Source organism: Serratia proteamaculans (genome assembly GCF_949794035.1).
GTDB lineage: Bacteria > Pseudomonadota > Gammaproteobacteria > Enterobacterales > Enterobacteriaceae > Serratia > Serratia proteamaculans.
Map to the genome: position 1 here is coordinate 2803143 of NZ_OX461105.1, position 57325 is coordinate 2860467.

The following is a 57325-nucleotide window of genomic DNA, read 5'->3' on the forward strand; positions in this document are numbered from 1 at the left end:
CGCCAGCGTGGCCGACAATTGCTGCGCCGCCTGCGGATCCTGACGTACCGCATCGGTGAACCAGAACCCCTGCTCGCCGGACAGCCGCTCCAGCGTGGCTGGTTCCAGATAAAGCATACGATAATTCCAGCCGCCGGCGGTTTCTGCCTCGCCGGTATGCAGCTCATCCGGGTTCATCAGCACCAGTGAACCCGGTGCCGCCCGATGTTGCGCCCCACGATAGCGAAAACGCTCAGCGCCAAAATCGACGGTACCTATGGCAAAGGCATTATGGGTGTGCGGTTCAAAGGCATAACGCTCAATATGGGCGTGATAAAGCTCTACGCCCGGCACCTGTGATAACTGCCGGAACTGCGCGCTGTCTTTTTCAAAGGGAAACTGTTGTGGAACACCCTGCACCCGTACCACCCTGCTTCAATGCCGCTCGTGGCTGTATGATAGTCAAAGCGACGGGCTTTGAGTAGTGGCGCACGCGGTGCTCTGGACGCTGATGCTCATTGCGCGTAGGGTATTTTATCCAGCGTCTGGTGCCTGCAAGTCAGCGCCGACCTGTTGATTATCCCGCCACAGAGTGGGAAACCGTCTTTAACCCCCCTGAAAGTAAGAGGCAACAATGTATCCAGATACTCAACTCTATATCGACGGACAATGGCGCAACGCAGTGGCCGGCAAAACCACGCCGGTCACCAACCCCGCTACCGATGAGGTGATTGGCAGCGTGGCACATGCCACCACGGCCGATCTCGATCTGGCGCTGGCTGCGACCGAACGCGGTTTTAAAGTCTGGCGTGAAACCTCCGCTTACCAGCGGGCAAACCTGATGCGTAAGGCCGCTGCACTGTTTCGTGAACGGGCAGAGCAAATCGCCGCGATCATGAGCCAGGAACAGGGCAAACCGGTGGCGCAGGCCAAGGTCGAAATTCTTAACTCGGCGGACGTGATTGACTGGTTTGCCGGTGAAGCCAGCCGTACCTACGGCCAGATCATCCCGTCCCGCAGCCGGGACGTTCAGCAGCAAACCCTGAAGTTGCCGGTAGGGCCAGTCGCGGCCTTTACTCCGTGGAACTTCCCGATTAACCAGATCGTGCGCAAGCTGTCCGCCGCGCTGGCCGCGGGTTGCTCAATCATCATCAAAGGGCCGGAAGAAACCCCGGCCTCACCGGCGGAGCTGATCAGAGCCTTTGCCGACGCAGGCGTTCCAGCCGGCGTGATCGCGCTGGTGTACGGTACCCCGGCGGAAATTTCAGAATACCTGATCCCGCATCCGACCATTCGCAAGATCTCGTTCACCGGCTCAACCCGCGTCGGCAAACATCTGGCGGCACTGGCCGGTCAGCATATGAAAAAAGCCACCATGGAGCTGGGCGGTCACGCGCCGGTATTGATTTTTGACGATGCCGACCTCGATGCGGCCGCCAAAGAACTGGCATTGGCCAAGTTCCGTAACGCCGGGCAGGTGTGCATTGCCCCGACCCGTTTCCTGATCCAGCAAGGCGTTTATGAAACCTTTGTCGAGAAATTCACCGCCGCGGTGCGTGAAATCAAAATGGGTAACGGTTTGCAGGAAGGCGTGACCATGGGCCCCATGGTGCTACAACGCAGCGTGGACGCCATTGAGGCCTTTGTGAAAGATGCTATCGCCGAGGGTGCCAAAGCCACTACCGGCGGCAAGCGCGTAGCTGGCCCCGGTAATTTCTTTGAGCCGACGGTGTTGCGCGACGTGCCACTGAGCGCCCGGGCAATGTCGGAAGAACCCTTTGGCCCGGTCGCCCTGTTGCGTCCGTTCGCGACCTACGAGGAAGCCATCGCCGAGGCCAATCGCCTGCCTTATGGTCTGGCGGCCTATGCCTACAGCCGCAGCATCGCTACGGTAACGGCATTGGGGCGTGATGTGGAAAGCGGCATGCTGAGCATCAACCATATCGGTTTCGGCCTACCGGAAACGCCGTTTGGCGGCGTGAAAGACTCCGGTCACGGTACCGAAGGCGGCAGCGAAGCCATCGAATCCTATCTGGAAACCCGCTTTGTTACCGTCGCCGGTCGATAATTAACACAGGCAACGACCAATGCCCCGTTCTATACGGGGCATTTTTTTCAACCAACCTTATCGAATAACACTCGCGCAGCCGGGGTTAAGCCCAGCATATGAATGCAGGCATGCACCATGCCCGGTAACCGCTCACAACGTACCTCTACCCCATCCTCCCGCAGCCGCTGCGCATAATGCTCAGCCTCATCGCGTAATGGATCGTACTCGCAGCTCAAAATGGTCGCCGGGGGTAATCGCCGCAACGTCGCGGCATGCAAGGGTTCAGCGTAGAGTTCGTGCCCCTGAACTTCTTCAGCCAGATACTGGTGCCAGCAAAATTCCATTACCTCGCGCGTCAAAAAGAAACCCTGTTCATATTGCTGATAGCTGGCCGTATCCATCGCACGGCTTAACGCCGGATACAGCAAAAGCTGATGCTCAATCGATGGGCCACCCCGGTCACGGGCCAACAGCGTAACGGCTGCCGCCAGATTACCCCCGGCGCTGTCACCCCCCACCGCAATCCGCGAGGCATCGATCCCCCACTCATCGGCCCGTTCAACCACCTCGCACAGCGCCTGATACACATCCTCCAACGGCCGTGGATAAGGGTGCTCCGGTGCCAGTCGGTAATCAACCGACAGGATCAGCCGCCCGCTAGCGTTAGCCAGCGCCTGACAAGGTCGGTCATATAACGCCAGCGAGCCCAGGCACCAACCGCCGCCGTGGGCGTATAGCATCGCAGGCATCGGTTCATCCGCTGCCGCCCCCAGGGGCATATAGGCGCGAATGGCGATCTCGTGCCCGTCATTGGCGGTCACCGTCCCATCCCTGACACCGCCGCTGGCTTCCCCCTCGCCCTGCAATGCCAACAGCCCGGCCTCTGCGGCGGCGCGCATCTCCGCCAGGGAAGCCGGTGCTGCGACCCCCGCCGTTTCCGCCAGAAAACGGGCAATCTGTGGATCAAGCGGCATCAGGCTGACTCCCCAGCAAGAAAGGCACCACCAGGGCGATAAATGCCTCATGGCACTCTTCGGTAATGAAATGGCCGCAGTCGGCGACCGTCTCACCGCGCAGATTAACGGCGTTATCCCGTAAGGTAACAAAGGGCGCATCACCGGTTGCATGTTCCGCACCAATGGTCATCACCGGCATACCGAGCGGAGTTTCAGCGCGGCGCTGGTTTTGCCGAATGGTTTCCGGAATGGCACGGTAGTAATCAAATCCGGCCCGCAGGCTGCCCGGTGCCGAATAGGCCGCGATGTAAGTTTCCGCCGCCACCCTGTCGCGCCGGTAGGACCAGCGGTTAAAGATATAGCTGAGATACTCCCTCTCACGCCCTAACGTCAACGCCTCCGGCAGGTCTGCCAGCTGGTTGAACATGAAGTGCCAAAGGAAAATATTTTGCTCCGCCGGCACAAAAATCGGTGGCGCCGGGGCCAACCCCGGGATCACCGCTTCCGTCAGTACCAGTCCCGTTACCGCCTGCGGAAAATCACTCGCCATCGCATAACCGATCCACATGCCAATATCATGGCCAACCAGTTGATAACGCGGATGACCCAGTTGCAGCATGGTCTGGTGTAGCGTGGCGGCCACGCTGCCGGTGTCATAACCGCCGTAAGGCTTGTCAGAATCGCCAATACCCGGCGGATCCACCGCTATCGCCTTAAAGCCTGCCGCCGCCAGCGCCTGCATCACATGCCGCCAGGTGTACCAGGTTTGCGGCCAGCCAGGGATCAGCAATACCGGCTGCCCCTCGCCAAGCGTCACACAGTGAATACGGTTGCCATTTACCCGCGCATAGACGTGTTCGGGTTCAGGTCCATTCAGCATGGACCCGTTATTTTGCAGTGTCATTGGTGTTCTCCGTGGTGAAAGGGCCTGGCTTAACGCAGGCCAAGCAAGGCATTAATTTGTTGTTGGTCAACCGGCGCACCGGCAAAATCATCAAACACTTTATCGGTGACGTTGATGATGTGGTCACGAATAAAGGCGGCACCTTCACGTGCGCCATCCTGCGGATGTTTCAGGCAGCATTCCCATTCCAGCGTCGCCCAACCGGCGTATCCATGCTGAGTCAGCCGCGAGAAAATGCCTTTGAAATCCACCTGACCGTCCCCCAACGAGCGGAAACGCCCGGCGCGATCGGTCCACGACTGATAACCCCCGTAAATGCCCTGTCGCCCGGTCGGATTGAACTCGGCGTCCTTGACGTGGAACATGCGGATGAAGTCCTTATAAATATCGATGTAATCCAGATAGTTCAGCTGTTGCAACACGAAGTGACTCGGGTCGAACAGGATCTGGCAGCGCGGGTGGCCCCCGACGCGCTGATGGAACATTTCGAAGGTCACGCCGTCGTGCAGATCTTCACTGGGGTGAATTTCATAACACAGATTTACCCCCTGCTCGTCGCAGGCATTGAGCACCGGCAGCCAACGTTTGGCCAGTTCATCGAACGCCGTTTCGATCAGCCCCGCCGGACGCTGCGGGAATGGGAACAAATAGGGCCAGACCAGCGAACCGGAAAAGGTGCCCATCTCACTCAGCCCCAGCCGTGCAGAGGCTTTGGCGGCCAACAGCAGCTGCTGGTGCGCCCACTCGCCACGAGCCTGCGGGTTGCCATGCAGTTCCGGTGGCGCAAAGCTGTCGCACAGTGCGTCATAGGCCGGATGAACCGCCATCAACTGACCAAAAATATGGGTCGTCAGTTCACTGACCACCAGCCCGTGCTCTGCCAGCATGCCGACCAGATCGTCGCAATAGGTTTGGCTTTCTGCGGCGGTGGCCAAATCAAACAGGCGACGATCCCACGCCGGGATTTGCAGCGCTTTAAAACCGGTTTTTTCCGCCCAGTGGGCGATAGCCGGCAGACTGTTAAAGGGGGCGGCATCGTCACTGAACTGTGCCAGATGCAGGCTTGGACCTTTCATGGTTTTCATCCTAAACTCCTATTGGTTGTCGATTGACAAACAATAGGCTTAAATGAATATATCAGCAAGCGAATTTTAAAAACTCGTTGGTATTACAGTGGATTTAAGCGATCCTGTTTCACAGAGCAACAGGTTAACAGGAGCAGAGGAATGGCAGGCAGACCGCGCGAATTCGACCGCGAACAGGCGTTACTGAAAGCACGCGACCTATTCTGGCGTCAGGGATATGAAGGCACTTCACTGTCGGATTTGGTCGCCGAACTGGGCATTGCCTCCGCACGTATCTATAAGGCGTTTGGTTCGAAAGAGTTACTGTTCCGCGAAGCGGTGGCCAGCTACGAAAGTCATGAGGGCGGCTTTGCCGATCGCGCATTCAGCGAGGAAAGCAGCATTCGCGTGGCGATAAAACGCTTGTTGAACGACGCGGTGATGCTCTACAGCCGCACGGACCTGCCGCAAGGCTGTATGGTGGTCTCTTCCGCCGCCAGCGTCAGTGACGAAAACAGCGGCATCAAAGACTGGTTGGCGGAGCACCGCCTGCTGCGCACCCAGGGGATTATTGACCAACTGCGTGCCGCCGTAGCCACCGGCGAATTACCACCACAGACCGATGCTGATGCCCTCGGTGACTATTTTGCCGCCTTCCTGCACGGTCTGTCGGTGCAGGCGCGCGATGGCGTCAGCCGCGCCCGGTTAGAGGCCGCGGTCAGGATTGCACTATTGGCGTTGGAAAGCGGCGGTTAATCATTCCGGCAAATCAAATATCACCAGGGTGCCGTGGCTACCTGCCAGCACCCGGTGAGGCACACCGGCCGCGGCCTGATACAGTTGCCCGGCGTTCACTCTAATCTCTTCGCCCTGCACTTCAATCCGTAGTTGCCCGGAGATCACCAGTAATCCTTCGTGATAGTCATGAACTTCATCGGCAATCTCACGCTGATCCATCCGCAATACTTTGATATTGGCTGGGCCGACGCGCCCAAGCACGCTGGATCGCCATGCCTGCGGTAAATCGCCGGCCAACGCAGTAAGATCGAATAATGACATTAGGCTTCATCCGTAAGCAGCACCATCGCTGCCACGGCAATTTACCTTCTCATTCGCCGACGGCTAAATAACCATTGATTTTAACCTATAGCCAAACGGCTCACACCGGCACCCGGCGGCTGATTTCCACCACCTGGTCGCTCGGCAAATAGTAGTAATCCGTCACGTGCATACCGTTACGCACCATCAGTGAAAAAATGTTGCGTTGCCAGGCCGGCAATCTGTCGTTAGCTTCACGGCGCACCACGCTTTCATGCCCCAGATAATAGGTGGCATCACCAAAGTTCAACCCGGTCTTTTGCGCCTCGGCATGCTGCAACAAGCGGGGAATATGGGGGCGCTCCATAAAGCCATAGCTCGCCACGCCACACCAAAATCCTGGAGACTGTTGTCGCATTACCAACCGTTCAGCGTTTGCCACCCGGGGCTCGTTAACAATCATGATATGCAGCGCCAGCACATTGGCATGCAGCGACCCGTTACGCTTGACGTGCCATTTCATCACCGGCGGCGTGCCGCTCAGGGTTCGGGTAAGAAAGATTGCGGTGCCCGGAACCCGGGGGATATTCTGCTGCTCGAGCTGGGCCAGAAAATCCGCCAGCGGCAGACTCTTTTCGCCCAGCGTACGGGAAGCTGCGATCACCCCGCGATGCCAGATCAACATCACGCCATACACCAGGGTGGCCAGCAGCAGCGGAACATACCCGCCCTGCATCACTTTACTGAGGTTGGCCAGCAAGAAGCTGAGATCGACGATAAAGAAACCGCCGGCCACCAGCAGGCTGGCGATCGTTCCCCAGCGCCACACCTCACGCATCGCCACAAACAGCAACCCGGTCGTCATGATCATGGTGAGCGAAACCGCAATGCCGTAAGCGGCGGCCAAGTTATCGGAGGATTTGAAGAACACGGTCAGAAATACCGTCACCGCCATCAGCAACCAGTTGATGGCACCGATGTAAATTTGCCCATAACTCTCTTCGGTGGTCTGTTTGACTCGCAGGCGTGGCAACCAACCCAGCTGGATCGCCTGGCGGGTCATGGAAAAGGCCCCGCTGATGATCGCCTGACTGGCGATGATGGTGGCCAGGGTCGCCAAAATCACCAGCGGAATTTGCAGCACCGGCGGACACAGGCGGAAAAAGATATTTTGGGTGACGTCAGCACCGGAGAGGATCAGTGCGGCCTGCCCGGCATAGTTCAGTAACAGACTGGGAAAAACAATGCCAAACCAGGCGAGCCAAATCGGTTTTTTACCGAAATGCCCCATGTCAGCGTACAGCGCTTCTGCCCCGGTCACGCAGAGGAAAACGCCGCCCAACACCAGGAAGCTGGTTAGCCCGTTAGAGAAGAGGAATCGGATGCCGTACAGCGGGTTCAACGCCATCAAGACGGCCGGATGCTGAATAATGCCCCAGATGCCCAGAGCGGCGATAGAAAAGAACCACAGTGCCATGATCGGCCCGAAAACCCTGCCGATGCGCGCGGTGCCCAACGGCTGAATGGCGAACAGGCTGATCAGGATCACCACCGCCGCCGGCAAGATATAAGGCTGCGATTCGGGCAACACGATGTTCAACCCTTCCAGTGCCGACAGTACCGAGATCGCCGGGGTGATGGCCCCATCGCCGTAGATCAGCGCCGCACCGAACAGACCGGCAAACACTACCATTGGCCGGATTTTTTTCTTGCTGACCAACAGTGACATCAGCGCCATGATGCCACCTTCGCCACGGTTATCGATACGCATGGCGAACATGGCGTATTTGAGCGAGGTGACAATCACCAGCGTCCAGAAAATCAGCGACAACAGGCCGAGGATCACCGGCGTGGACGGCGCATCACCGGAGAGAAACAGCACGGTTTTCAGGGTATACAGCGGGCTGGTGCCAATATCGCCAAACACCACCCCCAGTGCGCCGCCGGCCAGCAGCGGCAGGCTCATTTTGGGCGTCTTTTCCGGTTCGTTCCCTGTGCTCATTGAGAGCTCCTGACCAAGCCATTAGGATAAAACCAGCATAGTCAATTCAGGCAGTTAGCGTGAGTCCTTTATTGGCCCATTGCACTCAGGCCCGGCCTCTTTGAGTAACCAGCGTTGCAGGTTCAGTCCCTCCGGCGACAGTTCAGTGTCCTGCCTTACGCACAGATAATAATCTCGGCCGTCATCAATCGCCAGATCAAACAGTTTAATCAATTCGCCACTGCTGAGATAAGGCGCGATCAACGGCTCACGCATCAGGGCGCAGCCCAAACCCGCCTGTACCGCCGCCAACGTCAGCAAGCCATCTTCAAACATCGGGCCGGTACTGCGCAGCGGCCGCCGGACTCCGGCCAACTGAAACCATTGCATCCAGGTGGTGCGTTCTTCGTCATGCAGCAGCGACAGTGGCGAAAGCTGATCCGGCGTGTCCAACAACCCGTGCAACTTGATAAACCCCCGGCTGCATACCGGTACCATTTTGCCGGACATCAGTTTTTCGCTGCGATAACCGGTCCATTGCCCGGCGCCAAAACGAATCGAAATATCGGCGGCGTCACTGAGGTAATTACGGTGGTTGGCGTACACCACATTGATGTCAATATCCGGGTTCTCACGCAAAAATCCGTGCAAACGCGGAATAAACCAGCCCATGCCGAACAGCGGGATCAGGCTGATTGTGACCTGCCGGGAAGCCGATTGCTCGCGCACCTGCTCGGTCGCCTGACGCAATACGTTAAACGCCGAGCGGATCGAGCGGTAATAATCCCGTCCTTCGTTACGCAAGATCAGGTTACGGCCCTGCCGCTCGGTCAGCGGCATTTGCAGAAAGGCCTCCAGCGTTTTGAGCTGATGACTGACCGCCGACGGGGATATCGCCAGCTCTTTGGCAGCAGCGGTAATGCTGCCCAGACGGGCGATAGCCTCAAACGCCCGCACTGCACGCAGCGGTGGATCGTTAGGCAACGATGTGACGCATTGTTCTGTTTTTTTCATATGTTGACTATTTTGGCTAAATATCGGTGACGGTTTAAAATTAATATACAAATAAATCAATAAATTAAAAACACACATTTTTTGTATAAGAAATTATATTTACGTATTTTACAATTTTCTTTAACTCTCTACTCTGAGCTTCCTGAATCATTATTTTTCGGGACTCTCCCTATGGATACGCTGGTACAGCAGACCGTCAACGGACTGATGCTCGGTAGCATTTATGCGTTGATCGCCCTGGGTTACACCATGGTGTACGGCATTCTGCGTATTATCAATTTTGCCCACGGCGATGTGCTGATGGTCGGCGCGCTGAGCGCCCTGTCCACCCTCGGCGTGTTGCAACATCATTTCCCTGGCCTGTCACCCTACATCATGCTGTTGCTGGCGGCGCTGGTTGCCATGACGGTCTGCGCGCTGGTGTCGATGAGCATTGAACGGCTGGCCTACCGCCGCCTGCGGAATGCCCCGCGTCTGGCACCGCTGATCAGCGGGATTGGCGTATCGCTACTGCTGCAAACACTGGCGATGCTGATCTGGTCGCGTAACCCGTTAATGTTCCCGCAACTGCTGCCAATGTCACCTATCGCCCTGACCCAGGGTAGCGCCGAACACGCGCCCGCTGTGATCACCGGTACCGGTATCGCCACGCTGGTGGTCGCGGTGCTGGTGATGGCCGGGTTGCTGTTGCTGGTCGAGCACTCGCGCTTTGGCCGCGCCATGCGTGCCACGGCAGAAAACCCGCAGGTCGCCGGCCTGATGGGCATCGATCCCAACCGTATCATCATTCTGACCTTTGCCCTTGGTGGCGCACTGGCGGCCGTGGCGGGCATCATGATGGCCAGCAACTATGGCAATGCCGGTTTCTCCATGGGCTTCTTGCCGGGCATCAAGGCCTTTACTGCTGCTGTGCTGGGCGGTATCGGCAACCTGCGCGGTGCAATGCTCGGCGGATTATTACTGGGGCTGTTTGAGGCACTGGGCACCGGTTATCTCGGCGAACTGACCGGCGGCACCTTCGGCAGTAACTATCAGGACGTATTTGCCTTCCTGATATTGATTGCCGTGTTGGTATTGCGCCCATCCGGGCTGTTGGGCGAACGCGTCGCCACTCGCGCCTGAGGACACAAGATGACTATTCTGACCGAGACTCTGCACACCGCCTCCCCGCACCGCGCCAGACTTGGTGTGGCTCTGTTTATGCTCGGCCTGCTGCTGGCCCCCTGGGTGGCCGGGTCCGTCGGCGGTAACTATTGGGTACGGGTGATCGACTTCGCGCTCCTGTATCTGATGCTGGCACTGGGTCTGAACATTGTGGTCGGCCTCACCGGCCTGCTGGACATGGGATTTATCGCTTTTTACGCGGTCGGCGCCTATCTGACCGCACTGCTTTCATCACCGCACCTCACTCAGCAATTTCCGCTGCTGTTGCAGTGGTTCCCGGAGGGGCTGCATCTGTCGATTCTGTTGTTGATCCCACTGGCCGCGTTGCTGGCCGCGTTGTGCGGCATTCTGCTGGGAGCGCCCACGCTGCGGCTGCGTGGGGACTATCTGGCGATCGTCACGCTGGGCTTCGGTGAGATCGTGCGTATTTTGATGCGTAACCTGGACCGCCCGCTCAACATCACCAACGGCCCAAAGGGGATTTCCGCTATCGATCCGGTCACGCTGTTCGGCCTGAAGTTTTCCGGTATGCATTCGTGGTTCGGCATCCGTTTTTCATCCCTGTATCTCTATTACTACCTGTTCGCCGCCCTGCTGTTGCTGATCCTGTTTATCTGCCTGCGCCTGCAGCATTCGCGGGTTGGCCGCGCCTGGACCGCTATCCGCGAAGATGAAGACGCGGCACGGGCGATGGGCATCAACACCCGTAACTTCAAACTGCTGGCTTTCGCCATCGGTGCCACCTTTGGCGGTGTCGCCGGTGCACTGTTTGCGGCGTTTCAGGGCTTTGTCTCACCGGAATCCTTCACCCTGCAAGAGTCGATTGCCGTATTGGCGATGGTGGTGTTGGGCGGTATGGGCCACATACCCGGCGTGATCCTCGGCGCATTGCTGCTGGCTGCCCTGCCAGAACTGCTGCGCAGCACCATGGGCCCCCTGCAACAGGCGCTATTCGGTCAGGTGTGGATTGACCCCGAGATTATTCGCCAACTGTTCTATGGGCTGGCACTGATCCTGGTGATGCTGTATCGCCCGGCGGGCCTGTGGCCGGCACGTCATCAACCGGGAGCCGCCTCATGACGCCACTTCTCACACTCAGTCACGTCAGTAAAAACTTTGGTGGGCTAACCGCGGTGGATGACGTCAGCATCAGTATTCGTCAGGGCGAGATCTACGGGTTGATCGGCCCAAATGGTGCGGGCAAAACCACCTGTTTCAACCTGATCACCGGCCTGTATCGCGCCGACAGCGGCGAGTTTCGCCTGCAGGATCGTCGCTACAAGCCGCAGGCCATCGACAAGGTGGCACAGGCCGGTATCGCCCGCACCTTCCAGAACCTGCGGTTGTTTAATGAAATGAGCGTCCTGGAAAACGTGATGGTCGGTTGCCATCTGCGCACCCGCAACGGTCTGTGGGCGGCAATTTCACGCCATCGGCGCGCCCGCGAGGAAGAACACGCCACGCGGGAGAAATCTCACGCGCTGCTGGAATACGTCGGCATTAGTCAGTTCGCCCATTACCGCGCCGGCGATCTTTCCTATGGCCACCAGCGCCGGTTGGAAATCGCCCGAGCCTTGGCCACCGAACCTAAATTACTGGCGCTGGATGAACCGGCAGCCGGCATGAACGCCGCCGAGAAGGTGGCGCTACGCGAGCTACTGCAACGTATCCGCGAGAGTGGCAAAACCCTGTTGTTGATCGAACACGACGTCAAGCTGGTGATGGGACTGTGCGATCGCCTGACGGTGCTCGACTACGGCAAGGTGATCGCCGAAGGCGAACCGGCACAGGTACGGCGTGAACCGGCGGTGATCCGCGCTTATCTGGGAGGGTCGGCTCATGTCTGAACCCTTATTGACAGTCAAACAGTTAAAAGTGTCTTACGGTGGTATTCATGCGGTTAAAGGCATCGATTTCACGGTAAACAGCGGCGAACAGGTGACCTTGATCGGTGCCAACGGTGCAGGCAAAACTTCCAGCCTGCGTGCGCTAACCGGCCTGCAACCGTTCGAAGGGGAAATCCTGTTCGACGGGCGCTCTATTCGCGGTATGCCACCGCATCGCTTATTGCAACAGGGCCTGGTGATGGTCCCGGAAGGACGCGGTATTTTCGCCCGTATGACAGTGCGGGAAAACCTGCAGCTTGGTGCTTATTCACGCCGTGACAAACCGGCTGTACGCCAGGATCTGGAACAGGTTTGTACTCTTTTTCCGCGTCTGCGTGAACGGCTGCAACAGCAGGCCGGGCTGCTCTCCGGCGGTGAACAGCAGATGGTGGCCATCGGTCGGGCGTTACTCAGCCGTCCGCGCCTGTTGGTGCTGGATGAGCCTTCGATGGGGTTGGCACCGATCGTGGTTGAAGCCATTTTTGAGGTCATCAAAAACCTTTCTCGTGACGGTGTCACGCTACTATTGGTGGAACAAAATGCCCGACTGGCACTGGCATCCACTGACCGTGCCTATGTATTGGACAGCGGCAGTCTGAGCCACTGTGGCCGCTCTGCCGACATGCTGGATGATGAAAAAATCAAACAAGCCTATTTGGGCGAATAACCGTTTTTACTTTTAATCACTCCGGGAGTTTTACATGAACAAGATAACTCGCTTGAAGCCGTTGGCGCTGGCCGCCGCTATTCTGACCAACCTGGGCGCGGCATCGCCGGTTCTGGCCGATGAAACTATTCTGATCGGGCTGGCAGGCCCGCTGACCGGCCCTTCCGCCCGTATTGGCAAGGATTTGGAGAATGGCGCGCAATTGGCGATCGCCGATGCCAATGCCCAGAAACCGATGCTGAAAGGCCAGCCGGTCACCTTTAAACTGCTGTCCGAGGACGATCAGTCCGATCCGCGTACCGCCGTTGCGGTAGCCCAACGCCTGGTGGACGAAGGCGTCGCCGGCGTGGTCGGGCACTGGAATACCGGCACCAGCATTCCGGCGGCCCGCATTTACCACGACGCCGGTATTGCTCAGGTCGCACCGGTCGCCACCGGCCACGGCTATACTCAGCAAGGGTTCGATACCAGCTTCCGCGTGATGGGCCATGATGATGACGGCGGTAATTATGCCGGTGAATATGCGGTCAAGGTACTGAAAGCCAAACGCATTGCGGTGATTGACGATCGCACCGCGTTCGGCCAGGGGCTGGCAGATGAGTTTATCAAGTCACTGGCGGCTCAGGGCGTCCAACCGGTAGCGCGGGAGTATGTCGACGACAAAACCGTTGATTTCAGTGCGGTGCTGACCACCCTGCGCAGCAAGAACGCCGATTTGATCTTCTTCGGCGGTGTGGACTCGCAGGCCGCCCCGCTGGCCCGCCGCATCAAACAACTGGGGATGAACACTCAACTGATGGGCGCAGGCGGTTTTGTCAGCCAGACTTTCCTGACGCTGGCACAAAAAGAAGGTGAAGGCGTGGTGGCACTGGAGCCGGGCCTGCCGCTGGAACAGATGCCGGGCGGCAAAGCCTTTGGGCAGGCCTACCGTGACCGCTATAAAACCCATATCGAACTGCATGCGCCGTTCGCCTACGACGCCACCCGGGTATTGATTGCCGCCATCGAACAGGCGGGGTCCGCCGATCCGGCCGATTATCTGCCGAAGCTGCGCGCCATTCATTATCAGGGCGTCACCGGCAGCATTGCATTCGACGCACAGGGCAACCTGCAACAGCCGAGCTTCACCCTTTACCGGGTGGTTGACGGCAAATGGCAGCCGCAAAGCGTACTGGGCGGCGCAAAAGCACCATAACCATCCGCAAGGCAATGAGGAGCAAGGCAATGAGCGAAGCAAAAAACGAATTGGGTATTCTGGCCCGGCGCCGCATAGAGGCGGAAATCATCAAGCCAATCTACCAAATCCTGGTGCGTGAGATCGGCAAAGAGCGAGCGCAGGCGGTGATAGGCGAAGCCATCGAAAACGCGGCCATTGAGGCCGGTAAAAACTTTGCCGCGCAGGAGCCGAATGGCGCTGATTTGCAGAGTTTCGCCGCCTTGCAATACCTGTGGGAAAAAGACGATGCGCTGCAGGTGAAGGTGATCAACCAGGACCCGCAGCATTTCGACTATAACGTCACCCGCTGCCGTTATGCCGAGATGTACCACCAGATGGGACTGGGCGAAATCGGCCACCTGCTGTCCTGTGCCCGCGACAGCCAGTTTATCGTCGGCTATGCGCCGGATGTCGAGCTGCAGCGCACCCAGACCATTATGTCCGGCGCGTCCTGCTGCGATTTCCGCTACACCGCCAAATCGCAGGGAGAGAAAAAATGACGCCTCAGGTACCTCAGGTAAATGGCGAACGCCTGTGGCAAAGCCTGCTCGACATGGCACAGTTCGGCGCCATCCCGAAAGACGGCGTCACCCGCCTGGCGTTGAGCGAAGAAGACCGTCAGGCACGCGACCAATTGCGTGACTGGGCGAAGGAAGCCGGTTGCAGCGTGCGGGTTGATCGCATGGGCAATATGTTTCTGCGCCGTGAGGGGACTCGCCCGGAGTTGGCACCGGTGATCACCGGTTCTCACGTTGACTCCCAACCCAACGGCGGCCGTTTCGACGGGATTTATGGCGTGCTGGCCGGTCTGGAAGTGATCCGCACCCTTAACGATCGCCAGATCGCCACCGAGCGAGCGATGGAAGTGGTCAACTGGACCAACGAGGAAGGCGCACGTTTCGCCCCGGCGATGATTTCCTCCGGGGTGTTTGCCGGAGTGTTCGACCTGGCTTACGGCCTGTCGCGCAGCGATGCACAAGGCATCAGTCTCGGTGAGGCGTTGCAGCACATTGGCTACGCCGGTGAACACCCGGTGGGTGGCATGCCGATCCACGCCGCCTTTGAGCTGCATATTGAGCAAGGCCCGATCCTCGAGGCGGAAAACATTGAGATTGGCGTAGTGACTACCGCGCAAGGTCAACGCTGGTATGAACTGGAAATCACCGGTTTTAGCGCCCATGCCGGCACAACGCCGATGGATCGCCGTCGTGACGCTCTGCTCGGTTTCGCCACTCTGGTTATGGCAGTCAATACCATCGGCAAGAATTTCATGCCGGACGCACGAGCCACCGTGGGTATGGCTCAAATTACGCCCAATTCACGCAACGTGGTCCCAGGCAAAGTGTTCTTCAGCATTGAGTTCCGTCACCCGCAAGAGGTGGTGCTGGAACAGATGGAACAACAGCTGTTGGCGGCGGTGGCCGAGGTCGGCACCCAGGGGCTGAGCGCCAGTGCCGAGCGCATCTTCCAGTATCAACCCATACGCTTTGATCAGGGCTGTATCGACAGTGTCCGCCAGGCAGCACTGGCGCTGGGCTATTCGCACCGCGATATGGTTTCCGGTGCCGGGCACGACGCCTGCTACCTGAGTCGGGTGGCACCTACGGCGATGATTTTCATTCCCTGCGTGGAGGGTATCAGCCACAACGAACTGGAAAATATCTCGCCTGCGTGGGCGACCGCCGGGGCCAACGTGTTGCTTAACGCGTTGCTGGCGCAAACCCGCGCCTGATCCCGCATCCCCGGTGTATCGGCCGGGGCCTGGAAAAAAATATTCAACAAACTGGTTGAATATTAGCCCACCTGTTCTATATTCAACCATATGGTTAAATTATCTTCCTCACAGCTGGACGCCATTTTTCGTGCACTTTCCGACCCGACGCGGCGCGCGATACTGCGTACCCTGGCCGGTGGTGAGCACAGCATTGGTGAACTGGCTGCGCCGCTGCAAATGTCATTTGCCGGCGCTTCCAAGCATATCAAGGCACTGGAGCTTGCTGGGCTGGTGCAGCGTACCGTGCAAGGAAGAAACCATATCTGCCGGCTTGAACCCGAGCCAATGGCACAGGCCATGCAATGGCTGAAAACCTACGAGCATTTCTGGACAGAGCGGCTGGACGCGTTGGAAATAGCGCTGCTGCAGCCCGAACCGCATCCTCCCAAGGAGTGAACTATGAACGACTACGGCATGATTATTGAAACCGGCACGCTGCGCATTCAGCGGCTGCTGCCCGGCCCGATCGAACGGGTCTGGGCCTATCTGACGGAATCCGACAAACGCGCCACCTGGCTGGCCGCCGGCGACATGAAGCTGGAGAACGGTGCCCAGGTTGAGCTGGTGTTTCGCAATTCCGATCTGACCGGCGAGCATGAAGCCACACCGGCCAAATATAAAAACCTTGGCTGCAGCGTCAGCAATATCGGACATATCACCTGCCTGTTCCCGCCGCGGCTGCTGAGTTTTACCTGGGCGGAACAGGGGCAGAACCGTCCTTCCGAGGTGACCTTCGAGCTGACCGAACAGGGTAACGCCGTACTGCTGACGGTCACCCACCGTCGCCTGGCCAACCGTGACGAAATGCTCAGCGTGGCCGGTGGCTGGCACACCCATCTGGATATCCTGGTCGATCGCCTGCACGATCGTCAGCCACAGCCGTTCTGGAGCACCCACGCCAGGCTGGAGGAAGAGTACCGGTCCAGACTCTAATCAGCCCTCATCCCGGCGTCTGAAGGCCAGATAGCCGGTTACCAGCGTAAAGCCACCGACCAGCAACACCAACAGGATAAAACCGTGGTGATTGCTGGCCAGTGGAATCCCGCCCACGTTCATCCCGAAGAAACCGGCAACGATATTGATCGGCAGCGCCAGGACGGTGATCACCGTCAGGGTGTATAGCGTGCGGTTGTTCTGCTCCATCTGCTTGGCGCCGATCTCCTCCTGTAACAGGCGAATGCGCTCGGTCAAACTGGCAAGGTCGTTTAACACCACGGTGAACTCTTCAGTGAACTGGCGCAGATCCTGAACGACGTCGCGGCTTAGCCAGGTCGGCGGGCGATTCAACAGGCGAAACAGTGCCGCCGGTTCCGGTGCCAGCAGGCGTTGAAAGCGCAACAACATACGCCGCATGCGCCCCAGTTCGGTACGGTTACGCTTCACATGATTGCTCAGCAGGCGATCTTCAATGGTATCGACATACTGGTTGGCCTGCCGCACCACCTGCTCCAGGACTTCTTCCTGCTCTTCCAGCAAATGCGCCAATAACTCGGTAGACGACGCCAGTTGCAACGGCCCCAGCCGCCCCAGCAGCCGTTCTATCAAACGCAGCGGCTTGTGCCGTGCCGTGACCACCAACCCGCTGCGACAATACAGCCACAGCGTCGCGATCTCCGGGTTGTTCTCTTTGGGATGAAAAATGACGTCATTGAGTACTGCGAACAGGTCATCTCCCTGACGCTCAATGCGTGTGGTATGGGAACCGTGGCGGATTTCGTCGAAGAAAAAGTCGGAAATCGCAAAGTGGTTTTTCAGCCATTTTTCCGCGGCCGCATGGTTCAAATTGAGATGCAGCCAGATAAAGCCCTCACCCGGCAACAACCCCTGATAGGCCAGGCATGCCTGCTGCGAAGACACCCGTTGCGGCGGCTCTGCCGTGCGGAATACGTGGCCGTAAATCAGCCCGGTGACCTCATCGTCAAAATCAAGTTTGTGTAATTTTTCCGCAACCGTTTGAGCCATAAACCTTTATCCTGAATAACCACACCCATTAATTAATCGGCTTCCGCCTTTATATCAACCTTTAAATGCCAACGTTAATTATTTTCACTTTTCCCGATGATTAATATTAGCGTCATAAAAAAGTCACATTATTTCCCAATACTTTGATGGCAACAGCGTACCGCAGCGTCAGTATTCTAATGAAGTCTATCGGGAAGGTCCTTTATGAGCGATAACAGCGCCGTTCAGGCGGGTGTGCCATCCGCGTCCAGCCTGCCAAAAATCTACCAAAAGAACAGTCGTCTCACTGTTCTTTTTTTTGTTTTTTTATTAGTCCTGGGGATAGCTTTTGCCGGAGTGAATTTATTTAACGACGTCAGCGATGCCGGGGCGGTATATACCAGTTACCTGCCGTTCCTGTTATTGGGGTTAGCGTTATTGATTGCGCTGGGCTTTGAATTTGTTAATGGTTTTCACGATACCGCCAATGCGGTGGCCACCGTTATTTATACCCATTCATTGTCGCCGATGGTGGCCGTAGTCTGGTCAGGGTTCTTTAACTTTCTCGGCGTATTGCTCTCCAGCGGCGTGGTCGCATTCGGTATCATTTCGCTGCTGCCCGTCGAGTTGATCTTACAGGCCGGCACCGGCAACGGTTTCGCCATGGTCTACGCCCTGCTGTTTTCGGCGATTATCTGGAACCTCGGCACCTGGTGGCTCGGGTTGCCTGCGTCGTCGTCTCATACTCTGATTGGATCAATCATCGGCGTTGGCGTGGCCAATGCCCTGATCCACGGGCGCACCGGCACCAGCGGTGTCGACTGGGGCCAGGCGATTAAGGTGGGTTACGCACTGCTGCTTTCACCGGTGATCGGCTTTGTGTTTGCCGCCCTGCTGTTACTGGCGCTGAAAGTCTTTGTCAAAAATCGCCAGTTGTATACCGCCCCCAAGAATGACTCGCCGCCGCCGCTGTGGATCCGCGGTTTGCTGATCCTCACCTGTACCGGAGTTTCCTTTGCCCATGGCTCCAACGACGGACAAAAAGGCATGGGGCTGATCATGCTGATCCTGGTCGGCACCATGCCCATCGCCTACGCGCTCAACCGTTCAATGCCGCCAGAACAAATCCCACGTGTAGCGGCGTTGGCGGAAGTCACCAAAAACCAATTGCTAAGCCAGTTCCCGGCGGTCAGCCAGGCACAGCCCCGTGAGGTGCTGACCGGGTATGTACGCACCAATGAACTGACGCCAGAAGTGGTGCCCGCGCTGGCGCAACTGACCGGTGCCATCGGTGACCAGGTTCGTCAGTACGGTTCGGTCGATAAAATCCCCGCGCAGGCGGTTTCCAACACCCGTAACGATATGTATCTGGCATCCGAAGTCATTAAACACCTGAAGTCTGAAAAACAGCTGCAAATATCCGCTGACTCGCAGCGCAATCTGGATGCCCTGAAAAGCGATCTGGACAGCGCCACCCGCTTTATCCCGTTCTGGGTCAAGGTGGTGGTGGCGATTGCTCTCGGGCTGGGCACCATGGTCGGTTGGCGGCGCATCGTGGTCACCGTCGGTGAGAAGATCGGCAAAAGTCACCTGACCTATGCCCAGGGCGCCAGCGCCGAACTGGTGGCAATGACCACTATTGGCGCCGCGGACATCTTCGGATTACCGGTCTCCACCACTCACGTTCTGTCATCCGGTATCGCCGGCACCATGGCGGCCAACCGCTCCGGTCTGCAAATGTCTACCCTGCGTAATCTGCTGATGGCCTGGGTATTGACGCTGCCGGCCTCGGTGCTGCTTTCCGCCGGGCTGTACTGGATCTTCAACCATTTCTAAAACCGGGCTAACACGGAGAATTAATTATGGCTATGCATGAATTTGACCGCGACGAGAGTTTCAATCAGCGTCTGTTGCAGGAGTTCTACGACAGTTACGACGAAGAGCTGGAGATGGAACTGGACGACCTGCGCTTTGACGACAGCGAAGTGGACAGCGACCAGAAGAAAGCCTGGCGCAAACAGTATTTCCGCGAGCTACTGCGGCTGCAGGGTGAGCTGGTCAAACTACAGGACTGGGTGATGCGCACCGGCCACCGGCTGGTGATCATTTTTGAAGGTCGTGACGCCGCCGGCAAAGGTGGCGTGATCAAACGTATCACTCAACGCCTGAACCCACGCACCTGCCGCGTGGCCGCGTTGCCGGCACCGAACGATCGCGAACGCACCCAGTGGTATTTTCAACGCTTTATCGCCCACCTGCCGGCGGCGGGTGAAATGGTGCTGTTCGATCGCAGCTGGTACAACCGCGCCGGGGTGGAAAAAGTGATGGGCTTTTGCAATGACGAGGAATATGAAGAGTTTTTCCGTAGCGTGCCTGAGTTCGAGAAAATGCTGACGCGCAGCGGCATTCAAATCGTCAAATACTGGTTCTCGATCACCGACGATGAGCAGGAGCTGCGTTTTCTCAGCCGCATCCACGATCCGTTAAAGCAATGGAAGCTCAGCCCGATGGATTTGGAGAGCCGCCGCCGCTGGGAAGACTACACGGAAGCCAAGGAAATCATGTTAGCGCGCACTAACATTCCGGAAGCGCCATGGTGGGTGGTTCAGGGGGTCGACAAGAAAAAGGCGCGTTTGAACTGCATCAGCCATCTGCTGGAACAGCTGCCCTATGAAGAGGCGGAAGGCAATGTGATCACCCTGCCACCGCGCAAACGCAGCCCGGATTACAACCGCCATCCGGTGCCAGACACCATGGTAGTACCTGAAGTGTATTGATTTACCCAGGGAGGCGGAACACCGCTTCCCTGCCTTTTGCCCGCAATAACGTCACCGCTGGATTCTCATCCCGTTACAACGCCACCCTATTTTCTCCACATTTGCTGTGCAGACTCTTGCTGATATTCATTCACCTGTCAGGACACAGTCACGGTCGCCATGTCTTTATTTAATGCCCTTATTCGTCGTCTCCACCCCCGTCGCTTCGGCGCCATTCTGGTTCTCTTTCTGTTGTTGGTTACGTCTGCCGCGCAGGCCACTGCACCGCTGGCGCTGCACTCGACATCGGTGTTGGTAGTCAATCAACGCACCGGCAAAACGCTGTATCAGAAACAGGCCAATCGCGTGCAACCCATCGCCTCGCTAACCAAGCTGATGACCGCCATGGTCGCACTGGACAGCAAACGCCCATTGGGCAACAGGATGCAGGTCACCCCCGCCGACCGGGATTTACTGAAAAAAACTCACTCACGTCTGACCATCGGTTCCACCCTTAGCCGTCGCGATATGCTGCACATCGCACTGATGTCGTCGGAGAATCGCGCCGCGTCGGCACTGAGCCGCAACTATCCCGGTGGTCGCAAAGCCTTTGTAGCGAAAATGAATCAAAAAGCGCGCGCTATCGGCATGAAACATGCGCGCTTCTACGATCCGACCGGGCTGACACCGCGCAACGTCGCCAGTGCCAATGACCTGCTGAAAATGGTTAACCACGCTTACCGCTATCAGACCATCCGTCGCTTCAGTACCGACAAACAGCAAATCGTGCGTCCTGGCCGCGGTCAGTTGGTCTATCGTAGCTCCAACGGCCTGATCAACAATCCCGCCTGGAAAATCCAGTTACAAAAGACCGGTTTCACCGACGAAGCCGGCCACTGCCTGGTGATGCGTACCCTGATCAACGGGCAGCCGGTGGTGATGATCCTGCTCGGATCAAAGCAGCGTTATGGCCACTATAAAGACGCCATTCGCCTGAAGGCCTGGCTGGAGTCCTGATCTGATTCGGGTGCGTCAATCACGCGCCCTTTTACCATTCTGAGCATATCTAAATCCGTTTTTTATCAATGGAATATCCTATCCAAAATCAGTATTAAGCCTGTTGGGTTGGGCATGCTATTTGTCATGGATAATTGATGATAAAGGAGCAGGAAAATGGCTTATGCCCTGAGCGTGTTGGAAAAGAGTCCGATTGCCGAAGGAGAAACTGCCGCCCAGGCGCTGACGCGTACGCTGCATTTGGCGCAGCAGGCAGAAATCTGGGGCTACCGCCGTTTCTGGCTGGCCGAGCATCACAATACCGCGCAGTTGGCTTGCCCTTCGCCCGAAGTGCTGATCGCCTATTTGCTCGGACAAACCTCCCGTATTCGCATAGGCTCTGGTGGCGTCATGCTGCAACACTACAGTGCTTACAAGGTGGCGGAAAACTTCAATCTGCTGGCGACGCTGGCGCCGGGTCGTGTCGATCTGGGCGTAGGTAAAGCGCCCGGCGGGCTACCGCTCTCCACCCAGGCACTGCAGGCCGCCCACGATCAACAGAATAAACCGGACTTCCCGCAACAGTTGGCTCAGCTCAATGCCTACCTGAATGATGACGCGCAACCCGGCCTGAGTGCCACACCGCAACCAGTCCAGCCCGCACAGCGCTTCCTGCTGGGGGCCAGCAGCGAAAGTGCCCAACTGGCTGCCGAACACGGCTGGGCCTTTGTGTTTGCTGCGCAGCTCAATGGCAACCCAGAGGATATTCAACGCGCGTTGTCACATTACGCTGAGCAGAGCGGTGGACGTAAAGCTCTGCTGGCGGTCGCGGTGATCGTCGCCGATACGACCGAGCAGGCCCAGGCTTTGGCGGCCGGGATCCAGCAATACCGGGTGCATGTGGCCGGAGGACAAAGCGTGACGGTCGGCAGCCTGGAGCAGGCAGAGAGTTATGTTCAGCAGGCCGGGGCTACCGATTACCGCATCGAACCACGTGAAAGCCATATTTTGCTTGGTACCGCGCAGCAGGTGCGCAGTCAGTTAGACCAATTACACCGGCAATATGGCGTGGAAGAGTTTGTGATCGATACGCCGATCAGCGCTCCCGCTGCCCGCCTGGCCTCTTTGCAACTGCTGGCGCAGGCCTGATCAGTTCACTACCGCGCCCGAGCCTATAGCGACCGCCAGATCCTGCGCCAGTGTCTCCAACTGTGCCGGGATCAGGTTAGCCAGACTGACACGGATCGCCGGGCCGCTTTTCAGGCGGAACGGCTCGCCGCCCTGCACCAGCCAGCCGCGCTGTGCCATGATTTGGCCAGCGGCGGCTTCCGAACGCACCGGCAGCCAGATATGTACCCCTTCCCCTGCTGGCAATGGCGCACCGGTCAACGCCTGCAACCGTTCCGCCAACGCATCGCGCCGCTGTTGATAAGCTTGCTGCGCGCGAACCAGCAAACCATCGCGCTGCGCCTGCGTCCATAATTTGACGGCAATTTGCTGCAGGATATGACTGACCCAACGTTCACGAATGTATTGATCGGCACGCATCGCCTGTAGCAATTGCGGCTTGCCGCAGGCCAGCGCAATACGTAAATCCGGGCTGAGGAATTTACTCAGCGACAGCACATACAGACCATTGTCGGCAGTACAGGGCAAATGCAGCGGTTGTTGCGACAGCGGCCCCCAGAAGTCATCGACGATCGCCAGACAGCCCGGGTTTTGCGCCAGAAACTCACGCCAGTGATTGGCGCGGGCCGCGCTAAGCGACATGCCGGTTGGGTTCTGCGCACGCGGTGTCAGGATCACTGCACACCCCTGCGGGCCGGCGTCTTTCTCCGGCAATCGACACCCTTGCTCATCCACCAGCAACGGCAAGGGTTTGAGACGAAGATGCCGCAGCAGCGTCAGTAACGGCGGCCAGCAGGGATCTTCCACCCACACCGACGCCCCCGGTGCCGCATGGCTGCGCAGCGCCTTTTCGATGGCGTCCAGCGCACCCGAAAACACCGCTGTCTCACCCAGAGATGCACCCTGTTGGCTCAACCAGTCACCGGCAAGCTGACACAAAGCCGGTAAATCACCGCTAACGTCATAGCCATTCTGCTGCGGGAAGATGTCATCCACACTCATTGACAGTGCCGGTAGCAAAGCCCCATCCAGGTTGCCGCTGGCCAAATCACGCATGCCCTCGGGCACTTGACGGATATGGCGCGCCGCCATCAGGGGTTGCTCAAGCACCTGCGTACCGGCACGCCCGCGGGTGGCGACCAAACCGGCATCCCGCAGCTTGGCATACGCACTGGCGACGGTATTGGGATTCACCCTCAGTTGGCCCGCCAGTTGACGCACCGGTGGCAACAGGTCACCCGGCTGCAAATCCCCCTGTTTGATCTGCGTGCTGATCTGCTCAGCAATCTGGACAGCGCTGCCGCCTTTTGCATACAATGAACCCATACATAAGACCTTTTTGTATTAGTTCAAAATAGATTACCTGTTTCGAATGGAAAAGTTAAGGGGTAAAAATGGAAAAACATTACGTGCTCGATATTCAACACGGCGGAAAAGCGTTTGCCCGTTTGCAAATGTTCACCCCCTGGGCTGCCGACCAACTGCAGCAGGCTCAGGCGCTGTTCCCTGCCGAGCAGGGCTACCAATTGCACATCAGCCAGGTCAAAGAGCGTCGGATAGTTTATCAAAGCGGCATCAACGGCATCACCATCCTTGGCGATACGCTGGAACTGGAAGCTTATCCCCACAGCACAGAGGTACAGCAATGAAAAAAGTTGTCGCTATCAGGCATGTGAATTTTGAAAACCTCGGTATTCTGGGTTCACTGCTTTCACTGCGGGGCTATCAGATTGATTACTACGATGCCGGCCGTGACGATATCCGGGCCATCGATAATGAGGAGACCGACCTGCTGGTGGTGCTCGGCGGACCAATCAGCGCTGCGCAGCATTTTGCCGGCCAGCAGCATTACCCGTTTCTCAACGACGAATTAGCACTGGTGACACAACGACTCCAGCAAAAACGGCCTACGCTAGGCATCTGTCTTGGCGCACAGGTGATGGCTCAGGCTTTGGGTGCCGATGTTATTTCGCTGGGTGTCAAAGAGATCGGTTTCGAACCCTTGACGTTGGCAGAGAATGAAGACTCCGTGTTGGCGCCCCTGGGGACAACGCCGGTACTGCATTGGCACGGCGATATGTTTATGATCCCAGAGGGCGCGACCTGCCTGGCCGGTACCGAAGTGTGCCCTAATCAGGCATTTGAATATCAGGATTTCGCGCTTGGGCTACAGTTCCATCTGGAAGCCGATCATCACGATCTGGAACGCTGGCTGGTTGGCCATGCCTGCGAGCTGGAGTTGGCCGGTATCCTGCCGCAGCGCCTGCGTCAACAGGCCGCTCGTTACGGCACAGAATTAGAACAGCGCGCCCGCCAGGTATTTGCGCGGTGGCTGGATAAAATCGAACCAAGGAAGTTATAGATGCAGCAAGTTTCTCAATTACAGCCACCGCAGATTGATGTGATCAGCATTCAATCGCAGGTGGTTTACGGCAGCGTCGGCAATGGTATCGCCTATCGCACCCTGTTGAAAAAGGGGCTGGAAGTGCTACAGGTACCCAGCGTACTGTTCGGTTGCCCGCCCTATTACGGCGCACCCAGCGGCGGCGTGATCCCTGCCGAGTGGTTCAGCGGCTTTCTGGAAGATTTACTGACTCGCGGCGTGATGAAACGCACCCGGGCGGTGATCGTCGGTTATCTGGGCGATGTCGGCCAGTGCCACATGCTGGACAGCTGGCTGCGACGCGTACGCGCTATCAACCCGCAAATAAAAATCTATATCGATCCGGTAATGGGCGATTACGGTGAAGGCGTGTATGTGGATAAGCGCATCGTCAGTTGCTATCGCTCCCCCTTCCTGCAGTTGGCCAATGGTCTGACCCCTAACGGTTTCGAACTGGAGCAGCTGTGCGGGCACCCACTGACCAGCCTGGAACAAACACAGCATGCCGCACAGGCATTATTGAATGACACCACCGAGTGGGTCCTGGTGACCAGTGCACCTGGCGTGGCAGAAAACGACGATCAGGTTGGGCTACTGCTGGTCAGTCGCAGTCAGGTGCAAAGCTATACCCATCCTAAAATTCAATCGAAGGTTAAAGGCACCGGGGACATGTTTGCCGCGTTGCTGGTCAGCCACCTGCTGCACGGTGAAAGCCTCAATGACGCGATTGTCTCGGCTAGCGGCGAGGTCTGCGATGTGCTGACTGAAGCGGAGCATTTCGGTTGGGAGGAAATTGGCAGCCTGCGTGCCTTGAAATAGGCCGGGATGATGGGGCAGCCTGCTGCCCCTCTGGTGACTATTTAACGTTTTTTCTTTTTATTAAAATCCAGTTCGAAAGCAAACACCGCGCTCTGAATTTTTCTTTCCATCGCCAGGCCCAGTTTCATAAAGCGGCACGACAGACGCGAGAAACGCACCAGTTGGTCGTCGTCATCCAGTTCCTGGTCTTCGTTGATCACCACCAGTTCCATATTGACCTTGAAACTGCCGTAGCTGCCAAAATCCAACAACGCCTTTTTGAACTGGAATCCAGGCTGAAGGTTTTCCGGCAGCGGACCGTCAACGCGCAAGCCAACGCCACCCGCAGAAAGATCGTGGATCCTCAACTGATACTCGCTACCGTCGGCGTATTCGCCGCTGCAGAGAAACTCACGCCAGTGGGGGGTTGTCACGCGAAACTGACGGCGGCGCTGGATGTACACCAGTTCCTTTGGCAGGCGGGTTGAACAGGCATTAACGCCCTGATGGTTGGTAAATTCAGTCTGGCCTACGGAGAATTCGATCTTTGCGTCATGGCTTTCAATCACAATGGTACATTCACCGTCGACCGTCGTGTCCGCCTCGTCGCCGCTGAACACAATATTATCCGGTCCGACGCTCAACAGCAGACTTTGAAACTGCTGTTGGTCATTGACAACCTTCAGTGGCGTGCGCTGTTTACAAATCTCACGCAGTATCGCCAGTACCTCAAAACGCTCCTGCTTGATAAACAATCCGTTATCATTCTGCTCCACTCGTCGCTCCTGACTCTTCCCAATGACGCTTTACACGTTCCTTACAGTTATCATCACTGGGAATATTCCTAAAGTCAAATTTGCCAACGATGCCAGGCCTGTGGCAGCAGTCTGGCGAAGCGTTCCGCCCAGGCTTGCTGACCCTGTTGATCGGCAATCAAATCCTGGCGGATCTCAATGCCAACGTAGGGAAGCTCCCGCCGCTCGGCGTGCACCGGCAGGGTGTAATCCGTTGCATCGGTCATGGCGTAAGGCTCGTTAACGCCGACCTGCAAATCCCCTTCCTCCCGCAGCAGCTCTGCCAGCAGCAATGCAAACTCCGGCTGGCGGTTAAACAGCAGCCCCACCTGCCACGGCCGCTCGTTGCCTTTGAATACCGGGGTGAAGCTGTGCATGGCGATAATCGCCGTCGGCAGCCCGTTGCGCTGGCGTTGATCCAGATTGTCGGTTATCGCCTGGTGATAAGGCCTAAAAATCTCATGCTCGCGCGCCTGCGCATGTCTGGCATCAATACCGACATTCCCGGGGATCGGCGTCAATTCTGACAGTGACGGGATCGAACTGGCGATGCCGGGCGTGCGGTTACAGTCAATGACCAAACGTGAGTAACGCTGATGAATCAGCGTAGTGTCCAACTGACGGCTGAGATGGCGCGAAACGTTTAATGCGCCGATGTCCCAACCAATGTGACGGTCGATTTCACCGGGTGGCAGACCCAAATTGCCCAACTGCTGCGGTATCGCCTGACCGGCGTGATCGCACAGCAATAAAAAGGGCGCGACGCCCCTGGGCGTTTCAATCGCCACGGCGGCGGGATCTTCGGCGGATAATAAAGACGAGACAAACGACTGTGGCATGCAAGACTCCGGCGGAGGAACAAAGCCTTATCTTAGGCTAAATCCCACCGCCGACGCCAAGCTTCGGGTTAGATCAAAAATGCATGAATGAGAAGTCGATCATTCTATGCAGGCATCCTGCGGCTGGTGCACCGCAATATACCGTTGGAACCGTGCGGGTTTAAGCCGGGTGAGATCAACCAGCACCAAGCCGTCAATGCAGTTATTGAAGGCCGGATCGGTGCCGAAATCAATAAACTGCACCCCGCCCGGCTCACACAGCTCGGTATATTGTTTATACAGCGTCGGGATCGAGCAGCCGATGTTGCTCAACAGGCTTTTCAGCCGAACCAGATCTTCCTGATAGTTATCGCCGGCAAACTGCGCCAACACCTGCGGCAGCGAGGCCGGATAAGGCTGACGCGACTGCGCCAACGCATGATTTGGCGAGAAATACAGCCGGTAGAAGGCAATCAACAGGTCACGCGCCGTCACCGGCATACCGCCGGAAATGGAAACCGGACCAAACAGATAGCGATACTGCGGGTATTTTGCCAGATATGCGCCAATGCCTAACCACAGATAGTCCAGCCCACGCTTGCCCCAGTAAGCCGGTTGAATAAAACTGCGTCCCAGTTCGATACCCTGCGCCAGGATCGGGGCCATCTCGCGGTCATAATGGAACAGGCTGTTACTGTAGATACTTTCCAGCCCCTTGCGCTCCAACTGCTCGGCGGTAGGAATAAAACGATAGGCACCGACAATTTCCAGTTCCTCGGCATCCCACAGTACCAGGTGGTAATAGTCGTCGTCATAGCTGTCCAAATCACGACGGCGGCCAGATCCTTCACCCACCGCACGGAAGGCAATCTCACGCAGGCGGCCGAGTTCACGCAGGATAGGCGCACGCGCCTCGCCCTGACGGCGATACAGGAAGATAATTTTACCGTCCGGAGTGACCCCAAGACGCTCACAGTTTGCCAGCGCCTTTTTCAGTTCCAATCGGTCCTCTGGCAGGGCGATAGGCGATTCACTGGCGAACAGCCCTTCCTTACCCTGGCCCAGACGATAAACATGGCGACGGAAGCGTTCGGCCAGATCTTTGGCACTGGTGTGGCCGTCATGCCAGTTAGTAAAGGGAATACGGCCACCCACGCGGATTTTGATGCGTCCGCCCTGCTGCTGGAACATTTCGCGCACCAGCAATAGTGTGGACAAGGGTCGGTAAACCAGCGAGGTGAAATAGAACAGGTTGCTGTTACGTGCACTGATGTGGATCGGCACAATCGGCGCTCGCGCCTTGGCCGCCAGGCGTAAGAATCCTGTATGCCAGTGGCCGTCACGAATGCCTTTCGGGCTCATGCGTGACACCTCCCCGGCGGGGAACAGGATCAGCGCGCCCTGCTTATCCAACTGTGCCTGCATGCCTTCAATTTGCTTGCGGTTGGTCTTGTTGCCCACGTTGTCCACCGGTACAAACAGGTTGCGCAGCGGTTCTATGTAGGTCAACAGTTGGCTGGCGACCACTTTGACATCCGGTCTTACCGCCGCCACCGCACGCAGCAGCACCAGGCCGTCCAGCGAACCGATCGGGTGGTTAGCCACCAGCACCACCGGCCCCTGGCTCGGGATGTTTTCCAAATCGCCATCGACCAATTCACAGCTGAGGTTGAAGTAGTCCACCACCTGCTCGATCAGATCCAGCCCCTTCAGGTGCGGATAATCGGCGGCAAACTGTTTGAATTCTTTTTCGAAGAGTAAAGTTCTCAGCAGGCTACGCTGCCAGGCAGGGGTCTTGCGGTGTGGAAATGCATCATGCAACAGAGAGTCCAAGCTAAACATCGCGTTATCTCCTGGCTTAGTCGCTGCAAACTTAAGCCAGCGCCATGACCCTAACATGTCAGTAACATGACAAAAAAATGAATCCCTCAGCTATCAGTTATAGCAAATTATTGAAAAGTTGGTGGCGAAGGGACCCCCATCGCCACACCGCCGCATTTTATGCCGCCGAAGTTAAGGCTTCGATGCGCTGATTCACCACTTCACGTAACCGCAGAAGCGGCTCCGCCTGATGGGGATAGCGTTTAAAAGTGATGTGCATCCCCAGTTGTTGTTCAATCAAGGCTTCTACCGTCGCACGATCGGTCAGGCTTTCCAGCAGTTGCAGGGCTCGCATGTCCTGCAGGCCCTGATGCAGTACCCGTAAACGCAGTGACTCCACCGGCGTCAGATTTTCTCCGGGATAAACCACAAAGGCATCCCCTGAGGGGAACGCATTGCGGCAATCCGTCACCGCGTAGGGATTGAGCTTCTCCCGCGAATGCCCGCTGTTATAGAAATTGAAGCCCCAATGCAGAAAACCGGCGATGTTGTACCGGTAAAGCTGGATACCCAAAATGCGGTTGCGCGCCGAAGGCTGGGCAAAGAAACGGTTGGCCACCTCGGTTTTTTGCATGCAGCAATAATAAGCCCACAGGCCAGGTACCCGGTTTTCGAAAAAAGGTTCGATATGGTCGGTGGCGGCCACAGGCGTTTCCACCAGCCCCTGTTGGTAAAAAGCATAATCTGACAACGCATCAAAAGTATGGAACCCGGCCAATAGCGGCCGCAAGGTAGCGCTGGCAGCTTGGTAAACTGCGATATTTTCCAGCGTCGGCTCATCCGAGATGTGAAACCACACCCGTTGTTGTAACTGCCGCTCGCGGAACCAGCCGGTCAGTGCCGGCAACAAGGCTTGCAGGAACTGTTGATACTCTTCGGCATGGGCATCGGTATGCCAGCCGAACAGCGGGCTAAGCGTGCCGTCTGTCTCCACCATGATTTTTGGCGCATGGGCGGCCCCCCACTGGGTAAACAACGGGGCAATTTCAAAGTGTTCAATGCCCTCCTCCTGCGCCATATCCACCCATTGGGCCAGACGCTGGAAATCAAACCGGTAGCCCTGCGCAGACCGCTGCACACCAACCAGTTGCACCGTGGTACGCTCGCCGCCGACGGCGGTATCCAGCGGTGGCGTGAAGATCGGCGTCAACAGCATATTTACCCCACTGTTAACCGCGGTACGGACAAAGTTGCGCGTCGCCAGCCAGTATTCGGGGCTGAATACCGCAAGATGGTAATAATCTGCCAGGCAATCGGAATGCAGCCATTCGGTGTGCAACAGGGTTTGCGGTGGCAGTGCGGCCGCCACGATATGCAGCGTCAACTCAGCACTGGCCAGTACGTCCTCGCTGGCCACATCAAACAACGTCAGTGTCAGGGGGTAATCGCCGCCCGCCACCGGTATCGTCGGTGGGGTTAAGGTCAACCACAGGCTGCCGTAATAATTGCAGGCGGCAAAGAAACGCCGATCGACCAACGGTACCAGCGGATCGGGAAATAACCCTGGCTCGGTACGCAGATAGTTTTCATCGGTCTCGGCATAACAGGGAAAGTGGCTGGGTACCGACTGCACCTGACGCACGCTGATATACTCCGACAATGGTCCCTCAATACGGTAGCCTAATTCACGTCGCGTTTCGTTATCGGTCCGCTGCAGGTAATAAACACCCTGCCAACACATCATTTCGTTATTCAGCCCGCTGAGTTTATTTATCTGTGTGATCTGCGGAGCATTATGGCTGTGAAATATTTTTTCCAGGCAATGAGTAAAGGTCAATGAAAGACGCATAACAGTAATCTCGCTTTAATTAGAAAATACCGAGGGGCTATTTTCAGGCTAAACCCTTTTATCGATTCAAACAATAGCCCTCTTTCAAAAACCGACTGCAAGAGGCTTCGAATGAAGTCATATACGATTTTTTTGTTTATTTGCATCACAAAAATGAAAGATAACCCGGCATGCACAATAAAAATGTTTTTAATCCCCATTATGGTGCAAGGGTTATCACTTATTCCTATGACGCCAGCAGCCCATAATTGCTGCGCGGCAGGGCTAAAACCGGCCGGAAAGGTTAACGAATTGTGAACAAGTAACGCTTTCAGTTTAGCCTGCAACCCTTTCGGTTTTAACAACAACGAAACATTAACGCCCCATTTTTGGGCAGATCGGGGTGTATTGACACATTGAAAGTTAAGGGATAGAAAGAATTCACATTACGAAAATATTGATTCGTCGTTCACCAAGGGGAAAGCAATGTCACCGATAAAAAATACCGGTCGTCTTCTGGCACACTCTGCCATTGCGGCTGCATTATTATTGCCAACCATGTTATATGCCGCCGATCAAATAACTTTGCGCTACGCCGTATGGGACAGAAATCAATTACCTGCCGAGCAAGAGATTGCCAAGCGATTTGAAAAAGAAAACCCTAATATTAAAATCGCTATAGAATTAACCCCCTCGGCGCAGTACTTTGTCAAATTAGATTCCGCTGCTGCCGGTGGCGTCGCACCAGATATATTCTGGATAAACATGCCTTATTTTGTGCAATACGCCAAGAATGGCATCATGCAACCCTTAACACCGTATATTACCGGCAGCAGCGTGCAATTGAATAATATCGTCGCCAGTTCGGTTAAAGCCTATCAGTATGACGGCCAGCAGATGGCCATTCCCCGCGATGTTGACTCGATCGCGGTGTGGTACAACAAAAAACTGTTCGATCAGGTCGGTGTCAGCTACCCCACCAACGACTGGAGCTGGGATGACCTGAAGAGCAAAGCGACCGCACTGAAAACCGGCTTGAAAGGCAGCGCCTTCCCACTGGTCATGGATCTGAGTATCGACGGCCAGGACAGCTATATGAACCTGCTGTTCCAGAACGGCAACCACATTGTGCCAAAAGACGGCCAGCCGACCGACATTGCCAACGACAAGTCGATCTGGGTCTATCAACAGCTGCAATCCATGATGAAAGACGGATTGATGCCCAGCGCCCAACAGATGAGCGAAGTCAAAACCGAAAACATCTTCCAGTCCAACCGTGCGGCGATGGTGTATGCCGGTTCCTGGCTGGCGGCCCCCTTCGCCAACAATCCGCTGATTAACGATCATATTGGCGTGGTGATGATGCCGAAAATCGAGCGCCAGTCTGGCGTGGCGCACAGCCTGGCGTTTGCCATGTCTGCCAACAGCGCGCACAAGCAGGAAGCCTGGAAATACATTGAGTTTATGAGTTCCGAAGCCTCACAGACTGAGTTGGCGAAAGCGGTGATCCCGGCCAACAAACTGGCGGCCAAAGCCTGGGCGGCGGCGATCACCAAGGTCGATGTGACGCCTTACATTGAAACCCTCAACGTCACCGAGGCTTACCCCACTGCCGGGACCAACACGCCAAAATGGCAGAACATGTGGATCGCCAGCCTGAAGAAAATCTTTATGGGCGCGGAAGCCAAACCTGAAATGGACAAGTCGGTTAAGAAGATTGAACGCGTGATGGAGCAGTAATCACCCCGTGCCGGTGGCGCCTGCCCGAAGGCGCACCGGCCGCGGAATACCGCAGAGCAGTTACAGGTGAGGAAAGGCAACATGTCGCTGGCAGAAAGCTACGGTGCCCTAAAACAACAAAAAAGTACCCCACGACCGGCACTCAGCCGCCTGGAGCGTGCCGAGCGCTTCTGGGGCTGGGTGATGATCTTACCGTTGCTGATTGGCTTGACGGTGTTTTACCTGGTCCCCTTTTTACAGAACATCTTTTACAGCTTTACCGACCTCAACCAGTTTATGCGCTGGAGCACCCTCAGCGTCGATAACTACGTCAATCTGTTTGAAGACGACGACTTTTACACCGCCGCCGCCAACACCTTGTTCTATGTGGTGGTGTGCGTGCCGATCAGCCTGAGCCTGTCACTGCTGCTGGCGATTGGCCTGAACCAGAACATCCGCGGCAAGGCGTTGTTACGCACCCTCTTGTTCCTGCCGGCGGTCACCATGCCTGCCGCAGTGGCGATGGTCTGGCAATGGCTGTTCAACAAGGACTTCGGCCTGATCAACCAGGCGACGGGCCTGCTGGGTATTTCGCCGGTGGCCTGGCTGTCCGATCCGGACGTGGTACGCATCAGCGTTTCCATCATCATTATCTGGTCGTCGCTGGCGCTGAAAATCATCATTTTGCTGGCCGGGTTGCAAAGCATTCCACGCCAACTGTATGAGGCCGCCGACATCGACGGTATCAGCACCCTGCGCCGCTTCTTCTGCATTACCCTGCCGATGATGGTGCCCACGCTGTTCTTCGTCTCGGTGATGAGTTTTATCGAGATCCTGCAAGTCTTTGACGTGGTGTTCCTGATGTTTGACCGCGCGTTGGTGGAAAGCGACGTGATGACCGTGACCAACCTGTTCTACAAATACGCCTTTTATCTGCAGGAGAAAGGTTACGCCTCCGCCATCACCGTGGTGCTGTTCGCCGTCACCCTGTTGATCACCCTGATTCAAACGGTGATTGGCAAACGCCTGAAAGTCAGCTGAGGAGCCATGACGATGAGCATAAGTAAAAAAACGCTGGTGTATCTGTTTATGGTTCTGGCGGCGCTGGCCTCGGTGGTGCCCTTTATCTGGATGCTGGTGACCTCGCTGAAAACTCAGGCCGAGAGTATCCAGATCCCGCTGACGCTGCTGCCGGCGCACCCCAGCCTGCAGGCCTATGGCAAGGTTATGCGCGAAATCCCGTTCACCGACTTCTATGTGAACTCGCTGCTGGCGACCTTTTTCACCGTCACGCTGCAGATGGTGATTGCCACCATGGCTGCCTACGGCTTCTCACGCCTGCACTTTCGCGGCCGTGATGCGGTGTTCCTGGTGTGTATTTCGATCCTGATGGTGCCGGGTCAGGCCTTTCTGATCCCGCAGTTCCTGGTGGTACAGAAACTGGGGCTGGTGAACAGCATCACCGGTCTGGTGCTGCCGGGTATTTTCAGCATTTACGCCACCTTCCTGCTGCGCCAGTTCTTCCTGGCGGTGCCGAAAGAAATGGAGGAAGCGGCGCTGATCGACGGCTACAGCTACTTCGCTATCTTCTGGCGCATCATGTTGCCGCTGATCCGCCCCGGCATTATCGCCTGCATCATCATTAACGGCCTGTGGAGCTGGAACAACCTGATGTGGCCGCTGATCGTCAACACCACCACCGAGAAACTGACGCTGCCGGTCGGGCTGGCGTCGCTGTCCAGCCGCGCCGGGGTGGAATACCCACTGCTGATGGCCGGTGCGCTGATGGCGGTGATCCCGATGCTGATGCTGTTCATTCTTTTCCAACGCTACTTCATCCAGGGCATCGCCAGCGCTGGGGTAAAAGGCTAACTGCGAACACAAGGTAACTAATATGGCCGGTATACAGTTAAACAATGTGAAGAAGGTCTACCCCAACGGATTCAATGCGTTACAGGGTGTCGATCTGGACATTAAAGACGGCGAATTTATGGTGTTTGTCGGGCCCTCCGGCTGCGCCAAATCCACCCTGCTGCGGATGATAGCCGGGCTGGAAAGCGTTAGTGAGGGTCAGATCATGATCCACGATCGCTGCGTCAACGACACCATGCCGAAAGATCGTGGCATCGCCATGGTGTTTCAGAACTACGCGCTGTATCCGCATATGACGGTCTACAAAAACATGGCGTTTGGCCTGATCGGCAAGGAAAGCAAGGCCGAGATCGACCGCCGGGTGCGAGATGCCGCCGAAAAGCTGGAGATCACCAATCTGCTGCAACGCAAGCCGGGTCAGTTATCCGGCGGCCAGTGTCAGCGCGTGGCGGTCGGCCGCGCCATCGTGCGTAAACCCAAGGTGTTTTTGTTCGATGAGCCATTGTCCAATCTGGATGCCAAGCTGCGGGTCACGATGCGCGTACAGCTGATCGAACTGCATAACCAACTGAAACAGGAAGGCGCCGCCGCCACCATGGTGTATGTCACCCACGATCAGGTAGAAGCGATGACCATGGGGGACCGCATCTGCGTGATGAACCGAGGGGCCATTATGCAGGTGGATAAGCCGATCAACCTTTACCACCAGCCCGCCAACCGCTTTGTCGCCGAGTTTATCGGCAGTCCTTCGATGAACCTGCACGATATGGCGATTACCCGCAGCGCGCAGGGCATCGGGCTGCGTATCGGCAATCAACACCCTCTCGAACTGCCGGGGTTGCTGCAACAGCAGTTGGAAAGTTACCCCCATGCGCGTGTGTGCCTTGGTATTCGCCCGGAGTGCCTGCGGTTTTGCGCCCCCGGCAGCAGCAATTGCTTCCCGGCGAAGATTGTCACCATCGAACGGATGGGCAACGAAGAGTTACTGCACTGCGAACTGGCCGGGTTGCGTTTTGTGTTGCGCATGGCGTCACAACCTGACTGGGAACCGCGTCTGGGGGAACAGATCCACCTGGCTTTCGATCTGTCCCGCGCGCACCTGTTTGACGAAATCAGCGGCCAAAACCTCAAATAACTAGATCGGAGAATGTGCAATGTCGTCAGCTCAACAACATGGTTATGCCGGTCGCCCGGTTCGGGTGCTGGTGATTGGTGCCGGGGCACGCGGGGAAATTTACTCGCGCTACGCGTTGGCGCACCCGGATTTAATGCAGGTGGTGGCCGTGGCCGAACCGCGTGATGTCTACCGCCAGCAGTTTGTCGAACAACATGCCATAGCGGCGGACAAGGTGTTCACCGACTGGCAGCAGGCCGCGGACGCAGGCAAATTGGCCGACGCGGTGCTGATTTGCACTCAGGATACTTTGCACCTCGAGCCGGCGCTGGCCTTTGCCAAACAGGGTTATGCCATGCTGCTGGAAAAACCGCTGTCGCCGGATGCCAGTGAATGCCGCACTATCGTCGAGGAAGTGGTGCGCCAGAAGCTGATTTTCTCGGTCGGCCACGTGCTGCGTTATACGCGCTATACCCAAAAGCTGAAACAACTGCTGCGCGATAACGTGATTGGCGACATCGTCAGCCTGCAGCACCTGGAGCCGGTGGGTTACTGGCATCAGGCCCACTCCTTCGTGCGCGGCAACTGGCGCAACGACGGTGAGGCGGCCTTTATGTTGCTGCAGAAGTCCTGCCACGACATCGACTGGATCCGCTACATCATGGAATTGCCCTGTGAGCAGATCAGTTCCTTCGGCGGCCTGCGCCACTTCCGCCAGGAAAACCAACCGGCCGGTGCGGCGGACAACTGCCTGGACTGTGCAGTGGAAGCCAGCTGCCCTTACTCCGCCAAACGCATCTATCTGGGCGACGACCACAAGGCAACGCCGGGTTTTCTGCGGGTATTAACACCCGAGGTCGACCAACCGCATCTGCAGGCGGCACTGCGCGACGGTCAATATGGTCGCTGCGTCTACCGCTGCGACAATAACGTGGTCGACCATCAGGTAGTCAATATGCAGTTTACCGGTGGCCGTACCGCCTCCTTCACCATGACCGCCTTTACCCGACTGGAAGATCGCCAAACCCGTATTTTCGGCAGCCACGGTTGTCTCGAAGGTGACGGACGTTACATCCGTATCACCTCTTTCGTCGACGACAGTGAAAAGGTCTACGACGTCGATGAAGCCGAAGATCTGCACGCCATGGCCGGTCACGGCGGTGGCGATTACTACCTGATGCAGCATTTTATCGACGCGATCCGTACCAACGATCCTTCCCAGATACTGTCCGGTCCGGCAGAAACGCTGGAAAGTCATCTGATGGTGTTTGCGGCGGAGCGCGCGCGCCGTGAATCCGCCGTTATTACCCTGAGCGGAGCCTGAATACGTGGACATATCCCAGATACGCTACGGTTTCGACATCGGTGGTACCAAGATCGAAATGGCGGCCTACGACCGGCAGCTCAGGCAGGTGCTGTGCCAGCGGATCGGCACCCCCACCGGCGATTACCGCGAATTTTTGTCCTGCATCCATCAATTGGTCGAGCAGGCCGATAGAGAGTTGCACACCCAGGGCAGCATCGGCATCGGTTTACCGGGCGTGACCGATCCGCGCAGCCGCCGACAACTGGCGGTGAATGTGCCCTGCCTGACCGGCCACTGTCTGGCGGACGACCTGGCGCAAGCCTTGGCGCGGCCGGTTGAAATTGAAAACGACTGCCGCTGCTTTGCCCTTTCGGAAGCCAGCACGCCGCAAACCGACCATCTGGCGCTGGTGTTTGGCGCCATTATCGGCACCGGGGCTGGGGGTGGATTGGTGATGAACAAACAGTTGCATAAAGGACGCAACGGGCTGGCCGGGGAATGGGGGCACACCCCTATCTCCGCCCAATTGGCACAACGCTACGACTTACCGCTGTTCACCTGCAACTGTGGGCTAACCGGCTGCTTTGAGCGCTATGTTTCCGGCAGTGGCCTGTTGGCGTTGAGCCGCCATTTCGGTCATCCGGCGGATAACGTCCCGGCGTTAATCGCCAGTTTTCGACAGGGAGACCCTCTGGCACGGCGGTTGATGGCCATGTACGTCGATATTCTGGCCAGCGCACTGGCCGGCCTGCAACTGCTGCTGGACGTGGACGCTTTCGTGCTCGGCGGTGGGCTGTCCAACGTTGGCGAGTTGTACTCCCTGCTGCCGCCAGCCATGAGCCATTGGCTGTTACCCGGTACCGAGCCGGCGGCAGTCTACCCACCGGTGCACGGCGACAGCAGCGGTGTACGCGGCGCCGCATTATTACGCCAAAGCTGGCAATAAAAAAAGAGTGAAAAGGCCGTCAGGAAAAAATCAATGGCACAGCTTTCATCCTGCTTTCGGCAAATTAACCCCGGCGGTAAGTTGCCGCCTGATAAATAACGGATTACGGCTTTTCACTTTATTTCCCGGCAGCTTTCGATTGAGAGCAAACCGAAAGGAAGTTGCGATATAAACAATTGATACATATAGTTTTTTATAAAATAACCGGTTGCATTTCACTGTTTCGTTTGCTGTAATTCGCCACGAACAACTGAAAGCACTCCTGCCAGATTAACTGCGACGCATTGCGCCGCGGCCGGGTATGGCTACAGCTAAATCAGGAGTCACGCGTTAATGATCAATACCCTAAAACGACGGGAATTAATTATCGACCAGCTTTGTCGCGAAGGCTCGGTACGCGTCGAACAACTCAGTGCCCAGTTTGCCGTTTCCAGCGTCACTATTCGCAGCGATCTGCGTCAACTGGAAAAAAGCGGCTGTGCGGTCCGGGCGTACGGCGGCGCAATGCTCAACAAGCAGTTCGCCTTCGATCGTCCGTTACAGGACAAGGGCCGCATCAATCGCGACGTGAAATACACCATTGCCTGTGCAGCGGCAGCCCTGGTCAACGACGGCGACGCCATCATTCTCGACTCCGGCTCCACCACCAGCCAAATGGCGCAGCAGTTGGTCGGCAAAAAAGATCTGGTGGTGATGACCAACGCGTTGAATATCGCTTTCGAACTGGCCAACAACGAACAGGTTGATCTGATGGTGGTCGGCGGCAGCGTACGGCGTAAATCCTGGTCTCTGTACGGCCCAGCCGCCGAACAGCACATGCGCCAGTTCCGTTTTGACAAGCTGTTTCTCGGCGTCGACGGTTTTGATTTGCAAAGCGGCATCACCACGCCGGATCCGGGCGAAGCGCAACTTAACCGCGCCATGTGCGACGTCGCACGCGAAGTGATCGCCGTGGCGGATGCCAGCAAGTTTGGTCGCACCAGTTTTTGCATGATCCGTGAAATCGGCCAAATCCAGCGTTTGGTCACCGACAGCCGCATCCCGGAAAGCTACCTGAATGCGCTGAACCATTTAGGGGTCGATGTGATTATCGCCGACCGTTAACCGAGGTTTTTTAAGGAGTTTTCAACATGAACGGTTATTTTGCTTACGATGCGGGCTGGCTGGAACAACGACACGCGTTGCATACCGCACGTGAGATTTGGCAGCAGCCGGATTTATGGGCCGCCCTTCACCAGCAGTTACAGCAGCAACAAGCGCTGTGGCAGCCTTTCCTTGACCCGCTGCTGGCTAACCCTCGCCTGCAGATTGTGCTGTGCGGCGCGGGCAGCTCTGCCTTCGCCGGCCGCGCGTTGGCGCCCTGGCTGCGTGAGAAAACCGGCCGTGACGTGGTGGCCTACGGCACTACCGATATTGTCGCCAACCCGCACCAGTACCTCGATCTTACGCGCCCTACGCTGTTGGTCTCTTTCGCCCGATCCGGCAACAGCCCGGAGAGCGTGGCAACGGTGGAACTGGCAGACCAACTGCTGCCGGAAAGCTATCACCTGATGCTGGTGTGCAACCCGGACAGCCAATTGGCGCAATATGCCCATCAGCGCGACAACGTCTGTTCATTGGTGATGCCACAGGGCTCCAACGATCAAAGCTTCGCCATGACCTCCAGCTTTAGCTGCATGATGCTGTCTGCCGCGCTATTGCTCGGCCCGCAGTCCCTGGCCGAGGCCCAGCGGCCTCTGATGGCGATGGTCGCACGCTGCAATGAACTGCGTGAAACCCTGCAGCCTCAGGTGAAAGCATTGGCGGCCAGCGGTTTCCGGCGTTATATCACGCTGGGTGGCAGTTGCTTCACCGGGCTGGCAGAAGAGGCTTCGTTGAAGATGCTGGAGCTGACGGCCGGACAGATTGTCACCCGCTACGATTCGCCGCTCGGCCTGCGCCATGGCCCCAAGTTTATGGTCGATAACCAGACCCTGGTCCTGCTGATGTTCTCCAGCGGCGACTATGCCCGTCAGTACGATCGCGATTTGTGGAATGAGCTGCAACGTGACGGGCTGGCAATGCAGATGGTCGGCCTGGCCGGCAGCACCCAGCCGCTGTGCGACCTGATACTGAACCTGCACCACGCCGAAGATGACGTCTGGCTGCTGTTCCCTTACCTGTTATTCACCCAGATGCTGGCATTTGAAAGTTCGCTGGCGCTTGACCTGACGCCAGATAACCCGTGCCCGACCGGTGAAGTTAACCGGGTAGTGAAAGGCGTCACCATTTACCGTTATCCGTCATCTGTGGCGTAAGGAATCTCTATGTACCTGATATCCAACCGCGAAATGCTGCTGAAAGCGCAGCGCCAGGGGTATGCCGTACCGGCGTTCAACGTTCATAATCTGGAAACCGTGCAGGTGGTGGCGGAAACCGCCGCCGAACTCCGCTCGCCGGTGATCATGGCCGGTACGCCCGGCACCTTCAGCTATGCCGGTACTGACTATTTGATTGGCATCTGCCAGGCGGCCGCACACCGTTACGATCTGCCGTTGGCGCTGCATCTGGACCACCACGAAGAAATGGATGATATCGAACACAAGGTCAAAAGCGGTATTCGTTCGGTGATGATCGACGGCTCACACCTGCCATTCGCGCAGAATATTGCCAAGGTGGCCGAGGCCGTGGCGCTGTGCCACCGCTACGGGGCCAGCGTAGAGGCCGAACTGGGCCGCCTCGGTGGGCAGGAGGACGACCTGATTGTCGATTCTACCGACAGCTTCTTTACTGACCCGGCCGCCGCGCGTGAATTTGTCACCGCGACCGGTATCGACTCGCTGGCCGTGGCGATTGGTTCCGCCCACGGGTTGTACCATGGCGAACCCAAACTGGATTTTGATCGTCTGGCGCTGATCCGCGAGCAGGTCGATATCCCGCTGGTGCTGCACGGCGCCTCCGGCATTCCTGAAGCCATGGTAAAACGCGCCATTTCACTGGGGGTCTGCAAGGTCAACGTGGCAACCGAGCTGAAAATCGCCTTTGCCGGCGCGGTGAAAAGCTATTTCTCCCAGCACCCGGACGCCAACGATCCACGCAAGTACATCGTGCCCGGCAAACTGGCGATGAAAGAGGTGGTTGCCGAGAAAATCCGCATCTGCGGCAGCAGCGGCATGCTGTAACTCAGAATAAAGCACCAAGCCTGGCCGCCGTTTCAGATTCAACTGCGGCCATAACCATTTTTTTAACGTGACAGAGTTCACAGTACACCGGCTACATTCTCCTGCTAATCATTAAGCCACCTTCACCATGATCTAAATCATGGTTTTTCCCACCCCCCACCCTATTATTAAATCCATCGGCACTAAAAATTAAGAATAGTATATAAGACATTAAAGAAGGAAAATCGAAAGTTTTTGTTTGCGGATGAAGTCAGGCATATCTGTTTAAACTTTATTTAATTGGAATCACTTATTTTATCAGTTCATTTTAAAAAGGAATTAATAATGAAAAACTCTATCATGGCATTGGTGTTACTGACCCTCCTCCCTGCGGCTCTGCAAGCAGCCCAGAACTCCAACAGCCACGCGGCTTCTGGCACCATCCGTTTTTCTGGGAAGATAGCCGCCCCAACCTGTGAAATCAATCGAGATAACGGTAAATTTATCTCATCTTGCTACCGTGAAAACCGTGATAAAACCTTTGGCTATATCACAACCTCTGTAGATGAAATGTCATCGGAATTAGTTTCCCCCGCAACTACAGAGATTATTAATAATAACCCGCTACATAAAAGAGTGACCATAAGTTATAATTAACCACGGTAGTACATTTATAATGATAAACAATAACCATTAAAGACATCTAGAGTAAGTGTAAATTTATTTTATAATCTCCCACTTTTTTCGATGGGCAATATCTGTTGCCCATCTTCATGTCCGGAATCCGCCATCGCTCCCCCGCATTTCATGTAATAATCTGCTCATCAAACAAGAGGAGTGTTCACATGCAAACTTTTTTTATTGACCGTATGGCGACGCCAATGGGTGAACTGGTGCTGATTGCCGATGAGCAGGACCGGTTACGCGCCATCGACTGGACTGAGCATGAAGTACGCCTGATGAAGCTGCTGAATACTCACTACCGTGCCGATCGCTTCCAACTGGTAGACAAATCCAATCCTGGTGGCCTGACCGATGCCATGCAGCGCTATTTTTCTGGTGAGCTGGATGTCATTGATCAGTTGCCGGTGATGACCGCCGGCACCGAATTCCAGCGTAGTGTGTGGCAGCAACTGCGTCAGATCCCATGCGGTGAGATCATTACCTATGGCGAATTGGCGAAACGCATCGGTCGCCCGACTGCCTCACGTGCAGTAGGTATGGCCAACGGCTCCAACCCCATCAGTATCGTGGTCCCCTGCCACCGAGTGATCGGTTCGCAGGGCGCATTGACTGGTTATGCCGGCGGCGTTCAGCGAAAACAATGGCTGTTAAAGCATGAAGGCTATTTGCAAAACGAACTGCTTTAACCCCCCGCAGCCGGGCATCGCAAGATACCCCGGCTGCGCTAAGCGTTACGTATTGCTGTAAGTGGCAAGGAAATCAAAATATTTCAGGCAACTACAGAACAATCTGCGGCATGCTTGCTCAAATTTCGCACAGAATGCCCCCGTTGTTATTAATGCTACCCTTATCACCTGCAAGAAAAGATGTTAAAATTGACGCATATCAATTATTGAATGAGCGTAATCTATGATCCCGGAAAAACGCGTGATTCGTCGTATCCAGTCTGGTGGTTGTGCGATCCATTGTCAGGATTGCAGTATCAGCCAACTGTGTATTCCTTTTACTCTTAATGCTCATGAGCTGGACCAGCTCGACAACATTATCGAAAGGAAAAAGCCTATCCAGAAGGGCCAGACCCTGTTCAAGGCGGGCGACGAGCTGAAATCGCTGTACGCTATCCGCTCCGGGACCATCAAGAGTTACACCATCACCGAACAAGGTGATGAGCAGATCACCGGCTTCCATCTGGCGGGCGATCTGGTTGGTTTTGACGCTATTGGCGGCCTGAAACACCCAAGCTTCGCTCAGGCGCTGGAAACCTCCATGGTGTGTGAGATCCCCTTCGAAACCCTGGATGACCTGTCCGGCAAAATGCCAAACCTGCGCCAGCAAATCATGCGTCTGATGAGTGGCGAGATTAAAGGCGACCAGGACATGATCCTGCTGTTGTCGAAGAAAAATGCCGAAGAGCGCCTGGCGGCTTTCGTCTACAACCTGTCGCGCCGCTTTGCAGAACGCGGTTTCTCACCTCGTGAGTTCCGCCTGACCATGACCCGTGGCGATATCGGCAACTACCTTGGTCTGACGGTAGAAACCATCAGCCGCCTGCTGGGCCGCTTCCAGAAAAGCGAAATCCTCAGCGTTAAAGGCAAATACATCACCATCGAAAACGTCGACGCCCTGTCGGTGCTGGCCGGTACGCCACGGATTAACGTGACCGTAAACGCCTGATCCTAAGCTGGGTTGGTAATTCAACAGAATTATTGACCCAGCACATCTCTGCCGCTGTTCTGTTTTTCAATGTTGGGTTACTCTGTAAATTGACAGACTGTTGATTTTCAGCTGTAAGGAGGCCCTATGGCGAAGTATCAGAATCTTCTGGTGGCTATTGACCCCAATCAGGACGACCAGCCGGCACTACGCCGGGCGGTATACCTGATAAAACGAAATGGCGGGCGCATTAAGGCCTTCCTGCCTATTTACGACTTCTCTTACGAGATGACGACCTTGCTCTCCCCGGACGAAAGAACGGCGATGCGACAAGGTGTTATCAGCCAACGCGCCGCGTGGATCAACGAGCAATGCCGTTTTTACCTCGACGAAGGCGTTCCTATCGAAATCAAAGTGGTCTGGCATAACCGTCCTTATGAGGCGATTATTCAGGAAGTGATCGCCGGTAAGCACGACCTGCTGCTGAAGATGGCGCATCAACACGACCGGCTGGAATCCGTAATTTTCACCCCAACCGACTGGCACCTGCTACGCAAATGCCCTTGCCCGGTGTGGATGGTCAAGGATCAACCCTGGCAGGAAGGCAGCAAAGCCGTGGTGGCGGTTAATCTGGCCAGCGAAGAGCCCTATCATGACCCATTGAACATCAAGCTGGTGCAGGAAACCGTTGAACTGGCACAAAACGTCAACCAAACCGAAGTTCATCTGGTCGGCGCCTACCCCGTTACTCCCATTAATATCGCTATCGAGCTGCCTGATTTTGACCCCAGTGTCTACAACGATGCCATTCGCGGGCAACACCTGATCGCCATGAAGGCGCTAAGGCAGAAATTCTGCATTAAAGAAGAATTTACCCACGTTGAGAAAGGCCTGCCGGAAGAGGTGATCCCCGATTTGGCCGAGCACTTGCAGGCAGGTGTGGTGGTGCTAGGTACCCTGGGCCGTACCGGCATTTCGGCGGCGTTTATTGGCAACACGGCAGAACATGTGATCGATCATCTGAAATGTGACCTGCTGGTGATTAAGCCGGAAAACTTCAATTGCCCGATCGAAGCTGATGAGGACGATGAGCACGACGACGAAGATTGATGTTTAGCGCGTAAAAATCCGCCTTCGTAGAAGGCGGCATTGCTTGGGCGCCCCATAGGGGCGTACTAAGCTCGAACCCTAAGGGTCCTCACTTCACATTCCATGTAAACTCAGCTGGTTTTCTTCTTGCTCGTGTTTCTCTTGGTACTTTACGTACTTGCGGATCATCTCTGCGTTTACACCTACGGTGTCCACACAGTAGCCCTTCGCCCAAAAGTGATTTCCCCACAACTTGTGCTTCCTCAAGTAGGGGAATTTATTAAACAAACGGATAGCTGTTCGGCCTTTAAGGTGGCCCATCACTTCTGATACTGACAGTTTCGGCGGGATCTTTATCAGTAAATGAACATGATCTAACTGAACATTTAACTCCACTATTTCTACATGGAGTTGTTCACTTAATATTCTTATTTGCCTGTAAACCTCTTTCCCTACATTGTTTTTCAGTATTCGAAATCGGCACTTGGGCGTCCAAACTATATGGTATTGACAATGCCAGAGCACATGCGATGCTTTTTCGAACCTACTCATGGTTAAATCCTTATCAGTTATGGGGATAACGGATTCGGATTTTCCCATGAGTAGCATTACTGGCAGAGCCAAAAAGTCGATAACCACGTCCATAGGACGTGGTATTCAGTTAGAAATAAAAAAACGGGCCCTGACAGGCCCGTTTTTATTGGCTTTCGTTACGCCTGCAGCGCACGCAGTATCGCTTCCACACTCTCTTTGGCATCGCCAAACAGCATCTGGGTGTTCTCTTTAAAGAACAGCGGGTTCTGCACGCCGGCATAACCGGTGTTCATCGAACGTTTAAAGGCAATCACGTTTTGCGCTTTCCACACTTCCAGCACCGGCATACCGGCGATTGGGCTGCGTGGATCCTCCAACGCAGCCGGGTTCACCGTATCGTTGGCGCCGATCACCAGTACGGTGTCGGTGTCCGCGAAATCGTCATTGATTTCGTCCATCTCCAGTACCACGTCGTACGGCACCCTGGCTTCAGCCAGCAGCACGTTCATGTGGCCCGGCAAGCGCCCGGCAACCGGGTGAATACCAAAGCGCACCTTGATGCCGCGTGCACGCAGTTTCTCGGTGATTTCTGCCACCGGGTACTGCGCCTGCGCCACCGCCATGCCATAGCCTGGGGTGATGATCACCGAAGTGGAGTTCTTCAACTGCTCGGCCACTTCTTCCGCCGTCGTTTCGCGATACTCGCCCATTTCTTCCGCATTACCGGTCGAAGAGCCATCGGTACCGAACCCGCCGGCGATCACGCTGATGAACGACCGGTTCATCGCCTTACACATGATGTAAGACAGGATGGCACCCGAAGAGCCCACCAACGCACCGGTCACGATCAGCAGATCGTTGCTCAGCATGAAGCCGGCCGCCGCTGCCGCCCAACCCGAATAGGAGTTGAGCATCGACACCACCACCGGCATGTCAGCACCGCCGATGGATGCCACCAGATGCCAGCCAAACGCCAGGGCGATAGCGGTCATCAGCACCAGTGCCACCGCCTGCCAACCCACGCTGTCGGCACGAACAAACACCACCAGCAGCAGGAAGGAGACCACCAGTGCCGCCAGGTTCATTTTGTGGCGATTTGGCAGCGCCAGCGGTTTGGATGAGATGATGCCGCGCAGTTTACCGAAGGCCACAATCGAACCGGTGAAGGTAACTGCACCGATAAAGATACCGAGGAACACTTCGGTCAGATGGATATTCTCCATCACCGGTTCCATCGCCGCGCCGTGATCCAGGTAGCTGTTTAACCCCACCAGGACCGCAGCCAGGCCCACAAAGCTGTGCAGCACCGCCACCAGTTCTGGCATTTCGGTCATTTCGACCTTTTTCGCCAGATAGACCCCGATGGAACCCCCGATAATCATCGCGATGATGATCCAGCCCACGTTGCCGGAGTCCGGCCCGAGGATGGTGGCGATCAGCGCAATCGCCATCCCGGCGACGCCAAACAGGTTGCCGCGTTTTGACGTTTCATGGCGCGACAAGCCAGCCAGGCTACAAATAAACAGGATAGCGGCGACAATGTATGCAGCTGTAACTAATCCTCCAGACATATGCTACCCCTTAGTTCTTGCGGAACATCTTCAGCATGCGCTGAGTGACGGTGAATCCACCAAAAATGTTGATGCTGGCGATCAGCACGGCGATAAAGGAGAGGAAACTCACCCAGCCGCCATGGCCAATCTGCAATAACGCACCGACCACGATAATCCCTGAGATCGCATTGGTGACCGACATCAACGGGGTATGCAATGCATGGCTGACGTTCCACACCACGTAGTAACCCACCACACAGGCCAGCGCAAACACGGTAAAGTGAGACAGGAACTCTTTCGGTGCGGCGTTGGCCAGCCAGCCAAACAGGATAATGGCTAACGCCATCAGGCCATATTTCAGCCACGGCGAAACCGGTTTTGCCTCCGGTTTGGCAACGGGGGCGGCCTGCGCCGGTTTAGGCTGGGCAGAAACCTGGATAGGTGGTGCCGGCCAGGTGACTTCGCCACTGCGTACTACGGTAACGCCGCGGATCACGGTGTCTTCGAAATCAACGTCGATTTCGCCGTTCTTCTCTTTCGACAGCAGCTTCAGCAGGTTAACCAGATTGGTGCCGTAAAGCTGTGAAGACTGGGTGGGCAGGCGGCTTGGCAGATCGGTATAACCAATGATTTTCACGCCGTTGTCGGTAACGGTCACTCGGTCGGCGACGGTCAGTTCACAGTTACCGCCGTTTTGCGCCGCCAGATCGACGATCACGCTGCCGGGCTTCATTGAAGCCACCATCTCTTTGGTGATCAGCTTCGGTGCAGGTTTACCCGGGATCAGCGCGGTGGTGACAATGATGTCGACCTCGGCCGCCTGAGCGGCAAACAGTGCCATCTCGGCCTTGATGAAGGCTTCGGACATCACTTTGGCATAACCGTCGCCGCTGCCCGCTTCTTCCTCGAAATCCAGCTCGAGGAATTCGGCTCCCATGCTCTGTACTTGCTCTTTGACTTCCGGACGGGTGTCGAAGGCGCGAACAATGGCCCCCAGACTGCCTGCGGCACCGATCGCCGCCAGACCTGCAACGCCGGCACCGATGATCATGACCTTGGCTGGTGGAACCTTGCCCGCGGCGGTGATCTGGCCGGTGAAGAAGCGGCCGAATTCGTGTGCGGCCTCAACAATCGCGCGGTAACCGGCGATGTTGGCCATTGAGCTCAGTGCATCCATGGACTGCGCACGTGAAATACGCGGTACCGAGTCCATAGCCATCGCGGTGACGTTACGTTCAGCCAACTTCGCGATCAGCTCAGGGTTTTGCGCCGGCCAGATAAAGCTGACCAGGGTGCTGCGCTCACGCATTAACGCGATCTCGTCCTCAAGCGGTGCGTTAACTTTCAAAATCAGATCCGACTGCCAAACAGCGGCCGTGTCGGTGATCGTTGCCCCAGCGGCTTCATAAGCGCCATCGTCAAAACTTGCCAGTTTGCCCGCCCCGCTTTCAATCGCGACGGTAAAGCCCAGCTTCAGCAATTGTTCCACCGTTTTCGGCGTTGCTGCGACCCGGGCTTCATTGGCCAACCGTTCTCTTGGTACACCAATACGCATAATGTTCCCTTCTCACCTGTCTTTGATGATGTTTATTATCTTCCTACCCATAGCGATGGCCCCGGCCGACAAGCTTTTTGTTAACCTTGTCGGCAGCGAATTAAGGCGCCATCTATAACCTACTGAAAATATGATCGATGATCCATAATTGCTTACGCATTCAGGTCTGTTTTTACATAAAAACGCAGGCAACGACATGACAAATCGCAATTTAAAGTTAAAAAGCCCGCTGGAATGCCGTTTTTACGGCCATATTGTGGCAGCCATCAGGTTGAGAACTTCCGACGTTGCGCGGCAGCAACGCATAAAAGTTATAAAATTGTGAATAATTAACACTTATGACATCAAAGGCTTTATTATTGAAACTTATGACGATTCTGCGCAAAATAACGGGCACGCTCGTTCAAGGGATTTGTCTCATGGGATAACATAAAATGCTGAGACACTGCTCGAGATTACATGTAATAATCGGCGGCTGAATTACACCTAAACAGTTCAGCACGTTATCAACGTTAATGCGCTAGGCGAAAGGATTTTTTATGAAGCTGAAGAACACGATCATCGCATCAGCCTTGTTATCACTCACTGCGCTGTCTGCTCAGGCGGCACAAGAGTTAACTCCTGAAAAAGCAGCGGCGCTGAAGCCGTTTGATCGCATCACGATTACCGGCCGCTTTAATGCCATCAATGAAGCCGTTGATGCCGTATCCCGCCGTGCAGACAAACTGGGCGCAGACTCCTTCTACATCCAGGACAGCAATAACAGCAATAACGGCGGCAACTGGCGCGTCACCGCAGATCTTTATCATAAAGATGCGCCGGAAGTGAGCAAAGAGCCGAAGTACCGCGTGATTAACGGCGTTACCGAGCTGCCGAAAGAACAAGCCTTCCTGCTGGAGCCGTACGACACGGTGAGCGTCAGCGGCTTCTACCGCAGCCAGCCGGACATCAACGATGCCATCACCAAAGAAGCGAAAAAGAAAGGCGCAGCCTCGTTCTTTATCGTGCGTCAGGTCGATGCCAACCAGGGCGGCAACCAGTTCATTACCGCCTATATCTATAAAGCCGATGCCCCTAAACGTGCAGTACAGAGCCCGGATGCCATCCCGGCTGACTCTGAAGCCGGTAAGGCCGCACTGGCTGCCGGTGGCGCTGCTGCTGCCAAGGTTGAAATCCCGGGTGTTGCCTCTTCCGGCTCACCAAGCCGTGACGTGGGCCGTTTCTTCGAAACCCAGTCCTCTACCGGCAAACGTTATACTGTCACTTTACCGAACGGTACCCAGATTCAGGAAGTGAACAACGTGACTGCCGCGCAGATGGTGCCGTTTGATTCTGTGACCTTCACTGGCCACTTCAACAGCATGACCGACGTTTCTACCGAAGTCGCTAAACGTGCTGCCGAGAAAGGCGCCAAGTACTATCACGTGACCCGCCAGTGGCAGAACAAGAGCGGCGGTAACCTGACCGTCAGCGCTGACCTGTTCAAATAAGTTTCACTTTGCGGTTTACCATCGGGCAGCCATTGAGCTGCCCGTTTTTATTGGATCGCTCAGTGCCCTGCCAGTTGAATAGTTTTTTGTAAATTACGCATACTTAATCATTGCATCCATCCGCATCCATCCGTAGAATTTGCGCCAATTTTTAGGGCTATTGTCTACTCGTTCAGTAATTGCCATTACGTTGTTACTGCCAAGCAGTTCCCTCCCAGTTGTTTATTCTGCGTTCAGGATCCGTCATTGGAAAAGAAATTAGGTCTTACCGCGTTAACCGCATTGGTGCTGAGCTCAATGCTGGGTGCCGGGGTTTTCAGCCTGCCACAAAACATGGCGCAGGTCGCCAGCCCGGCGGCCCTGCTGCTGGGTTGGGCGATTACCGGCGTCGGCATCCTGTTTCTGGCTTTTGCCATGCTGTTGCTTACCCGCCTGCGTCCCGATCTGGACGGCGGCATCTTCACCTATGCGAAAGAGGGTTTTGGCGAACTGGTCGGGTTCTGTTCCGCCTGGGGCTATTGGCTGTGCGCGGTGATCGCCAATGTCTCTTACCTGGTGATCGTGTTTGCCGCGCTGAGTTTATTCACCGATCGCGGCGGTGAGGTCATTCTCGGCGACGGCAATACCTGGCAAGCGCTGCTGGCGGAGTCCGTATTGCTGTGGATCGTCCATGCGCTGGTGCTGCGGGGTGTGCAAACCGCCGCCAGCATCAATCTGGTCGCGACCCTGGCCAAGCTGTTGCCGCTGGGGATGTTTGCCGTGTTGGCCGCGATGGCGTTCAACATGGACGTCTTCACGCTGGATTTCCACGGCGTTGCTCTCGGTAAACCGGTGTGGGAGCAGGTAAAAAATACCATGCTGATTACCCTGTGGGTATTTATCGGTGTGGAAGGTGCAGTGGTGGTTTCTGCGCGGGCACGTCATAAGAAGGATGTCGGCCGTGCCACCATGCTGGCAGTGATCTCCGCATTGGCGGTGTATCTGTTGGTGACATTGTTATCACTGGGCGTGGTGCCGCGCAGCGAATTGGCCGAGATGCGCAATCCTTCTATGGCGGTGCTGATGGTCGATCTGATTGGCCCCTGGGGTGATGTGATTATCGCGGCCGGGCTGATCGTTTCGGTCTGCGGGGCTTACCTGAGCTGGACGATTATGGCCGCCGAAGTGCCGTTGCTGGCCGCTCAACACGGCGCTTTCCCGAAGATTTTCCGCAAGCAGAACAAGAACCACGCGCCCTCGGCTTCGCTATGGCTGACCAATATTGCGGTTCAGTTCGCTCTGGTGCTGATCTGGCTGACCGGCAGTAACTACAATTCTCTGCTGACTATCGCTTCGGAAATGATCCTGGTGCCTTATTTCCTGGTCGGTGCCTTCCTGTTCAAGGTGGCGATCCGTCGTCAGGACAAACGGCTGATGTTCGCCGCGACAGGCGCCTGCCTGTATGGAATCTGGCTGCTCTACGCTTCAGGATTGATGCACTTGCTGATGTCGGTGCTGCTGTATGCACCGGGGCTGCTGGTGTTTATCTATGCCCGCAGCGGACATGATGACGTCAAATTGCTGAATCAACTGGAGAAAGGCAGTATTTTTCTGTTGCTGGTGGCCACGGTACCGGCCGGCTGGTTTATGCTGCAGTAGGTGAAGCATGGCCGGGTGGGAACACCCGGTCAGTAACTTTGAGACTGGTGCAGACTGATGGTCATGCGTTCCCCAACCTGAGAGATGATAACTCCCTCAACGCACTCTTGCTGAATGGTCGCCAACTGCTGCGTATCCAGAGCATAGGGCAGTTTAATGTCGAATACTGCCAACCCCTGCTGCTGCGCCAGATCGATCAGGCGCACGATGTTGGTTTCGTCGCTGACCTGGGTGGAAACCACCTGCAGCGCCAACGCTTCCAACTGCTCTTTCCGCGTTTGTGAAGCGGAAGCCTGAGATTTCAATACCATGCCAAAAAATGGCATCACACCATAGATTGCATCAACAAAGCGCCAGTGCTTCTTGCACGATGCGGACAGAAAATCCATGTAATCAAAGCAGATTCTCTCACTGCGGGCGACGGGTGCAAGGTGACTGCTGTTCATCCCTTCCTCTCATTGCCAGTGTATTACATCCTGAAATGGATAATCGATGCGAAGCTTTAACGAATTTCCGCCGTATAATGGCATAATTCCCCTATTGTTTGCCAGTCTGTCCAGGAGCTTTAATCAATGGAACATCACAACTCAGCCCCGGTGCTGATTACGGGCGGCGCACGCCGGATTGGACTGGCGCTGGCCAGGTCATTCTTGCAACGCGATATTCCCGTGATCATCGCCTATCGCAGCGACTACCCGGCACTGAGCGAGCTGAAAAGACTGGGGGCAATCTGCATTCAGGGCGATTTCGCGACGCACGACGGCATCTACCGTTTTGCTGAGCAGGTTCGTCAGGTCGCTCCCAAACTGCGCGCGGTGATCCACAACGCCAGCGCCTGGCAGGCCGAATCGCCGGAAGTGCCGCCGGAGCAGGTTATGGCGGCGATGCTGCAAATTCACGTTTATACCCCTTATCTGCTCAATCAATTGCTGGAGTCTTGCCTGCTGGGCCAGGGACAAGCCGGTGCGGATATTATCCACCTGACCGACTATGTGGTGGAGAAAGGCAGCGATAAACACATTGCCTATGCCGCCAGTAAGGCCGCACTGGACAATATGACCCGTTCATTTGCCCGCAAGCTGGCGCCAGAGGTCAAAGTCAATGCCATTGCACCGGCGCTGATTATCTTCAATCCGGGTGATGACGAGCCGTATCGTCAGCAGGCGCTGGCAAAATCACTGATGAAAATCGCCCCTGGCGAGTGTGAAGTGGTCAACCTGGTGAACTACCTGCTGGAAAGCCGCTATGTCACCGGCCGTACCCATGGCGTAGACGGTGGCCGTCCACTGCGCTAGCGCACAGATCTGCATGGTATATCGCGGCCCCCCGCGCTATGCTGAATTTCGTTATTCTGATAAAACCGCTGAATATGCATAAAATTGTTTTTGTGGAAGACGATCCGGAAGTCGGCAAACTGATTGCCGCCTATCTGGGCAAGCACGACATTGATGTATTGATTGAGCCACGCGGCGACAGTGCGCAGGCACGCATCGAGTTGGAACAACCGGATCTGGTGCTGCTGGACATCATGTTACCCGGCAAGGACGGCATGACGCTGTGTCGCGATCTGCGCCCGACCTTCCCCGGCCCAATTGTGCTGCTCACCTCACTCGACAGCGACATGAACCATATCCTGTCGTTGGAAATGGGCGCTAACGATTACATCCTGAAAACCACGCCACCGGCAGTATTACTGGCGCGGCTACGTCTGCATCTGCGTCAGCATGGCAATCAGCCAAAGGAAGAATCGACTCAGCCGATCACCCAACACAACGCCTTGCACTTCGGCTTACTATGCATCGACCCGGTCAACCGTCAGGTGACGCTGGGCGAAGAGATCATCACCCTTTCCACCTCAGATTTTGATCTGCTGTGGGAACTGGCCACCCATGCCGGGCAAATCATGGATCGCGAAGCCCTGCTGCAAAACCTGCGCGGCGTGAGTTATGACGGTCTGGATCGCAGTATCGACGTGGCGATTTCCCGCCTGCGACGCAAGCTGTACGATAATGCGCTGGAGCCCTTCCGCGTGAAAACCGTGCGCAATAAGGGCTATCTGTTCGCCCCGAATGCCTGGGAGTTCGTGCAGCAATGAGAAAGCTTTTTGTGCAGTTCTTCCTGCTGCTTTTCGTTTGCTTCCTGGTGATGGCGATGCTGGTGGGGTTGGTGTACAAAGTCACCGCCGAACGCGCCGGCCGCCAGTCGATGGACGACCTGATGAAAAGCTCGCTGTACCTGATGCGCAGTGAACTGCGGGAAATTCCGCTGAAAGACTGGAACAAGACCATCGCCACGCTGGACTTGAACCTGTCGTTTAAACTGCACATTGAACCGCTTGGCAAACAGGATCTGAGTGAAGATCTGATGAAGCGGCTACGTCTTGGGGAAATTATCGCCCTCGACGACCAATACACCTTTATGCAGCGGATTCCACGCAGCCACTACGTGCTGGTCGTCGGGCCGATCCCTTATCTGTTCTATCTGCATCAAATGCGGTTGCTGGATTTGGCCCTGCTGGTGTTTATCGGCATGTCGCTGGCCCTGCCGGTATTTTTGTGGATGCGCCCGCACTGGCAGGACTTGCTCAAGCTGGAAAACGCGGCTCAGCGCCTCGGTGCCGGGCATCTTGATGAACGCACCCATTTCGATCCCACCTCCAGCCTCAATCGGCTCGGGGTGGCGTTTAATCAGATGGCGGATAACGTCAATACGCTGATCGCCAGCAAGAAACAGTTGATCGACGGCATCGCCCATGAGCTGCGAACACCGCTGGTGCGGTTGCGCTACCGGCTGGCGATGAGCGATAACCTGACCGAGAGCGAGCAGCAGGCGCTGAACCGCGATATCGGTCAGTTGGAGTCACTGATCGACGAACTGCTGACCTATGCTCGTCTCGACCGTCCGCAGGTGGCACTCAATATAGAACCTCTCGATTTACCCAAGTGGCTGGAGGACAAGGCTGACGACCTGCGCCTGATCCACCCGGAACGGGAAATCGAGTTGGATATCCCACACGTCGGCGATTTTGGCGGCGTCGATTTACGACTAATGGAGCGAGTGCTGGATAACCTGGTGAACAATGCGCTGCGTTATAGTGAAAAACGTCTGCGTATCGGCCTGTGGTTTGACGGCGACAACGCCTGTCTTCAGGTAGAAGACGACGGCCCGGGTATTCCACCGGAAGAACGTGAACGGGTATTCGAACCCTTTGTGCGGCTCGATCCCAGCCGCGATCGCGCCACCGGCGGCTGCGGGTTGGGCCTGGCCATTGTTCATTCTATCGCCGTGGCCTATCAGGGCCAGGTGTACGTAGACGCCAGTTCGCTCGGCGGGGCCAGCTTCCGCTTCTGTTGGCCGCTAAAGCCCACTTTCAATTTAAAAGCAGACCCGGTGTAACCCTGTTTACGCGGCAGCATGAAAACGCGAAAGAGTTATCCGGTTTACAATAAAATGGAGCTAAACGATGACATCTGCACATTCCCCTTCTTCCTACGACGAGCTGCGTGCCATTTTCACCCGACTGTCGCGCTTCGGCCACCTCTCCGCCATTGCCGGCTGGGACATGCAAACCATGATGCCACCAAGTGGCAGCAAAGCGCGTTCGGAAGCGCTGGCCGAGCTGAGCGTGCTGCAACACCAAATTTTAACGGCGGAAAAAACCGGTCGTTTGTTTGAACGCGCACAGCAAGAAACGTTGGATGACATCGATCTGGCTAATTTGCTGGAGATGCGCCGTCAGTACGACAACGCGGTGCTGGTACCGGAATCGCTGGTCGAAGCCAAGTCGCTGGCTGGCGCACGTTGTGAGCACGCCTGGCGTTCCCAACGCCCGGCCAACGACTGGGAAGGTTTCTCGGAAAACCTGCGTGAAGTGGTCAAACTGAGCCGGCAGGAAGCGCAGATCCGCGCCGAAGCGGCAGGCTCCAGCCGTTATGATGCCCTGCTGAACCTGTATGAACCGGGGATGCGCAGCAGCGACATTGACCGTATCTTTGGCGATCTGAAAACCTGGCTGCCCGATCTGCTGCAGAAAGTGGTAGCCAAACAGGCTCAGGAACCTTGCCAGGTTCCGCAGGGGCCGTTCAATGTGGAAACTCAACGTCAACTGAGCCTGAGCGTGATGAAACTGCTTGGCTTTAACTTCGACGGCGGCCGGGTGGACGTCAGCGCACACCCGTTCTGCGGCGGTGTACCGGAAGATGTGCGCATCACTACTCGTTATAACGACAAAGAGTTCCTGACCGCTCTGCTCGGTATCGTGCATGAGACCGGTCATGCCCGTTACGAACAAAATCTTCCGCGTGAATGGTTGGGCCAACCGGTGGCGCAGGCACGCTCTACCGCTATTCATGAATCACAAAGCCTGCTGTTTGAAATGCAGCTGGCGCGCGGCAGCGATTTCCTGAAAATTCTGCGCCCGCTGGTCGTCAATCAATTCGGCGAACAACCGGCGCTGGAAGAAAGTAACTTCATCCGTCTGAATCAACGAGTGAAGCCAGGTCTGATCCGCGTAGACGCTGACGAAGTCAGCTACCCGGCGCACGTGATCCTGCGTTATGAAATTGAGAAGGCCCTGGTCGAAGGCGAGATTGAGGTGGAAGACATCCCGGCGCTGTGGAACGAAAAAATGCGCGGCTACCTGGGCCTGGACACCGTCGGCAACTACCGCAACGGCTGCATGCAGGATATTCACTGGACCGATGGCGCATTTGGTTACTTCCCGACTTATACCCTTGGCGCCATGTATGCCGCGCAACTGTTCAATAGTGCGCGTGAAGCGCTGCCGACGTTGAACAGTGACATCGCCGAAGGCAATCTGAACCCACTGTTCCACTGGCTGAAACAGAATATCTGGCGTCACGGTAGCCGTTTCCCTACCGATACCCTGATCGCCAATGCGACCGGTGAAACCTTGAACCCGAGCTATTTCCGCAAGCATCTGGAAAGCCGTTACCTGTAATATCTTCCCCAGGCACGGCTAACCCCGTGCTTTTCCCCCTGTTTTGCCGCAAGTATTCCATAGCGCACTCCCCCTACCCAAGACAGCCTGGCCGCAGAGTGCGGGTTGGTTACCTCCTATATGTATGTTGTAACTAAAGTGAGGTTGAAAGGCCGCCAAACCCGGTGGATTAACCGGCCACTATCCACGATGTACATTAGGTTACACGCCGAAACCAATCACTCACGGAAAGCCTCCCGCCGTTTGCCTACTATCTTGTCACCGGCCCCGCAGTGGGCTTGATACATGATGAGTAATTTAAGGAATCAACAATGAAAAAAGTATTAGCTCTGGTTGTTGCCGCTGCAATGGGTCTGTCTTCTGTTGCCTTCGCTGCTGACGCTGCCACCACCACGACTACCGCACCAGCGGCAACGGCTACCACCACCATGGCTGCACCGGCCAAGACCACTCACGTGAAAAAACATCACGCGAAGAAAGCACCGGTTCAAAAAGCCCAGGCGGCTAAAAAGCACCACAAAGCCACCGCCAAGAAAGCGCCGGCTCAGAAAGCCCAGGCAGCCAAAAAACACCACAAAAAAACCAGCCATAAGAAAGCGGCGTAACAGCAATCTGATGTGAGGCTCCCCTCACCAGTCAAGACTTGAGTTGTCCAACACCCGGTTCGCCGGGTGTTTTTTCATCGGGGGTTCTCATCATGCTGCGTCGCTACTTATTTGAAATCATTCTGACCACGCTGATCCTCTGCGGACTGATCGCCGCCTTTTTTTACCTGTAACCGCCCCCCTCCTCTGGATAAGAAATTATTGAAAAATCAATCACTGCCCATCCACACGGCGACTAAATCAGTCTATAGTTACCATTCAGTGTGTTTATGGATGACCCGTATTTTCCAGGCAAGAAACCTATGCGCATAACCGTTTTGCTGTTGCTGTGCTCATTCCCACTCGCACTTCCCCTTTCAGTACGGGCTGATAGCCCATCCGACGCGTCGGCCGCTGAGCAAACTCGCTTATTTTTTGGTAAAGATGAACGCATAAAGGTCACGGAAACCGACGGGTGGCCATGGCAAGCCATTGGGCAGGTGGAAACCGCCAGCGGTAACCTGTGCACCGC

The 57325-nt window shown here is 56.0% G+C and carries 57 protein-coding genes (2 of these 57 only partly in view); 40 read left to right on the forward strand and 17 right to left on the reverse strand.

The window, feature by feature from the left end; genetic code table 11:
- Positions 1-399: the 5' end (the start) of an AraC family transcriptional regulator gene (locus tag QOT07_RS13070; protein WP_283603321.1), read on the reverse strand. The gene continues 429 nt to the left of window position 1, outside the view; 399 of the gene's 828 nt are visible here — the first part of the coding sequence; it begins with the start codon at positions 397-399; its stop codon lies beyond the left edge, outside the window.
- Positions 400-613: 214 nt separating this feature from the next.
- Here QOT07_RS13070 and QOT07_RS13075 point away from each other — a divergent pair, with 214 nt between their 5' ends.
- Positions 614-2047, forward strand: coding sequence for an NAD-dependent succinate-semialdehyde dehydrogenase (locus QOT07_RS13075; protein ID WP_283603322.1), 1434 nt, complete (start codon positions 614-616; stop codon positions 2045-2047).
- 47 nt (positions 2048-2094) lie between these two features.
- Here QOT07_RS13075 and QOT07_RS13080 read toward each other — a convergent pair whose 3' ends face one another.
- Genes QOT07_RS13080 through QOT07_RS13090 form a run of 3 tightly spaced genes read right to left on the reverse strand, consistent with a single transcriptional unit; the run spans position 2095 to position 4974 of the window.
- Positions 2095-3003, reverse strand: coding sequence for an alpha/beta hydrolase (locus QOT07_RS13080; protein ID WP_283603323.1), 909 nt, complete (start codon positions 3001-3003; stop codon positions 2095-2097).
- A complete protein-coding gene (locus tag QOT07_RS13085) occupies positions 2993-3889 on the reverse strand; it encodes an alpha/beta fold hydrolase (protein WP_283603324.1) in 897 nt (298 codons plus the stop codon). The genes QOT07_RS13080 and QOT07_RS13085 overlap by 11 nt, the downstream gene beginning before the upstream one ends.
- Before the next feature lie 29 nt (positions 3890-3918).
- Positions 3919-4974, reverse strand: a complete 1056-nt coding sequence (locus QOT07_RS13090; protein ID WP_219016328.1) for a sugar phosphate isomerase/epimerase family protein — start codon at positions 4972-4974, stop codon at positions 3919-3921.
- A 141-nt stretch (positions 4975-5115) separates the two neighbouring features.
- On the opposite strand from QOT07_RS13090, the gene QOT07_RS13095 reads away from it, so the two are divergent.
- Entirely contained in the window at positions 5116-5709 is a 594-nt protein-coding gene (locus QOT07_RS13095) for a TetR/AcrR family transcriptional regulator (RefSeq protein ID WP_207976646.1), read from the forward strand.
- Here QOT07_RS13095 and QOT07_RS13100 read toward each other — a convergent pair whose 3' ends face one another.
- The 3 genes from QOT07_RS13100 to QOT07_RS13110 all read right to left on the reverse strand — a co-directional run bounded on the left by QOT07_RS13100 (position 5710) and on the right by QOT07_RS13110 (position 9064).
- The gene (locus tag QOT07_RS13100; protein WP_261426529.1) at positions 5710-6012 is read right to left on the reverse strand and encodes a cupin domain-containing protein; all 303 of its coding nucleotides are present in this window, start codon (positions 6010-6012) and stop codon (positions 5710-5712) included. It abuts the gene before it with no gap.
- A gap of 100 nt (positions 6013-6112) precedes the next feature.
- Positions 6113-7993, reverse strand: coding sequence for a potassium transporter Kup (locus QOT07_RS13105; RefSeq protein WP_262260438.1), 1881 nt, complete (start codon positions 7991-7993; stop codon positions 6113-6115).
- A 54-nt stretch (positions 7994-8047) separates the two neighbouring features.
- Positions 8048-9064 (reverse strand): LysR substrate-binding domain-containing protein, encoded by a 1017-nt coding sequence (locus QOT07_RS13110; RefSeq protein WP_283603325.1) that lies wholly within the window; start codon positions 9062-9064, stop codon positions 8048-8050.
- A gap of 93 nt (positions 9065-9157) precedes the next feature.
- Between QOT07_RS13110 and QOT07_RS13115 the strand changes: the two genes are divergently transcribed.
- From QOT07_RS13115 to QOT07_RS13155, 9 genes are all read left to right on the forward strand, one after another.
- Entirely contained in the window at positions 9158-10108 is a 951-nt protein-coding gene (locus QOT07_RS13115) for a branched-chain amino acid ABC transporter permease (RefSeq protein ID WP_085116918.1), read from the forward strand.
- Positions 10109-10117: 9 nt separating this feature from the next.
- Complete coding sequence (locus QOT07_RS13120) at positions 10118-11230, forward strand: ABC transporter permease subunit (RefSeq protein WP_085116919.1); 1113 nt, start codon at positions 10118-10120, stop codon at positions 11228-11230.
- Complete coding sequence (locus QOT07_RS13125; protein ID WP_085116920.1) at positions 11227-11997, forward strand: ABC transporter ATP-binding protein; 771 nt, start codon at positions 11227-11229, stop codon at positions 11995-11997. The genes QOT07_RS13120 and QOT07_RS13125 overlap by 4 nt, the downstream gene beginning before the upstream one ends.
- Positions 11990-12703 carry an ABC transporter ATP-binding protein gene (locus tag QOT07_RS13130; protein WP_207976639.1) on the forward strand — a complete coding sequence of 238 codons (714 nt, stop codon included), beginning with the start codon at positions 11990-11992 and terminating at the stop codon, positions 12701-12703. Before QOT07_RS13125 ends, QOT07_RS13130 begins: the two co-directional genes overlap by 8 nt.
- Before the next feature lie 34 nt (positions 12704-12737).
- On the forward strand, positions 12738-13898 hold the full coding sequence (locus QOT07_RS13135) for a branched-chain amino acid ABC transporter substrate-binding protein (protein WP_283603326.1): 1161 nt from the start codon (positions 12738-12740) through the stop codon (positions 13896-13898).
- A gap of 29 nt (positions 13899-13927) precedes the next feature.
- Positions 13928-14419 (forward strand): L-2-amino-thiazoline-4-carboxylic acid hydrolase, encoded by a 492-nt coding sequence (locus tag QOT07_RS13140; RefSeq protein ID WP_099062960.1) that lies wholly within the window; start codon positions 13928-13930, stop codon positions 14417-14419.
- Complete coding sequence (locus tag QOT07_RS13145; protein WP_207976635.1) at positions 14416-15651, forward strand: Zn-dependent hydrolase; 1236 nt, start codon at positions 14416-14418, stop codon at positions 15649-15651. The genes QOT07_RS13140 and QOT07_RS13145 overlap by 4 nt, the downstream gene beginning before the upstream one ends.
- A 90-nt stretch (positions 15652-15741) precedes the next feature.
- Entirely contained in the window at positions 15742-16089 is a 348-nt protein-coding gene (locus QOT07_RS13150) for an ArsR/SmtB family transcription factor (protein ID WP_099062958.1), read from the forward strand.
- Positions 16090-16092: 3 nt separating this feature from the next.
- Complete coding sequence (locus tag QOT07_RS13155) at positions 16093-16626, forward strand: SRPBCC family protein (protein WP_112349921.1); 534 nt, start codon at positions 16093-16095, stop codon at positions 16624-16626.
- Here QOT07_RS13155 and QOT07_RS13160 read toward each other — a convergent pair whose 3' ends face one another.
- Positions 16627-17655, reverse strand: coding sequence for a transporter (locus QOT07_RS13160; RefSeq protein WP_207976633.1), 1029 nt, complete (start codon positions 17653-17655; stop codon positions 16627-16629).
- A gap of 204 nt (positions 17656-17859) precedes the next feature.
- Here QOT07_RS13160 and QOT07_RS13165 point away from each other — a divergent pair, with 204 nt between their 5' ends.
- The 4 genes from QOT07_RS13165 to QOT07_RS13180 all read left to right on the forward strand — a co-directional run bounded on the left by QOT07_RS13165 (position 17860) and on the right by QOT07_RS13180 (position 22535).
- Positions 17860-19470, forward strand: a complete 1611-nt coding sequence (locus tag QOT07_RS13165; RefSeq protein ID WP_219016337.1) for an inorganic phosphate transporter — start codon at positions 17860-17862, stop codon at positions 19468-19470.
- A 26-nt stretch (positions 19471-19496) separates the two neighbouring features.
- The gene (gene ppk2, locus QOT07_RS13170; protein WP_099062954.1) at positions 19497-20411 is read left to right on the forward strand and encodes a polyphosphate kinase 2; all 915 of its coding nucleotides are present in this window, start codon (positions 19497-19499) and stop codon (positions 20409-20411) included.
- Between the two features lie 159 nt (positions 20412-20570).
- A complete protein-coding gene (pbpG, locus tag QOT07_RS13175; protein ID WP_099062953.1) occupies positions 20571-21407 on the forward strand; it encodes a D-alanyl-D-alanine endopeptidase in 837 nt (278 codons plus the stop codon).
- 156 nt (positions 21408-21563) lie between these two features.
- On the forward strand, positions 21564-22535 hold the full coding sequence (locus QOT07_RS13180) for an LLM class flavin-dependent oxidoreductase (RefSeq protein WP_283603327.1): 972 nt from the start codon (positions 21564-21566) through the stop codon (positions 22533-22535).
- On the opposite strand, the gene QOT07_RS13185 is transcribed toward QOT07_RS13180, so the two are convergent.
- Complete coding sequence (locus QOT07_RS13185; RefSeq protein ID WP_283603328.1) at positions 22536-23840, reverse strand: aminotransferase class I/II-fold pyridoxal phosphate-dependent enzyme; 1305 nt, start codon at positions 23838-23840, stop codon at positions 22536-22538.
- 68 nt (positions 23841-23908) lie between these two features.
- Here QOT07_RS13185 and QOT07_RS13190 point away from each other — a divergent pair, with 68 nt between their 5' ends.
- From QOT07_RS13190 to pdxY, 3 genes are read left to right on the forward strand one after another with little or no spacing between them, the layout of a single operon-like run.
- Positions 23909-24163 carry a hypothetical protein gene (locus QOT07_RS13190; RefSeq protein WP_099062950.1) on the forward strand — a complete coding sequence of 85 codons (255 nt, stop codon included), beginning with the start codon at positions 23909-23911 and terminating at the stop codon, positions 24161-24163.
- Positions 24160-24876: a glutamine amidotransferase gene (locus QOT07_RS13195; RefSeq protein ID WP_207976625.1), complete on the forward strand. Its 717-nt coding sequence runs from the start codon at positions 24160-24162 to the stop codon at positions 24874-24876. The genes QOT07_RS13190 and QOT07_RS13195 overlap by 4 nt, the downstream gene beginning before the upstream one ends.
- Complete coding sequence (gene pdxY / locus QOT07_RS13200) at positions 24877-25716, forward strand: pyridoxal kinase (protein WP_207976623.1); 840 nt, start codon at positions 24877-24879, stop codon at positions 25714-25716.
- Positions 25717-25757: 41 nt separating this feature from the next.
- On the opposite strand, the gene QOT07_RS13205 is transcribed toward pdxY, so the two are convergent.
- From QOT07_RS13205 to QOT07_RS13220, 4 genes are all read right to left on the reverse strand, one after another.
- On the reverse strand, positions 25758-26471 hold the full coding sequence (locus QOT07_RS13205; RefSeq protein ID WP_207976621.1) for a flagellar brake protein: 714 nt from the start codon (positions 26469-26471) through the stop codon (positions 25758-25760).
- Between the two features lie 74 nt (positions 26472-26545).
- Positions 26546-27328 (reverse strand): N-formylglutamate amidohydrolase, encoded by a 783-nt coding sequence (locus QOT07_RS13210; RefSeq protein ID WP_207976620.1) that lies wholly within the window; start codon positions 27326-27328, stop codon positions 26546-26548.
- 99 nt (positions 27329-27427) lie between these two features.
- On the reverse strand, positions 27428-29149 hold the full coding sequence (gene olsF / locus QOT07_RS13215; RefSeq protein ID WP_099062946.1) for an ornithine lipid synthase OlsF: 1722 nt from the start codon (positions 29147-29149) through the stop codon (positions 27428-27430).
- Positions 29150-29306: 157 nt separating this feature from the next.
- Positions 29307-30977, reverse strand: coding sequence for a DUF4091 domain-containing protein (locus QOT07_RS13220; protein ID WP_346822683.1), 1671 nt, complete (start codon positions 30975-30977; stop codon positions 29307-29309).
- A 465-nt stretch (positions 30978-31442) separates the two neighbouring features.
- Between QOT07_RS13220 and QOT07_RS13225 the strand changes: the two genes are divergently transcribed.
- The 13 genes from QOT07_RS13225 (at position 31443) to uspE (ending at position 44500) form a co-directional block, all read left to right on the forward strand.
- Positions 31443-32696, forward strand: coding sequence for an ABC transporter substrate-binding protein (locus tag QOT07_RS13225; RefSeq protein WP_283603330.1), 1254 nt, complete (start codon positions 31443-31445; stop codon positions 32694-32696).
- An 81-nt stretch (positions 32697-32777) separates the two neighbouring features.
- Complete coding sequence (locus QOT07_RS13230; RefSeq protein ID WP_283603331.1) at positions 32778-33716, forward strand: carbohydrate ABC transporter permease; 939 nt, start codon at positions 32778-32780, stop codon at positions 33714-33716.
- Between the two features lie 12 nt (positions 33717-33728).
- Entirely contained in the window at positions 33729-34547 is an 819-nt protein-coding gene (locus tag QOT07_RS13235) for a carbohydrate ABC transporter permease (RefSeq protein ID WP_085116964.1), read from the forward strand.
- 22 nt (positions 34548-34569) lie between these two features.
- Positions 34570-35682: an ABC transporter ATP-binding protein gene (locus QOT07_RS13240; protein WP_283603332.1), complete on the forward strand. Its 1113-nt coding sequence runs from the start codon at positions 34570-34572 to the stop codon at positions 35680-35682.
- A gap of 19 nt (positions 35683-35701) precedes the next feature.
- The gene (locus QOT07_RS13245; protein ID WP_283603333.1) at positions 35702-36985 is read left to right on the forward strand and encodes a Gfo/Idh/MocA family protein; all 1284 of its coding nucleotides are present in this window, start codon (positions 35702-35704) and stop codon (positions 36983-36985) included.
- 19 nt (positions 36986-37004) lie between these two features.
- On the forward strand, positions 37005-37913 hold the full coding sequence (locus tag QOT07_RS13250) for an ROK family protein (RefSeq protein WP_099063047.1): 909 nt from the start codon (positions 37005-37007) through the stop codon (positions 37911-37913).
- 333 nt (positions 37914-38246) lie between these two features.
- Complete coding sequence (gene agaR / locus QOT07_RS13255; RefSeq protein ID WP_207976609.1) at positions 38247-39017, forward strand: transcriptional repressor AgaR; 771 nt, start codon at positions 38247-38249, stop codon at positions 39015-39017.
- Between the two features lie 26 nt (positions 39018-39043).
- A complete protein-coding gene (locus QOT07_RS13260) occupies positions 39044-40210 on the forward strand; it encodes an SIS domain-containing protein (protein ID WP_283603334.1) in 1167 nt (388 codons plus the stop codon).
- Positions 40211-40219: 9 nt separating this feature from the next.
- Positions 40220-41074, forward strand: coding sequence for a tagatose bisphosphate family class II aldolase (locus QOT07_RS13265; protein WP_283603335.1), 855 nt, complete (start codon positions 40220-40222; stop codon positions 41072-41074).
- A gap of 324 nt (positions 41075-41398) precedes the next feature.
- A complete protein-coding gene (locus QOT07_RS13270) occupies positions 41399-41710 on the forward strand; it encodes a hypothetical protein (protein ID WP_261417398.1) in 312 nt (103 codons plus the stop codon).
- Between the two features lie 188 nt (positions 41711-41898).
- On the forward strand, positions 41899-42423 hold the full coding sequence (gene ogt, locus QOT07_RS13275) for a methylated-DNA--[protein]-cysteine S-methyltransferase (protein ID WP_283603336.1): 525 nt from the start codon (positions 41899-41901) through the stop codon (positions 42421-42423).
- 223 nt (positions 42424-42646) lie between these two features.
- Complete coding sequence (gene fnr / locus QOT07_RS13280; protein WP_012145310.1) at positions 42647-43411, forward strand: fumarate/nitrate reduction transcriptional regulator Fnr; 765 nt, start codon at positions 42647-42649, stop codon at positions 43409-43411.
- 126 nt (positions 43412-43537) lie between these two features.
- Positions 43538-44500: a universal stress protein UspE gene (uspE, locus tag QOT07_RS13285; protein ID WP_099062933.1), complete on the forward strand. Its 963-nt coding sequence runs from the start codon at positions 43538-43540 to the stop codon at positions 44498-44500.
- A gap of 93 nt (positions 44501-44593) precedes the next feature.
- On the opposite strand, the gene tnpA is transcribed toward uspE, so the two are convergent.
- From tnpA to pntA, 3 genes are all read right to left on the reverse strand, one after another.
- A complete protein-coding gene (tnpA, locus tag QOT07_RS13290) occupies positions 44594-45031 on the reverse strand; it encodes an IS200/IS605 family transposase (protein WP_283602402.1) in 438 nt (145 codons plus the stop codon).
- Positions 45032-45189: 158 nt separating this feature from the next.
- Positions 45190-46584: a Re/Si-specific NAD(P)(+) transhydrogenase subunit beta gene (gene pntB, locus QOT07_RS13295; protein ID WP_085116973.1), complete on the reverse strand. Its 1395-nt coding sequence runs from the start codon at positions 46582-46584 to the stop codon at positions 45190-45192.
- 10 nt (positions 46585-46594) lie between these two features.
- Positions 46595-48121, reverse strand: a complete 1527-nt coding sequence (gene pntA / locus QOT07_RS13300; protein WP_283603337.1) for a Re/Si-specific NAD(P)(+) transhydrogenase subunit alpha — start codon at positions 48119-48121, stop codon at positions 46595-46597.
- A gap of 539 nt (positions 48122-48660) precedes the next feature.
- Here pntA and ydgH point away from each other — a divergent pair.
- Positions 48661-49611 (forward strand): DUF1471 family protein YdgH, encoded by a 951-nt coding sequence (gene ydgH, locus QOT07_RS13305; RefSeq protein WP_099062931.1) that lies wholly within the window; start codon positions 48661-48663, stop codon positions 49609-49611.
- A 246-nt stretch (positions 49612-49857) separates the two neighbouring features.
- On the forward strand, positions 49858-51249 hold the full coding sequence (locus QOT07_RS13310) for an amino acid permease (protein ID WP_129934554.1): 1392 nt from the start codon (positions 49858-49860) through the stop codon (positions 51247-51249).
- Positions 51250-51278: 29 nt separating this feature from the next.
- On the opposite strand, the gene QOT07_RS13315 is transcribed toward QOT07_RS13310, so the two are convergent.
- Positions 51279-51695, reverse strand: a complete 417-nt coding sequence (locus tag QOT07_RS13315) for a hypothetical protein (protein ID WP_207976603.1) — start codon at positions 51693-51695, stop codon at positions 51279-51281.
- A gap of 126 nt (positions 51696-51821) precedes the next feature.
- Here QOT07_RS13315 and folM point away from each other — a divergent pair, with 126 nt between their 5' ends.
- From folM to QOT07_RS13345, 7 genes are all read left to right on the forward strand, one after another.
- Positions 51822-52544 carry a dihydromonapterin reductase gene (gene folM, locus QOT07_RS13320; RefSeq protein WP_219016359.1) on the forward strand — a complete coding sequence of 241 codons (723 nt, stop codon included), beginning with the start codon at positions 51822-51824 and terminating at the stop codon, positions 52542-52544.
- 74 nt (positions 52545-52618) lie between these two features.
- Positions 52619-53344 (forward strand): two-component system response regulator RstA, encoded by a 726-nt coding sequence (gene rstA, locus QOT07_RS13325; protein WP_099063046.1) that lies wholly within the window; start codon positions 52619-52621, stop codon positions 53342-53344.
- Positions 53341-54645, forward strand: coding sequence for a two-component system sensor histidine kinase RstB (rstB, locus tag QOT07_RS13330; protein ID WP_099062927.1), 1305 nt, complete (start codon positions 53341-53343; stop codon positions 54643-54645). Before rstA ends, rstB begins: the two co-directional genes overlap by 4 nt.
- A gap of 67 nt (positions 54646-54712) precedes the next feature.
- Positions 54713-56209 (forward strand): carboxypeptidase M32, encoded by a 1497-nt coding sequence (locus QOT07_RS13335; RefSeq protein ID WP_099062926.1) that lies wholly within the window; start codon positions 54713-54715, stop codon positions 56207-56209.
- Between the two features lie 311 nt (positions 56210-56520).
- Positions 56521-56814, forward strand: a complete 294-nt coding sequence (gene asr, locus QOT07_RS13340) for an acid resistance repetitive basic protein Asr (protein WP_099062925.1) — start codon at positions 56521-56523, stop codon at positions 56812-56814.
- Between the two features lie 92 nt (positions 56815-56906).
- Positions 56907-56987, forward strand: a complete 81-nt coding sequence (gene ydgU / locus QOT07_RS25940; RefSeq protein ID WP_455431200.1) for a small membrane protein YdgU — start codon at positions 56907-56909, stop codon at positions 56985-56987.
- Between the two features lie 129 nt (positions 56988-57116).
- Positions 57117-57325: the beginning of a trypsin-like serine peptidase gene (locus QOT07_RS13345; RefSeq protein ID WP_261426505.1), read on the forward strand. It continues 613 nt past the right edge of the window; only the first 209 of its 822 coding nucleotides appear in the window; the start codon lies at positions 57117-57119; its stop codon lies beyond the right edge, outside the window.

Bases quoted from the DNA above. Each gene is read 5' to 3' on its own strand.
- QOT07_RS13100 (WP_261426529.1), bottom strand. From the start codon at position 6,012: ATGTCATTATTCGATCTTACTGCGTTGGCCGGCGATTTACCGCAGGCA.
- pbpG (WP_099062953.1), top strand. From the start codon at position 20,571: ATGTCTTTATTTAATGCCCTTATTCGTCGTCTCCACCCCCGTCGCTTC.
- QOT07_RS13315 (WP_207976603.1), bottom strand. From the start codon at position 51,695: ATGAACAGCAGTCACCTTGCACCCGTCGCCCGCAGTGAGAGAATCTGC.
- QOT07_RS13135 (WP_283603326.1), top strand. From the start codon at position 12,738: ATGAACAAGATAACTCGCTTGAAGCCGTTGGCGCTGGCCGCCGCTATT.
- QOT07_RS13230 (WP_283603331.1), top strand. From the start codon at position 32,778: ATGTCGCTGGCAGAAAGCTACGGTGCCCTAAAACAACAAAAAAGTACC.
- QOT07_RS13155 (WP_112349921.1), top strand. From the start codon at position 16,093: ATGAACGACTACGGCATGATTATTGAAACCGGCACGCTGCGCATTCAG.
- QOT07_RS13115 (WP_085116918.1), top strand. From the start codon at position 9,158: ATGGATACGCTGGTACAGCAGACCGTCAACGGACTGATGCTCGGTAGC.
- QOT07_RS13210 (WP_207976620.1), bottom strand. From the start codon at position 27,328: ATGCCACAGTCGTTTGTCTCGTCTTTATTATCCGCCGAAGATCCCGCC.
- QOT07_RS13190 (WP_099062950.1), top strand. From the start codon at position 23,909: ATGGAAAAACATTACGTGCTCGATATTCAACACGGCGGAAAAGCGTTT.
- QOT07_RS13110 (WP_283603325.1), bottom strand. From the start codon at position 9,064: ATGTGTGTTTTTAATTTATTGATTTATTTGTATATTAATTTTAAACCG.
- QOT07_RS13150 (WP_099062958.1), top strand. From the start codon at position 15,742: ATGGTTAAATTATCTTCCTCACAGCTGGACGCCATTTTTCGTGCACTT.
- uspE (WP_099062933.1), top strand. From the start codon at position 43,538: ATGGCGAAGTATCAGAATCTTCTGGTGGCTATTGACCCCAATCAGGAC.
- QOT07_RS13140 (WP_099062960.1), top strand. From the start codon at position 13,928: ATGAGCGAAGCAAAAAACGAATTGGGTATTCTGGCCCGGCGCCGCATA.
- QOT07_RS13120 (WP_085116919.1), top strand. From the start codon at position 10,118: ATGACTATTCTGACCGAGACTCTGCACACCGCCTCCCCGCACCGCGCC.
- ppk2 (WP_099062954.1), top strand. From the start codon at position 19,497: ATGGCTATGCATGAATTTGACCGCGACGAGAGTTTCAATCAGCGTCTG.
- QOT07_RS13260 (WP_283603334.1), top strand. From the start codon at position 39,044: ATGAACGGTTATTTTGCTTACGATGCGGGCTGGCTGGAACAACGACAC.
- QOT07_RS13095 (WP_207976646.1), top strand. From the start codon at position 5,116: ATGGCAGGCAGACCGCGCGAATTCGACCGCGAACAGGCGTTACTGAAA.
- asr (WP_099062925.1), top strand. From the start codon at position 56,521: ATGAAAAAAGTATTAGCTCTGGTTGTTGCCGCTGCAATGGGTCTGTCT.
- ogt (WP_283603336.1), top strand. From the start codon at position 41,899: ATGCAAACTTTTTTTATTGACCGTATGGCGACGCCAATGGGTGAACTG.
- rstA (WP_099063046.1), top strand. From the start codon at position 52,619: ATGCATAAAATTGTTTTTGTGGAAGACGATCCGGAAGTCGGCAAACTG.
- tnpA (WP_283602402.1), bottom strand. From the start codon at position 45,031: ATGAGTAGGTTCGAAAAAGCATCGCATGTGCTCTGGCATTGTCAATAC.
- QOT07_RS13265 (WP_283603335.1), top strand. From the start codon at position 40,220: ATGTACCTGATATCCAACCGCGAAATGCTGCTGAAAGCGCAGCGCCAG.
- QOT07_RS13235 (WP_085116964.1), top strand. From the start codon at position 33,729: ATGAGCATAAGTAAAAAAACGCTGGTGTATCTGTTTATGGTTCTGGCG.
- pntA (WP_283603337.1), bottom strand. From the start codon at position 48,121: ATGCGTATTGGTGTACCAAGAGAACGGTTGGCCAATGAAGCCCGGGTC.
- rstB (WP_099062927.1), top strand. From the start codon at position 53,341: ATGAGAAAGCTTTTTGTGCAGTTCTTCCTGCTGCTTTTCGTTTGCTTC.
- ydgU (WP_455431200.1), top strand. From the start codon at position 56,907: ATGCTGCGTCGCTACTTATTTGAAATCATTCTGACCACGCTGATCCTC.
- QOT07_RS13240 (WP_283603332.1), top strand. From the start codon at position 34,570: ATGGCCGGTATACAGTTAAACAATGTGAAGAAGGTCTACCCCAACGGA.
- QOT07_RS13090 (WP_219016328.1), bottom strand. From the start codon at position 4,974: ATGAAAACCATGAAAGGTCCAAGCCTGCATCTGGCACAGTTCAGTGAC.
- QOT07_RS13270 (WP_261417398.1), top strand. From the start codon at position 41,399: ATGAAAAACTCTATCATGGCATTGGTGTTACTGACCCTCCTCCCTGCG.
- olsF (WP_099062946.1), bottom strand. From the start codon at position 29,149: ATGTTTAGCTTGGACTCTCTGTTGCATGATGCATTTCCACACCGCAAG.
- QOT07_RS13075 (WP_283603322.1), top strand. From the start codon at position 614: ATGTATCCAGATACTCAACTCTATATCGACGGACAATGGCGCAACGCA.
- QOT07_RS13080 (WP_283603323.1), bottom strand. From the start codon at position 3,003: ATGCCGCTTGATCCACAGATTGCCCGTTTTCTGGCGGAAACGGCGGGG.
- QOT07_RS13195 (WP_207976625.1), top strand. From the start codon at position 24,160: ATGAAAAAAGTTGTCGCTATCAGGCATGTGAATTTTGAAAACCTCGGT.
- QOT07_RS13245 (WP_283603333.1), top strand. From the start codon at position 35,702: ATGTCGTCAGCTCAACAACATGGTTATGCCGGTCGCCCGGTTCGGGTG.
- fnr (WP_012145310.1), top strand. From the start codon at position 42,647: ATGATCCCGGAAAAACGCGTGATTCGTCGTATCCAGTCTGGTGGTTGT.
- pntB (WP_085116973.1), bottom strand. From the start codon at position 46,584: ATGTCTGGAGGATTAGTTACAGCTGCATACATTGTCGCCGCTATCCTG.
- QOT07_RS13160 (WP_207976633.1), bottom strand. From the start codon at position 17,655: ATGGCTCAAACGGTTGCGGAAAAATTACACAAACTTGATTTTGACGAT.
- folM (WP_219016359.1), top strand. From the start codon at position 51,822: ATGGAACATCACAACTCAGCCCCGGTGCTGATTACGGGCGGCGCACGC.
- ydgH (WP_099062931.1), top strand. From the start codon at position 48,661: ATGAAGCTGAAGAACACGATCATCGCATCAGCCTTGTTATCACTCACT.
- QOT07_RS13185 (WP_283603328.1), bottom strand. From the start codon at position 23,840: ATGGGTTCATTGTATGCAAAAGGCGGCAGCGCTGTCCAGATTGCTGAG.
- QOT07_RS13145 (WP_207976635.1), top strand. From the start codon at position 14,416: ATGACGCCTCAGGTACCTCAGGTAAATGGCGAACGCCTGTGGCAAAGC.
- agaR (WP_207976609.1), top strand. From the start codon at position 38,247: ATGATCAATACCCTAAAACGACGGGAATTAATTATCGACCAGCTTTGT.
- pdxY (WP_207976623.1), top strand. From the start codon at position 24,877: ATGCAGCAAGTTTCTCAATTACAGCCACCGCAGATTGATGTGATCAGC.
- QOT07_RS13105 (WP_262260438.1), bottom strand. From the start codon at position 7,993: ATGAGCACAGGGAACGAACCGGAAAAGACGCCCAAAATGAGCCTGCCG.
- QOT07_RS13220 (WP_346822683.1), bottom strand. From the start codon at position 30,977: ATGCGTCTTTCATTGACCTTTACTCATTGCCTGGAAAAAATATTTCAC.
- QOT07_RS13180 (WP_283603327.1), top strand. From the start codon at position 21,564: ATGGCTTATGCCCTGAGCGTGTTGGAAAAGAGTCCGATTGCCGAAGGA.
- QOT07_RS13225 (WP_283603330.1), top strand. From the start codon at position 31,443: ATGTCACCGATAAAAAATACCGGTCGTCTTCTGGCACACTCTGCCATT.
- QOT07_RS13335 (WP_099062926.1), top strand. From the start codon at position 54,713: ATGACATCTGCACATTCCCCTTCTTCCTACGACGAGCTGCGTGCCATT.
- QOT07_RS13085 (WP_283603324.1), bottom strand. From the start codon at position 3,889: ATGACACTGCAAAATAACGGGTCCATGCTGAATGGACCTGAACCCGAA.
- QOT07_RS13165 (WP_219016337.1), top strand. From the start codon at position 17,860: ATGAGCGATAACAGCGCCGTTCAGGCGGGTGTGCCATCCGCGTCCAGC.
- QOT07_RS13125 (WP_085116920.1), top strand. From the start codon at position 11,227: ATGACGCCACTTCTCACACTCAGTCACGTCAGTAAAAACTTTGGTGGG.
- QOT07_RS13130 (WP_207976639.1), top strand. From the start codon at position 11,990: ATGTCTGAACCCTTATTGACAGTCAAACAGTTAAAAGTGTCTTACGGT.